This is a genomic window from Sulfitobacter sediminis (genome assembly GCF_040811725.1).
Lineage (GTDB): Bacteria > Pseudomonadota > Alphaproteobacteria > Rhodobacterales > Rhodobacteraceae > Sulfitobacter > Sulfitobacter sediminis.
The window spans coordinates 57,193-112,679 of record NZ_JBFNXX010000006.1 but is presented as its reverse complement, the minus strand read 5'-3'; the positions used below and the strand labels follow the sequence as shown (position 1 = coordinate 112,679).

58 protein-coding genes (2 of these 58 only partly in view) are annotated in these 55,487 nt (G+C 63.1%); 35 read left to right on the top strand and 23 right to left on the bottom strand.

Annotated features, from left to right (window positions below):
- Window positions 1–561, top strand: the 3' portion of a protein-coding gene (locus AB2B41_RS09945; protein ID WP_367877629.1) for a porin. Its footprint begins 336 nt before the window's first position; only the last 561 of its 897 coding nucleotides appear in the window; the start codon falls outside the window, past its left edge; its stop codon occupies window positions 559–561.
- A 99-nt stretch (window positions 562–660) separates the two neighbouring features.
- The gene (locus tag AB2B41_RS09940) at window positions 661–1,314 is read left to right on the top strand and encodes a YggS family pyridoxal phosphate-dependent enzyme (protein WP_367877628.1); all 654 of its coding nucleotides are present in this window, start codon (window positions 661–663) and stop codon (window positions 1,312–1,314) included.
- Window positions 1,315–1,513: 199 nt separating this feature from the next.
- On the opposite strand, the gene AB2B41_RS09935 is transcribed toward AB2B41_RS09940, so the two are convergent.
- Both AB2B41_RS09935 and ribA read right to left on the bottom strand, forming a co-directional pair.
- Window positions 1,514–1,993 (bottom strand): L,D-transpeptidase family protein, encoded by a 480-nt coding sequence (locus tag AB2B41_RS09935; RefSeq protein WP_367877796.1) that lies wholly within the window; start codon window positions 1,991–1,993, stop codon window positions 1,514–1,516.
- 23 nt (window positions 1,994–2,016) lie between these two features.
- Window positions 2,017–3,105: a GTP cyclohydrolase II gene (ribA, locus tag AB2B41_RS09930; protein WP_367877627.1), complete on the bottom strand. Its 1,089-nt coding sequence runs from the start codon at window positions 3,103–3,105 to the stop codon at window positions 2,017–2,019.
- A 167-nt stretch (window positions 3,106–3,272) separates the two neighbouring features.
- Here ribA and AB2B41_RS09925 point away from each other — a divergent pair, with 167 nt between their 5' ends.
- From AB2B41_RS09925 to AB2B41_RS09905, 5 genes are all read left to right on the top strand, one after another.
- Window positions 3,273–3,959 carry a response regulator transcription factor gene (locus AB2B41_RS09925; RefSeq protein ID WP_367877626.1) on the top strand — a complete coding sequence of 229 codons (687 nt, stop codon included), beginning with the start codon at window positions 3,273–3,275 and terminating at the stop codon, window positions 3,957–3,959.
- Window positions 3,960–4,199: 240 nt separating this feature from the next.
- A complete protein-coding gene (locus AB2B41_RS09920; RefSeq protein ID WP_367877625.1) occupies window positions 4,200–4,988 on the top strand; it encodes an exodeoxyribonuclease III in 789 nt (262 codons plus the stop codon).
- A 57-nt stretch (window positions 4,989–5,045) separates the two neighbouring features.
- A complete protein-coding gene (gene trxA, locus AB2B41_RS09915) occupies window positions 5,046–5,957 on the top strand; it encodes a thioredoxin (RefSeq protein ID WP_367877624.1) in 912 nt (303 codons plus the stop codon).
- Between the two features lie 27 nt (window positions 5,958–5,984).
- Window positions 5,985–6,629, top strand: coding sequence for an LON peptidase substrate-binding domain-containing protein (locus tag AB2B41_RS09910; RefSeq protein WP_367877623.1), 645 nt, complete (start codon window positions 5,985–5,987; stop codon window positions 6,627–6,629).
- Window positions 6,626–6,811, top strand: coding sequence for a Trm112 family protein (locus AB2B41_RS09905; RefSeq protein ID WP_367877622.1), 186 nt, complete (start codon window positions 6,626–6,628; stop codon window positions 6,809–6,811). The genes AB2B41_RS09910 and AB2B41_RS09905 overlap by 4 nt, the downstream gene beginning before the upstream one ends.
- Here AB2B41_RS09905 and AB2B41_RS09900 read toward each other — a convergent pair.
- Window positions 6,808–8,034 carry an FAD-dependent monooxygenase gene (locus AB2B41_RS09900; RefSeq protein WP_367877621.1) on the bottom strand — a complete coding sequence of 409 codons (1,227 nt, stop codon included), beginning with the start codon at window positions 8,032–8,034 and terminating at the stop codon, window positions 6,808–6,810. The two genes, AB2B41_RS09905 and AB2B41_RS09900, sit on opposite strands and share 4 nt — an antisense overlap.
- A gap of 86 nt (window positions 8,035–8,120) precedes the next feature.
- On the opposite strand from AB2B41_RS09900, the gene AB2B41_RS09895 reads away from it, so the two are divergent.
- The 5 genes from AB2B41_RS09895 to AB2B41_RS09875 all read left to right on the top strand — a co-directional run bounded on the left by AB2B41_RS09895 (window position 8,121) and on the right by AB2B41_RS09875 (window position 15,659).
- A complete protein-coding gene (locus AB2B41_RS09895) occupies window positions 8,121–9,449 on the top strand; it encodes an amidase (protein WP_367877620.1) in 1,329 nt (442 codons plus the stop codon).
- A 117-nt stretch (window positions 9,450–9,566) separates the two neighbouring features.
- Window positions 9,567–10,754: an aminotransferase class I/II-fold pyridoxal phosphate-dependent enzyme gene (locus tag AB2B41_RS09890; RefSeq protein ID WP_367877619.1), complete on the top strand. Its 1,188-nt coding sequence runs from the start codon at window positions 9,567–9,569 to the stop codon at window positions 10,752–10,754.
- 17 nt (window positions 10,755–10,771) lie between these two features.
- The gene (locus tag AB2B41_RS09885) at window positions 10,772–13,648 is read left to right on the top strand and encodes a DNA translocase FtsK (protein ID WP_367877618.1); all 2,877 of its coding nucleotides are present in this window, start codon (window positions 10,772–10,774) and stop codon (window positions 13,646–13,648) included.
- Window positions 13,649–13,828: 180 nt separating this feature from the next.
- A complete protein-coding gene (locus AB2B41_RS09880) occupies window positions 13,829–14,992 on the top strand; it encodes an MFS transporter (RefSeq protein WP_367877617.1) in 1,164 nt (387 codons plus the stop codon).
- A gap of 61 nt (window positions 14,993–15,053) precedes the next feature.
- A complete protein-coding gene (locus AB2B41_RS09875) occupies window positions 15,054–15,659 on the top strand; it encodes a LolA family protein (RefSeq protein ID WP_367877616.1) in 606 nt (201 codons plus the stop codon).
- Here the strand turns inward: AB2B41_RS09875 and AB2B41_RS09870 are convergent, their stop codons facing one another.
- Together AB2B41_RS09870 and AB2B41_RS09865 are read right to left on the bottom strand one after the other, a co-directional pair.
- Window positions 15,660–16,247, bottom strand: coding sequence for a transglycosylase SLT domain-containing protein (locus AB2B41_RS09870; protein WP_367877615.1), 588 nt, complete (start codon window positions 16,245–16,247; stop codon window positions 15,660–15,662). It abuts the gene before it with no gap.
- Window positions 16,248–16,320: 73 nt separating this feature from the next.
- Window positions 16,321–17,202, bottom strand: a complete 882-nt coding sequence (locus AB2B41_RS09865) for an AEC family transporter (protein WP_367877614.1) — start codon at window positions 17,200–17,202, stop codon at window positions 16,321–16,323.
- A gap of 85 nt (window positions 17,203–17,287) precedes the next feature.
- On the opposite strand from AB2B41_RS09865, the gene hspQ reads away from it, so the two are divergent.
- On the top strand, window positions 17,288–17,614 hold the full coding sequence (hspQ, locus tag AB2B41_RS09860; RefSeq protein ID WP_367877613.1) for a heat shock protein HspQ: 327 nt from the start codon (window positions 17,288–17,290) through the stop codon (window positions 17,612–17,614).
- Between the two features lie 262 nt (window positions 17,615–17,876).
- Here the strand turns inward: hspQ and AB2B41_RS09855 are convergent, their stop codons facing one another.
- Entirely contained in the window at window positions 17,877–18,311 is a 435-nt protein-coding gene (locus AB2B41_RS09855; protein ID WP_367877612.1) for an ATP-binding protein, read from the bottom strand.
- 67 nt (window positions 18,312–18,378) lie between these two features.
- Entirely contained in the window at window positions 18,379–18,717 is a 339-nt protein-coding gene (locus tag AB2B41_RS09850; protein WP_367877611.1) for an STAS domain-containing protein, read from the bottom strand.
- 83 nt (window positions 18,718–18,800) lie between these two features.
- Here AB2B41_RS09850 and AB2B41_RS09845 point away from each other — a divergent pair, with 83 nt between their 5' ends.
- The 9 genes from AB2B41_RS09845 (at window position 18,801) to AB2B41_RS09805 (ending at window position 29,301) form a co-directional block, all read left to right on the top strand.
- On the top strand, window positions 18,801–19,973 hold the full coding sequence (locus AB2B41_RS09845) for a thiolase family protein (protein WP_367877610.1): 1,173 nt from the start codon (window positions 18,801–18,803) through the stop codon (window positions 19,971–19,973).
- Between the two features lie 295 nt (window positions 19,974–20,268).
- Complete coding sequence (locus tag AB2B41_RS09840; RefSeq protein ID WP_367877609.1) at window positions 20,269–20,841, top strand: helix-turn-helix domain-containing protein; 573 nt, start codon at window positions 20,269–20,271, stop codon at window positions 20,839–20,841.
- On the top strand, window positions 20,841–21,461 hold the full coding sequence (locus AB2B41_RS09835; RefSeq protein WP_367877608.1) for a LysE family translocator: 621 nt from the start codon (window positions 20,841–20,843) through the stop codon (window positions 21,459–21,461). The genes AB2B41_RS09840 and AB2B41_RS09835 overlap by 1 nt, the downstream gene beginning before the upstream one ends.
- A 1-nt stretch (window position 21,462) precedes the next feature.
- Window positions 21,463–21,834, top strand: a complete 372-nt coding sequence (locus tag AB2B41_RS09830; RefSeq protein ID WP_367877607.1) for a GFA family protein — start codon at window positions 21,463–21,465, stop codon at window positions 21,832–21,834.
- An 11-nt stretch (window positions 21,835–21,845) separates the two neighbouring features.
- A complete protein-coding gene (locus AB2B41_RS09825; protein ID WP_367877606.1) occupies window positions 21,846–24,293 on the top strand; it encodes a GcvT family protein in 2,448 nt (815 codons plus the stop codon).
- A complete protein-coding gene (locus tag AB2B41_RS09820) occupies window positions 24,290–25,171 on the top strand; it encodes a homocysteine S-methyltransferase family protein (RefSeq protein WP_367877605.1) in 882 nt (293 codons plus the stop codon). The genes AB2B41_RS09825 and AB2B41_RS09820 overlap by 4 nt, the downstream gene beginning before the upstream one ends.
- A 12-nt stretch (window positions 25,172–25,183) precedes the next feature.
- A complete protein-coding gene (locus AB2B41_RS09815; protein WP_367877604.1) occupies window positions 25,184–27,628 on the top strand; it encodes a GcvT family protein in 2,445 nt (814 codons plus the stop codon).
- 69 nt (window positions 27,629–27,697) lie between these two features.
- Complete coding sequence (gene rarD, locus AB2B41_RS09810; RefSeq protein ID WP_367877603.1) at window positions 27,698–28,621, top strand: EamA family transporter RarD; 924 nt, start codon at window positions 27,698–27,700, stop codon at window positions 28,619–28,621.
- A gap of 32 nt (window positions 28,622–28,653) precedes the next feature.
- Window positions 28,654–29,301: an RluA family pseudouridine synthase gene (locus tag AB2B41_RS09805; RefSeq protein ID WP_367877602.1), complete on the top strand. Its 648-nt coding sequence runs from the start codon at window positions 28,654–28,656 to the stop codon at window positions 29,299–29,301.
- A 4-nt stretch (window positions 29,302–29,305) separates the two neighbouring features.
- Here AB2B41_RS09805 and AB2B41_RS09800 read toward each other — a convergent pair whose 3' ends face one another.
- Window positions 29,306–29,941: a class I SAM-dependent methyltransferase gene (locus AB2B41_RS09800; protein WP_367877601.1), complete on the bottom strand. Its 636-nt coding sequence runs from the start codon at window positions 29,939–29,941 to the stop codon at window positions 29,306–29,308.
- Between the two features lie 143 nt (window positions 29,942–30,084).
- On the bottom strand, window positions 30,085–31,512 hold the full coding sequence (locus AB2B41_RS09795) for an aldehyde dehydrogenase family protein (RefSeq protein ID WP_367877600.1): 1,428 nt from the start codon (window positions 31,510–31,512) through the stop codon (window positions 30,085–30,087).
- A gap of 140 nt (window positions 31,513–31,652) precedes the next feature.
- Here AB2B41_RS09795 and AB2B41_RS09790 point away from each other — a divergent pair, with 140 nt between their 5' ends.
- Window positions 31,653–32,306 (top strand): peroxiredoxin, encoded by a 654-nt coding sequence (locus AB2B41_RS09790; RefSeq protein WP_367877599.1) that lies wholly within the window; start codon window positions 31,653–31,655, stop codon window positions 32,304–32,306.
- Here AB2B41_RS09790 and AB2B41_RS09785 read toward each other — a convergent pair.
- The 5 genes from AB2B41_RS09785 to AB2B41_RS09765 form a co-directional block, all read right to left on the bottom strand.
- Window positions 32,303–32,974, bottom strand: coding sequence for a hypothetical protein (locus AB2B41_RS09785; protein ID WP_367877598.1), 672 nt, complete (start codon window positions 32,972–32,974; stop codon window positions 32,303–32,305). The genes AB2B41_RS09790 and AB2B41_RS09785 overlap by 4 nt on opposite strands.
- 2 nt (window positions 32,975–32,976) lie before the next feature.
- Window positions 32,977–33,753 (bottom strand): glycosyltransferase family 25 protein, encoded by a 777-nt coding sequence (locus tag AB2B41_RS09780; protein ID WP_367877597.1) that lies wholly within the window; start codon window positions 33,751–33,753, stop codon window positions 32,977–32,979.
- Between the two features lie 148 nt (window positions 33,754–33,901).
- On the bottom strand, window positions 33,902–34,459 hold the full coding sequence (locus AB2B41_RS09775; protein WP_420014286.1) for a L,D-transpeptidase: 558 nt from the start codon (window positions 34,457–34,459) through the stop codon (window positions 33,902–33,904).
- A 143-nt stretch (window positions 34,460–34,602) separates the two neighbouring features.
- Complete coding sequence (gene pnp, locus AB2B41_RS09770; RefSeq protein ID WP_367877596.1) at window positions 34,603–36,735, bottom strand: polyribonucleotide nucleotidyltransferase; 2,133 nt, start codon at window positions 36,733–36,735, stop codon at window positions 34,603–34,605.
- Between the two features lie 197 nt (window positions 36,736–36,932).
- Window positions 36,933–37,082: a hypothetical protein gene (locus tag AB2B41_RS09765; RefSeq protein WP_367877595.1), complete on the bottom strand. Its 150-nt coding sequence runs from the start codon at window positions 37,080–37,082 to the stop codon at window positions 36,933–36,935.
- Window positions 37,083–37,110: 28 nt separating this feature from the next.
- Here AB2B41_RS09765 and AB2B41_RS09760 point away from each other — a divergent pair, with 28 nt between their 5' ends.
- Both AB2B41_RS09760 and AB2B41_RS09755 read left to right on the top strand, forming a co-directional pair.
- Window positions 37,111–37,329, top strand: a complete 219-nt coding sequence (locus AB2B41_RS09760) for a hypothetical protein (protein WP_367877594.1) — start codon at window positions 37,111–37,113, stop codon at window positions 37,327–37,329.
- 81 nt (window positions 37,330–37,410) lie between these two features.
- Window positions 37,411–38,727, top strand: a complete 1,317-nt coding sequence (locus tag AB2B41_RS09755; protein WP_367877593.1) for an FAD-dependent oxidoreductase — start codon at window positions 37,411–37,413, stop codon at window positions 38,725–38,727.
- Here AB2B41_RS09755 and AB2B41_RS09750 read toward each other — a convergent pair.
- Window positions 38,706–39,818 (bottom strand): serine/threonine protein kinase, encoded by a 1,113-nt coding sequence (locus tag AB2B41_RS09750; protein ID WP_367877592.1) that lies wholly within the window; start codon window positions 39,816–39,818, stop codon window positions 38,706–38,708. The genes AB2B41_RS09755 and AB2B41_RS09750 overlap by 22 nt on opposite strands.
- A 102-nt stretch (window positions 39,819–39,920) precedes the next feature.
- Between AB2B41_RS09750 and AB2B41_RS09745 the strand changes: the two genes are divergently transcribed.
- The gene (locus AB2B41_RS09745) at window positions 39,921–41,318 is read left to right on the top strand and encodes an amidase family protein (protein ID WP_367877591.1); all 1,398 of its coding nucleotides are present in this window, start codon (window positions 39,921–39,923) and stop codon (window positions 41,316–41,318) included.
- Between the two features lie 65 nt (window positions 41,319–41,383).
- Here AB2B41_RS09745 and rpsO read toward each other — a convergent pair whose 3' ends face one another.
- The 6 genes from rpsO to rbfA all read right to left on the bottom strand — a co-directional run bounded on the left by rpsO (window position 41,384) and on the right by rbfA (window position 45,108).
- The gene (gene rpsO / locus AB2B41_RS09740) at window positions 41,384–41,653 is read right to left on the bottom strand and encodes a 30S ribosomal protein S15 (protein WP_367877590.1); all 270 of its coding nucleotides are present in this window, start codon (window positions 41,651–41,653) and stop codon (window positions 41,384–41,386) included.
- 140 nt (window positions 41,654–41,793) lie between these two features.
- A complete protein-coding gene (locus tag AB2B41_RS09735; RefSeq protein ID WP_367877589.1) occupies window positions 41,794–42,267 on the bottom strand; it encodes a hypothetical protein in 474 nt (157 codons plus the stop codon).
- Between the two features lie 115 nt (window positions 42,268–42,382).
- A complete protein-coding gene (locus AB2B41_RS09730) occupies window positions 42,383–42,901 on the bottom strand; it encodes a DUF1643 domain-containing protein (RefSeq protein ID WP_367877588.1) in 519 nt (172 codons plus the stop codon).
- Between the two features lie 73 nt (window positions 42,902–42,974).
- Window positions 42,975–43,880 carry a tRNA pseudouridine(55) synthase TruB gene (gene truB, locus AB2B41_RS09725; protein ID WP_367877587.1) on the bottom strand — a complete coding sequence of 302 codons (906 nt, stop codon included), beginning with the start codon at window positions 43,878–43,880 and terminating at the stop codon, window positions 42,975–42,977.
- Window positions 43,881–43,957: 77 nt separating this feature from the next.
- Window positions 43,958–44,695, bottom strand: a complete 738-nt coding sequence (locus AB2B41_RS09720) for a phosphodiester glycosidase family protein (RefSeq protein WP_367877586.1) — start codon at window positions 44,693–44,695, stop codon at window positions 43,958–43,960.
- Window positions 44,692–45,108 (bottom strand): 30S ribosome-binding factor RbfA, encoded by a 417-nt coding sequence (rbfA, locus tag AB2B41_RS09715; RefSeq protein ID WP_367877585.1) that lies wholly within the window; start codon window positions 45,106–45,108, stop codon window positions 44,692–44,694. Before rbfA ends, AB2B41_RS09720 begins: the two co-directional genes overlap by 4 nt.
- Before the next feature lie 83 nt (window positions 45,109–45,191).
- Between rbfA and dapB the strand changes: the two genes are divergently transcribed.
- Together dapB and AB2B41_RS09705 are read left to right on the top strand one after the other, a co-directional pair.
- Entirely contained in the window at window positions 45,192–46,013 is an 822-nt protein-coding gene (gene dapB / locus AB2B41_RS09710) for a 4-hydroxy-tetrahydrodipicolinate reductase (RefSeq protein ID WP_367877584.1), read from the top strand.
- Between the two features lie 72 nt (window positions 46,014–46,085).
- The gene (locus AB2B41_RS09705) at window positions 46,086–46,442 is read left to right on the top strand and encodes a dihydrodipicolinate reductase (protein ID WP_367877583.1); all 357 of its coding nucleotides are present in this window, start codon (window positions 46,086–46,088) and stop codon (window positions 46,440–46,442) included.
- A gap of 15 nt (window positions 46,443–46,457) precedes the next feature.
- Here the strand turns inward: AB2B41_RS09705 and AB2B41_RS09700 are convergent, their stop codons facing one another.
- Window positions 46,458–46,655 (bottom strand): DUF1674 domain-containing protein, encoded by a 198-nt coding sequence (locus AB2B41_RS09700; RefSeq protein WP_367877794.1) that lies wholly within the window; start codon window positions 46,653–46,655, stop codon window positions 46,458–46,460.
- A gap of 213 nt (window positions 46,656–46,868) precedes the next feature.
- On the opposite strand from AB2B41_RS09700, the gene AB2B41_RS09695 reads away from it, so the two are divergent.
- On the top strand, window positions 46,869–48,143 hold the full coding sequence (locus AB2B41_RS09695; protein ID WP_367877582.1) for an RsmB/NOP family class I SAM-dependent RNA methyltransferase: 1,275 nt from the start codon (window positions 46,869–46,871) through the stop codon (window positions 48,141–48,143).
- On the opposite strand, the gene AB2B41_RS09690 is transcribed toward AB2B41_RS09695, so the two are convergent.
- Window positions 48,144–48,896 carry a phosphate/phosphite/phosphonate ABC transporter substrate-binding protein gene (locus tag AB2B41_RS09690; protein ID WP_367877581.1) on the bottom strand — a complete coding sequence of 251 codons (753 nt, stop codon included), beginning with the start codon at window positions 48,894–48,896 and terminating at the stop codon, window positions 48,144–48,146.
- Between the two features lie 170 nt (window positions 48,897–49,066).
- Between AB2B41_RS09690 and AB2B41_RS09685 the strand changes: the two genes are divergently transcribed.
- The 6 genes from AB2B41_RS09685 to AB2B41_RS09660 all read left to right on the top strand — a co-directional run.
- Window positions 49,067–50,815 carry a heparinase II/III family protein gene (locus tag AB2B41_RS09685; RefSeq protein WP_367877580.1) on the top strand — a complete coding sequence of 583 codons (1,749 nt, stop codon included), beginning with the start codon at window positions 49,067–49,069 and terminating at the stop codon, window positions 50,813–50,815.
- Window positions 50,816–50,830: 15 nt separating this feature from the next.
- Window positions 50,831–52,417 (top strand): bifunctional phosphoribosylaminoimidazolecarboxamide formyltransferase/IMP cyclohydrolase, encoded by a 1,587-nt coding sequence (purH, locus tag AB2B41_RS09680; RefSeq protein WP_367877579.1) that lies wholly within the window; start codon window positions 50,831–50,833, stop codon window positions 52,415–52,417.
- A 7-nt stretch (window positions 52,418–52,424) separates the two neighbouring features.
- A complete protein-coding gene (lspA, locus tag AB2B41_RS09675; RefSeq protein WP_367877578.1) occupies window positions 52,425–52,913 on the top strand; it encodes a signal peptidase II in 489 nt (162 codons plus the stop codon).
- Window positions 52,914–52,966: 53 nt separating this feature from the next.
- Window positions 52,967–53,470, top strand: coding sequence for a DUF3035 domain-containing protein (locus AB2B41_RS09670; protein WP_367877577.1), 504 nt, complete (start codon window positions 52,967–52,969; stop codon window positions 53,468–53,470).
- Window positions 53,471–53,571: 101 nt separating this feature from the next.
- Complete coding sequence (locus tag AB2B41_RS09665; RefSeq protein ID WP_367877576.1) at window positions 53,572–54,915, top strand: M16 family metallopeptidase; 1,344 nt, start codon at window positions 53,572–53,574, stop codon at window positions 54,913–54,915.
- A protein-coding gene (locus AB2B41_RS09660; RefSeq protein WP_367877575.1) for a M16 family metallopeptidase crosses the window boundary here: on the top strand, window positions 54,912–55,487 show its 5' portion. 741 nt of this gene lie beyond the right edge of the window; 576 of the gene's 1,317 nt are visible here — the first part of the coding sequence; the start codon lies at window positions 54,912–54,914; its stop codon lies beyond the right edge, outside the window. Before AB2B41_RS09665 ends, AB2B41_RS09660 begins: the two co-directional genes overlap by 4 nt.

Here is a 55,487-nt window from a genome sequence, read left to right as displayed (position 1 = left end):
TTCATGCCTGGCATGTATCCGATCGACCTTGGTCTGACCGGCCACAACTATGACTACACCGCGTACAACTTCCGCGGCGACGCATACTCCTCCGGTGGTCTGGGTTCCGACGGTTCGAACGGTGTTGAAGTTCTGTACTCCGCAGGCGACTTCTCGGTGCACATCTCCGCATCCGACACCAACGACCGTATCGCCGCACACGCAGCATACACGTTCTCCGGCTGGACCATCGCACTGGGCGCACAGGACTCCGACAGCGACGCTGACACCGAGTTCGCAGCTTCCGTCGGCGGCACCGTCGGCCCGGTCGCTCTGACCCTGGCATATGCTGACAACGGCACCGCAGGCGACCACGTCGTTCTGGCAGGCCGCGTTGACGTCGGCGCAGCAACCAACGTCGAAGCATACGTTGCAGACGCTGACCAGTGGGACGACACCTCCTTCGGTATCGACTTCAACCACGACCTGGGCGGCGGTACCTCGCTGCGCGGTGGTGTGTCCACCGGCGGTTCGCTGGGTGACGAGACCGCAGTCGACTTCGGTGTGCGCTTCAACTTCTAAGTTGAACCACATTCAGACGATTTGGGGCGGGCCTTTGGCCTGCCCCTTTTCTTTTGTGCATCCGCCTTGCTATGCAAGCCGCAAAGCGGAGGAACGCGCATGAGCTTGCAGGACATCAAGGACCGGATCGCCAAGGCGGAGAAGGACGCAGGCCGCCCGGCAGGGTCGGTCACGCTGATCGCAGTCAGCAAGGTTCAGCCCAACGAACGTGTGGACGCAGTCCTTCAGGAGGGCCACCGGAGTTTCGGCGAGAACAAGGTGCAGGAGGCAGCGGGAAAATGGCCCGAGTTCCGGGATCGTTACGAAGGGATCGACCTGCATCTGATCGGGCCGCTGCAGACGAACAAAACAAGGCAGGCCATGGGGCTTTTCGATTCGATACACTCGGTCGACCGTCCGAAGCTTGCCAAGGCCATCGCGCGGATCGCGCAGGAGGAGGGGCAGTGCCCGGAGTTGTTCATTCAGGTCAATACCGGTGAGGAGGAGCAGAAGGCGGGGGTGATGCCGTCCGACGCGGATGCATTTATCGCGGATTGCCTCGGCATGGACCTTCCCGTGAAAGGATTGATGTGCATCCCCCCGGTGGACGAGGACCCCGCGCTGCATTTCGCCCTGCTGGCCAAGATCGCCGCGCGCAACGGGCTTGAGGGCCTGTCGATGGGCATGAGCGGTGATTTCGAACGGGCCATCGCCCTGGGTGCGACCCACGTGCGTGTCGGCTCCGCGATCTTCGGTGAGCGCGTTTACGGCTGATCCAAGGGCGCGGCTGCGCCGCACTACATTCTTAGTTTGGTCCCTGCAACGGGCGTGACGCTTTACTTCAAGCCCCTTCCGGTCGCTGGTCGGGGTTGGCTTCAGGCTTACCGGACCAGAGGTACGACTAAGGGGTGCCGGTGGATGACACCGGTATCGTCCCCGTGGAAGTCGACCGGGGTCCGTGATTGCTGCGATATCAGGGAACGATGAGCCGCGTCCGGTGGCGGATGCGCGGGGCAATGTCCTGCAGGTCCGCGCGGCTGAGGGCGATGCAGCCCTCTGTCGGATAGCCGGGGCGGCGCCACTGGTGGACGAAGATGGCGGAGCCGCGGCCCTTCACTGCGTAGGGCCAGTTCCAGTCGGTCAGCAGGATCAGATCATAGAGCGGATCGGCGCGGCGCAGCCGCTCGTGACTATGGGGATAAGGGGCGCGGACCATCATGTTGTAGTCTTCGTCTGCCGGGTCATCGGACCATAGATCGCCTGGCCGGATCGGCAGCGCCCAGTCGGCGGGACGTGCCAGCCGGTCGGGGCGGTAGAGCATGCCGACGATCCGGTGGATGCCGCGCGGCGTGGCGCCATCGCCCTCGCGCTTGCGGCTGCTCAGGCCGCCCTTGCCGATGCTGCAGGGATAGGTTTGGCGCATGAAGCGCAGGCCCTTCGGGGTCAGCACCATGTCCCAGGGCGAAGGACCGCGGCTCACAGAAGATGCCCTGACTTCGCAGCCTTCGTCGCGAGGTAGTCGGCGTTGTGGCGGTTCTCTCCGACCCGCAAGGGAACGCGCTCGGCCACCGCGATGCCGCTGGCCTTCATCATCTCGACCTTGCGCGGGTTATTTGTCAGCAACCGAACGGCGGTAAAACCCATGGATTTCAGAATATCCGCGCCCAGCCGGAAGTCGCGTTCGTCATCTTCGAAACCCAGCCGGTGATTGGCCTCGACAGTGTCAAAGCCCTGATCCTGCAGCGAATAGGCGCGCATCTTGTTAGCAAGGCCGATACCGCGCCCTTCCTGATTGAGATAGAGAAGTACGCCCTGACCTTCGGCGCCCATCTGTGCGAGCGCCGCACGCAGTTGCGGGCCGCAGTCGCACTTGAGGCTGCCCAGTAGATCACCGGTGAAACAGGCGGAATGCAGCCGTGCAAGCACGGGTTTCGCCCGGTCGGGATTGCCGATCTCGATGGCATAGTGTTCTTCGCCACCGTCCTCGGGCCGGAAGACATGGAGCCGACCGGCCTCTGACACTTCCATGGGCAGACGGGCGTGGACGACGGGGTGAAGCGGGCTTCTCGTGCCCAGGACCGGGGCGGCCTTGGCCAGGTCGATTTGGGTGAGATGGTGGCGCGCGGCCAGCGTATCGGTATCCGGCAGGCCGAGGACCAGCACGGCAGGCAGCAGACGCGCGGATTTCGCGAGCTGCAACGCGGCGCGGTGGACGTCAACGGGGCCACCGCGGGCGCAGGAGAACGGCCCCTTCATCGGGGTGCGCAGGTCGTCTGCGGGGTTGGCGATGCTTTGCACCCAGCCGGGCGTGGCGTCTTGCGGCAGGGCGATGCGCGCGACGTCCCCATCGTAGACCCGCGCCTTGAGCGTCTCGGCCCGCCGGGCGGTGATGGTGAGCACCGGATCGCCACCGAGGGTCAGAAGGTCTGCAAGCCGCTCGGCCGTCAGGGTCTCCGCCGCCATCACCAGTGCGCTTTGCTCCCCAGTAATCATAATCGGGACGCCCATGCGCATATCGGCGCGGGCCCGGGCCAATTGCTCCGATATGTCGGGGGCAAAGCTCATCTATTGTTACGACTCCGCTTGGGTGTTGAAGGATATCTATGTCAGACGGGGCGGAATTGAAACAATTCGGCGTGATTGACACACGAGGACGTGAGAGAAACTGCCAAGACCTTGTTCGCGCAACACAATGCTCACATCTCTATGCGAGGTAACACGGGAGGCAGCCGATGGCACAGCTCAAGAGAATCCTTCTCGTCGATGATGACGACGATCTGCGCGAAGCGTTGAGCGAGCAGCTTATCATGACTGAGGACTTCGATGTCTTCGAGGCGGCCAATGGTGCCGACGCGATGGCGCGGGCCAAGGAGGCGATCTATGATCTGGTGATCCTCGACGTGGGCCTGCCCGATACCGACGGCCGCGAGCTTTGCCGGCTGATGCGCAAGCAGGGGGTGAAAAGCCCGATCATGATGCTGACAGGGCATGACGGCGATGCCGATACGATCCTGGGCCTTGATGCCGGGGCGAACGACTATGTCGCCAAACCCTTCAAGTTTCCAGTGCTCCTCGCCCGTATTCGCGCACAGCTACGCCAGCACGAGCAGTCCGAGGACGCGGTCTTTCAGCTCGGACCCTATACTTTCAAGCCGTCCATGAAGATGCTGATCACCGAAGACGACCGGAAGGTCCGGCTGACCGAGAAGGAAACCAACATCCTGAAGTTTCTCTACCGCTCGACCGAGGGCGTGGTGCCCCGCGATGTGCTGCTGCACGAGGTCTGGGGGTACAACGCCGGAGTGACGACCCACACGCTGGAGACGCACATTTACCGGCTTCGCCAGAAAATAGAACCAGATCCGTCAAATGCGCGCCTTCTTGTGACCGAATCCGGCGGGTACAGATTAATTGCATGAGTCGGGAACTTTCCCCCGGCGCCAGAGTTTACCGGCAAGAGCGCATTTTTTCATGAGTTTTCGCTCTTCCTCTATCCCGAAGTTTGTGTCCGGGTAATGACACATACCTCCCTGTTGGACTGGCCGGGCCTTTTGGTCCGGCCCTTTTTTTTGAAGAAGACAGTAGTGCCGCCGGCCCCTATGGCGATTGCGTGCCACAGAGGTTAGGTTCCGCGGGTATCAAACGCGGAGCCAGCCCCCATGTCCTTCACCCTTGCCACCTGGAACATCAACTCGGTCCGTCTGCGCGAGGCACTGGTGCTGCGCATGCTGGCCGAACATGGTCCGGACGTCCTGTGCCTCCAGGAGTGCAAGAGCCCGGTTGAGAAAATCCCGATGGAGGGGTTTCGGGAGGCGGGTTATGGCCATGTGGTTGCGCGGGGACAGAAGGGCTACAACGGTGTGGCGATCCTGTCGAAGCTGCCGCTGGAGGATGTGGGGGACATGGATTTCGCCTCACTGGGTCACGCGCGGCACGTGTCGGCGCGGCTGGAGAATGGCGTGACGATCCATAATTTCTACGTGCCCGCGGGCGGCGATAAACCGGACCGCGCGGTGAACGAGAAATTTGGCCAGAAGCTCGATTACCTTGCCGAAATGCGGGACTGGTTTCACGGGGACAGGCCCGAGAAATCCATTCTTGTGGGTGATCTCAACATCGCCCCGCGCGAGGATGACGTCTGGGATCACAAGAAGCTTCTGAAGGTCGTGAGCCACACGCCCGTGGAGGTCGAGGCGCTGGGAGATGCGCAGGAGGCTGGATGCTGGGTCGATATCACGCGGCAGGATATCCCGGAGGGGAACCTCTATAGCTGGTGGTCCTATCGCTCGCCCGACTGGGATACGGCGGACAAGGGCCGCAGGCTGGACCATATCTGGGCCACGCCCGACATTTCGAACGCGGCGCATTCCAGCCATATCCAGCGCGCGGTGCGCGGTTGGGAACAGCCCAGCGACCATGCCCCGGCATTTGCCACCTTTGACCTTTGATTCAGATGCCGAAGCGCTCATATAAGCGTCAAACGCGAATAGCGAGGAACATGAAAGATGGAACTGAACCTCTCCGGTGCCCCCGATGCAGACCTGATCAAGGACAGCTCTGAGGCAACCTTCATGGCCGACGTCGTCGAGGCGTCGCAGACGACACCGATCATTGTGGATTTCTGGGCGCCGTGGTGCGGCCCCTGCAAGACCCTGGGTCCGATGCTTGAGGACGCGGTGCGCGCGGCCAAGGGTGCGGTGAAGATGGTCAAGGTCAACGTGGACGAGGCGCAGATGATCGCGGGTCAGCTGCAGATCCAGTCGATCCCGACTGTCTACGCGTTTTTCAAGGGTCAGCCTATCGACGGCTTTCAGGGCGCACTGCCGCAATCCGAGATCAAGAATTTCGTTGATCGCGTCATCAAGGCGGCGGGCGGCGAATCTCCCAGCGACGGGTTGGCCGAGGCGGTCGCCGCTGCAGAAGAGATGCTTGCCGAGGGCGCGGTTACGGATGCGGCGCAGACCTTTGCCGCCGTTTTGGGAGAGGACCCCAAGCACGCCGCTGCCTATGGCGGTATGGTGCGGGCTCATATCGCGATGGGTGATCTTGATCAGGCGGAGGCTTTCCTGAACGGGGCACCGATCGAGATTTCCAAGTCGCCCGAGCTGGAAGCCGCCCATGCGCAGATCGAACTTGCGCGGCAAGCTGAGAATGCAGGTCCGGTGGCCGAGCTGACCGAGGCGGTGGAAAAGAACCCCGACGACCTGCAGGCCCGTTTCGACCTTGCAAAGGCTCTTTATGCCAAGGGCGATGCGGCCGCTGCTGTGGATCACCTTCTGGAGGTTTTCAAGCGCGACCGGGAATGGAACGATGCCGCTGCAAAGACGCAGCTTTTCACCATTTTCGACGCGCTCAAACCCAACGATCCCGTGGTGCTGAACGGGCGCAGAAAATTGAGCTCGATGATATTTGCCTGATCATCGCGCAGCGCTACGTCCCCTCACATGATCACGCCAACCGAACTGCCAGATAAAATTGCGATCTTTCCGTTGGCCGGGGCGTTGCTGCTGCCGCGGTCACGGCTGCCGCTGCATATCTTTGAGCCGCGATATCTGCAGATGATCAAGGATGCGCTCAAGACCGAGGAGCGGATGATCGGCATGGTACAGCCGAACGCCGTCCCCGGACGCGAGGGGCATGGCCTGCACACCATTGGCTGCGCGGGACGCATTACCCAGTTTTCCGAGACCGAGGATGGCCGCTACATGATTACCCTTGGCGGTGTGTCGCGGTTTCGCGTCGTCTCTGAGATCGAGGGGTTCACCCCCTATCGCCGGTGCGAGGTCAAATGGGAAGGTTTCGAGCGTGATCTGGGCAGCGAGGAAGCCGATCCGGGTTTCAGCCGCAAATCCTTCATGGAACTTCTGGGCCGCTATTTCGAAGTGCGCGGCCTTTCTGCGGACTGGGCCACGCTGAAGGAGGCGGAGGATGAGCTGTTGCTGAATTCGCTTTCGATGATGCTGGATTTCGACCCCGAGGATAAGCAGGCGCTGCTTGAGGCACCGTCGTTGCAGACACGGCGCGAGACACTGGTGACCCTGATCGAATACGCGCTGCGCGGCGGCCGGGACGAAGGCCTCATACAATGAGCGATACCGTTGTCGAATTCGACCGCCGGATGCTCGAGGCGCTGATCTGCCCACGCACGCAGACGACGCTGAGCTATGACGCGGAAAAGCAGGAACTGGTGTCGAAGGCCGCGGGCCTTGCCTATCCAATCCGCAATGGCATCCCGGTCATGCTGGTCGATGAGGCGCGCAAGCTCGACTAGAGCGCTTTGCCCTGCATCAGCCGGGGTAGATCGCCGGTCAGACCAGCAGCCTCGCGAATGAAACCGCGCCGTAAGCCTGGTAATGCATTCACAGCCGCCATGCCGATATCACGCGCGATCCGCAGAAGCGGATTGTCGTTCGAGAACAGGCGGTTGAAGCTGTCAGTCGCCAGCGCCAGCGTGACGTTGTCGAACCGCCGCCATTCTTGGTAGCACGCCAGTGCGGCATCCGATCCCACGTCCTCACCGCGCCGTGCGGCGTCCGCAATGACCTCGGCGAGGGCGGCGACGTCCCGCAAACCGGCATTCAGGCCCTGTCCGGCGATGGGATGTACCCCGTGCGCGGCATCACCCAAAAGCGCCACGCGGGGTGCGACCATCTCATGGGCGAGGGATAGACCGAGAGGATAGATATAGCGCGCACCGGCAAGCTTGATCTCGCCCAGGAAACTGCCGAAGCGGGGGCGCAGCACGTCGAGATAGGCGTCGTCAGAGAGCGCGTTGATCCGGGCAGCTTCCTCGGTGGTCTCGGACCAGACGATGGAGGACCGGTTTCCCTTGAGCGGCAGGATGGCCAGCGGTCCCGGGGGCATGAAGAACTGATGCGCAACGCCGTGATGCGGCAATTCGTGCTCGATCGCGCAGACAAGGGCGGTTTGCCCATATCCCCATTCGATCCGCTTGATCCCGGCGCGCTGGCCCGTGCCTGTCCCGCGCCCGTCCGCACCCACGGCGAGCCGCGCGCGCAAGGCCTTGCCAGAGGCGAGGGTCAAGGAGATGCCCGCCGGGTCGACCCGTTGGTCGACAACTCTCTCGCCGTCCATCCGGGTGATCGTATCGGTCCGCCCTACCGCATCGAGCAGCACGCGCCGCAGATGGCGGTCCTCGACCATGTAACCCATCGGTCCTTCCTCGATCTCGGCGTGATCGAAGTGCATGAACATCGGTGAGGGGCCGCTGCCGGCGTGCCCGTCCGTCACCTTGATTTCCAGCATCGGCTGGGCGTTTTCGACCAGATCGTCCCAGATACCAATTCCGTCCAGCAGACGTGTGGAGGCCAATGCAAGCGCATAGGATCGCCCGTCAAAGCCCGCGTCCTTGCGGACTTTGCTGGCCAGCGCATCGATCAGCGTGACCCGCTGGCCTGTCTGAGCAAGCGCGAGGGCTAGGGCGGTGCCGTTCAGCCCGCCGCCGACGATGGCAATATCGGTGTCGAATTTCATGCCTCTCAATATGGCCGTGAGGCAGGGATTGTCCATGTGCGCAAGCGTCGCTACTTTCCGCCTCGAACCAGTTCAAGGGGGATGTCATGCAGGCATGGCTGACAATGACCGCGGCGGATCTCGGGCGCGGGATCGGCAGGGGCGAAATCGACCCGGTGGCCCTGTGCCGGACCTATCTCGATGCCATCGGCGCCCATCCGCTTCGCGACCGCATCTACGCGCGGGTCACAGCCGACCGGGCTTTGGCGGAAGCGCAGGCTGCCTCCGAACGCGCTGCATCCGGCCACCGCCTCTCACCACTCGATGGTGTGCCGATTTCCTGGAAAGACCTCTTCGATACCGCTGGGATCGTCACCGAAGCGGGAACAAAGCTGCTTGAGGGCCGGGTGCCGGAGCGTGACGCACAGGTGCTGTCCAATGCCACCGCCGCCGGTCTGGTGTGCCTCGGTAAGACGCATATGAGCGAATTGGCGTTCTCTGGCCTCGGTCACAACCCCAGCACTGCCACACCGCCCTGCGTAAACGATGAGGCTGCAGTTGCCGGTGGCTCGTCCTCCGGTGCGGCGGCATCTGTCGCTTTCAATCTCGCCGCTGCTGGAATCGGGTCCGATACGGGCGGATCAGTCCGTGTGCCATCTGCCTGGAACGATCTTGTGGGGCTAAAAACCACATCGGGACGCCTTTCGCTGGAAGGGGTCGTGCCGCTGGCGCTCAGGTTCGACACGGTTGGGCCGCTGTGCCGGTCTGTCGAAGATGCAGCCCTGCTTCTTGCGACGCTGGAAGGCCGCAAGGCCCCCGATCTGCGTCATGCGGAGCTCAGGGGCACGCGCTTTGCCGTTCTGAAAACCGTGGCGCTTGACGATGTGCGTGATGCCCCGCGTGCGGCCTTTGATACGGCGCTGGACGATCTGCGCGATGCGGGGGCGCAGATCGAGGAAATCGAGGTGCCCGAGGTGGCCGAGGCCATGACGCTGTCGACTTGCCTGATCACCACGGAGGCCTACGGTTTGTGGCGCGACATGATCGAGGAAAGCCCCGACAAGATGTACTCGGAAATCCTGATGCGATTCCGCTTGGGAAAGGATTTCTCGGGCCCGGACTACGTCGCAAACTGGGCGCGCCTGGACGCCCTGCGCAAGGTCTATCTTTCAAAGACCGCCGGCTTTGACGCTGTCTTGATGCCAAGCGCGCCGATCCTGCCGCCCGAGTTGAAACGGCTCGAGGAAGATCACGATTTCTACCTCAGCGAAAACCTTCTGGCGCTGCGGAACACCCGCATCGGCAACCTGATGGGCCTCTGCGGGCTGACCCTGCCGACCCATACGCCTTCTTGTGGTCTGACGGTGGTCTGCCCACCAGATATGGAGGAAAAGCTTCTCCGTCTTGGCGCGGCGGCCGAGGAAGCGCTGCGCTGAAACTGGCGGAAATGCCACAAACCCCTGATTGCGTTCTGGTTTTTCTGGACGGTTGGCGGGGCTTTGGGTACTTTGAAAGAAACGGGGCGTGAACGATCCCGATCCGAGGCAGTTTTGATGGTGTACCCAGAGCGGTTTTCGAACCTTCCGGCTCATGCTTGGCCGCGCCTGCGCGCTCTTCTGGACGTGCACGAGGGCGGAGGTCCGCTTATTCAGATGACCATCGGGGAGCCCAAGCATGCTTTTCCGCCATGGGTCACGGCCGTCATCACCGAGAACGCCGCAGGCTTTAACAAATACCCCCCCAACGATGGCTCGCCCGAGCTGAAGCAGGCGATCGCGGGCTGGATCAAGCGGCGGTACGGGGTTGAGATGGACCCCGAGACCGAGGTCATGGCGCTCAATGGCACGCGCGAGGGGCTTTATAACGCGGTCATCGCGTTGTGCCCCGAGACCAAGAACGGCGAACGGCCCGCCGTGCTGATGCCGAACCCGTTCTACCAAGTCTACATGATCGCCGCGATCTCGGGTGCCGCCGATCCGATCATGGTGAATGCGACAGCCGATACGGGGCATCTGCCCGACTTCGAGAGCGTCCCCGAAGATGTACTGCGTCGCACGGTCGCGGCTTACATCTGCTCTCCGGCGAACCCGCAGGGCGCTGTCGCCAGCCGGGACTACTGGGCGAAACTGATCGCGCTGGCCGAAAAACACGACTTCCTGATCTTCGCCGACGAATGCTATTCCGAGATCTACCGCGACACGCCGCCGCCGGGTGCTATGGAGGTGGCCGAGGAGCTCGGCACCGACCGCAACCGCGTTGTGATCTTCCATTCGCTCAGCAAGCGCTCGAACCTGCCTGGGCTGCGTTCTGGCTTCGTGGCTTCCGGCCCTGACACGATTCGCGAGATCAAGCAGCTTCGCAACTACGCGGGCGCGCCGCTGCCGCTGCCATTGCAGCAGGCTGCCGCCGCCGTCTGGAACGACGAGGAACACGTCGAGGAAAACCGTCGGCTCTACCTCGAGAAATACCAGATCGCCGACCGCATCCTGGGCAACGTGCCTGGCTACGTGAGCCCCGAAGCAGGCTTCTTCCTGTGGCTCCCGGTCGAGGACGACGAGGAAGCGGCAGTGAAACTGTGGCGCGAGACAGGAGTGAAGGTACTGCCCGGCGGATACCTGGCGCAGGAGGTTCCGGGGCAGGAAAACCCCGGCAAGAAATACATAAGAGTGGCGCTGGTCGCGCCTGCCGACGAGACGGCGCGCGGATTGGAATTGATCCGCGACTGCCTCTACCCGGCATGAGGAAGAGGGACGAGAGCATGGCATATCAGACACGCGGGCGCGATCCACTGCTCGACAGCAACATGGCCGAGGCCATCGAAAAACGCGGTAAGGAACTGCTTGGCCTCGTGCTGATCCTGTTCGGGGTCATGGCCGCGATGATGATCGCCAGCTATACGCCGGACGATCCAAACTGGATGGTTTCCACCGATGCACCCGTACAAAACTGGATGGGCCGTCTGGGTGCCTCCATCGCGGCACCGCTCTTCATGATCGTGGGCTGGGGCGCTTGGGGTGTCGCGGTTGTGCTGCTGTTCTGGGGCGCGCGCTTTGCGCTGCACTGGGGCCAGGAACGTGCGGTCGGGCGCCTGATCTTTGCACCGATTGCCGTGGCACTTGGCTCGATCTATGCCGCGACGCTGGCACCGGGGGCGGAATGGCTGCAGACTCACAGCTTTGGTCTGGGCGGTCTCTTTGGTGACACCGTGATGGGCGCGATCCTTACGGTGCTGCCCATCGGCTCCACCTTCACGGTTAAGCTGATGTCGGTGGTGATGGGGATCGGTATCGTTGCGCTGGGTGCCTTCGTTCTGGGCTTCACCCGTGTCGAGTTGATGCGCATCGCGCGTTTCCTTCTGGTGGGTGTGATCATGGCCTATGCCCTGCTGATGGCCGCGCTGGGCCGCAGCGTGAGTGGGGCGGTGCACGCCGGCCACCGGCTACAGGCAAGACAGGCCGAGCGGCGCGAGCGGCAGCGCATCGCGGCACAGGAAGAGGCTGCTTTCAAGGCCAGCCAACCCCGCATCATTCCCACCGCCAAGCTGCCGCCAGAGCCGATGCTTACTGCCGAGCCTCCTGAACAGAAAACCGGCATCCTGGGACGCATGCCCGGCCTGATCAAGCGGCCCGAGCAAATGCCGGAACCTGAATTGGTCGAAGCATTCAGCGAGGTGGCGCTTGACGATATGCCCGGCGAGGAGCGCATCCGTTCCAAGATCGCAGATGTGATCAAGAACCGCGTGCGCTCGACCACGGCCGTTCACACGCCCACGACCGCGCCGCTGACCAAGGGGCGCGGCCGGGGACCCGACGCGCTGGTACTCGACACCACGCCGCAGCCCGCGCAACTGAAGCCCGAGCCGCCCCTGACGGCATCGCGGGCCGAGCCCCCGTTGACAGGCGCCAAGCTTTCGCTAGATCGCGTCGCCCCGTCGGCTGTCCCGGCAGCACCGGCGGAAGAGGTCGCATTGCCACTTCAGGAAGCACCCGAACCCAAGGCTGTGCCGATCCCCGTGGCCGAGCCGCGCAATATCGTGCAGCAGCCCGCGCGCAAACAGATCCAACCCTCCAAGCAGGCCAAAGCCGAGGCGCAGCCAACGCTCAGCTTCGAGGAAACCCATCCGGGTTTCGAACTCCCCCCTCTCAATCTGTTGGAAAACCCGCAGAACATCGAGCGACTGCATCTGAGCGATGAGGCACTCGAAGAGAACGCTCGCATGCTGGAGAGCGTTCTCGACGACTACGGCGTGAAGGGCGAGATCGTTGCCGTGCGCCCGGGCCCCGTCGTGACCATGTACGAACTGGAACCCGCACCCGGTCTGAAGGCATCCCGTGTGATCGGTCTTGCCGACGATATCGCCCGTTCTATGGCAGCGCTCTCTGCCCGCGTCTCGACAGTGCCGGGCCGCAGCGTGATTGGCATCGAACTCCCGAACGAGAACCGTGAAAAAGTCGTTCTGCGCGAAATCCTGTCGTCGCGGGATTTCGGAGATGGGAACCAGCGCCTGCCCCTGGCACTGGGCAAGGATATCGGCGGCGACCCGGTGGTTGCGAACCTTGCCAAGATGCCCCATTTGCTGATCGCGGGCACCACCGGTTCCGGTAAGTCCGTGGCGATCAACACCATGATCCTGAGCCTGCTTTACAAGCTGACGCCCCAGGAATGCCGCCTGATCATGATTGACCCCAAGATGCTGGAACTCAGCGTCTATGACGGTATCCCGCATCTGCTTTCTCCTGTTGTGACCGACCCCAAGAAAGCGGTTGTCGCGCTCAAGTGGGTCGTGGGCGAGATGGAAGAGCGCTATCGCAAGATGTCCAAGATGGGTGTGCGCAACATCGAGGGCTATAACGGTCGGGTGCGCGAGGCCTTGGCCAAGGGCGAGATGTTCAGCCGCACGGTACAGACCGGTTTTGACGAGGATACGGGCGAGCCGATCTTCGAGACCGAAGAGAACACACCCGAGGCGCTGCCCTACATCGTCGTCATCGTGGACGAGATGGCAGACCTGATGATGGTCGCGGGCAAAGAGATCGAGGCGTGCATCCAGCGCCTTGCCCAAATGGCGCGTGCCTCGGGCATCCACCTGATCATGGCGACGCAGCGTCCCTCGGTCGATGTCATCACCGGCACGATCAAGGCGAACTTCCCCACCCGGATTTCCTTCCAGGTGACCTCGAAGATCGACAGCCGCACGATCCTTGGCGAAATGGGGGCCGAGCAGCTTCTGGGCATGGGCGACATGCTTTACATGGCCGGTGGCGCCAAGATCACCCGCTGCCACGGACCTTTCGTCAGCGACGAGGAGGTCGAGGAGATCGTCAACCACCTCAAGCAATTCGGCGAGCCGGATTATGTCTCGGGCGTGGTCGAGGGACCCGCTGAAGAGAGTGAGGCCAGCATCGACGCGGTGCTGGGCCTGGGCGGCAACACCGATGGTGAAGACGCGCTATACGACCAGGCGGTCGCGGTCGTCATCAAGGATCGCAAGTGCTCGACCTCGTATATTCAGCGGAAATTGGCGATCGGATACAACAAAGCCGCGCGGCTGGTGGAGCAGATGGAAGACGAGGGCCTCGTCTCTCCCGCCAACCACGTCGGCAAACGCGAGATACTCGTGCCAGAGCAAGGCTAGGCTTACCTCCAGGGGTCATGTTCCCAAGGCACCAAGACACCGCCGGGCTTCTCTCACCCGGCGGTGTGTTCGTTTTCGAGCTTTAGAATCCTTGCCAAATGAAGGTTTTGCCGCTTAGCGTGGCTGGATGCGTGCTGGGCAAGGCGAGTTTGCGTTTGCACCGCGAATGGGGGCCTGCCGATGCAGACACGCTGGATCATCCTTTTCGTGCTGTTTTTCGCACGCACAACAATGGCCTTCCAATTCCAGTCTATCGCGGCTCTTTCGCCTTACATCGTCGAAAGCCTTGCGCTGCGGCTGCTGGATATCGGCTTGCTGATCGGTCTCTATCTCGGACCGGGCGTGATTGTCGCAACGCTCGGCGGAACGGTAGGAACGTGGTTCGGCGATAAGCGAACGGTGGTTGCAAGTCTTGGGCTCATGGTGCTTGGGAGCTTCGCTGTTGCTTTCGCGCCCGGTTTCGGGTGGGTTGCCGCTGGTCGTGTCATATCCGGCATAGGTGGTGTGGTCATCAATGTCCTGATGACCAAGATGGTGCTGGACTGGTTCATCGGGCACCGTGTTTCAACCGCCTTGGGTATTTTCATCAGCTCCTGGCCACTCGGGATTGCCCTGAGCTTGCTTGTCCTGCCGCTATTGGCGGATCTCGGTGGTCTTGCGATGGCGTGGAACGGCCTCATTCTGCTGACGGTCGTGGCACTGCTGCTTTACTCCATCATCTATCGGTCGCCGGACGGATCAAAACCTGCGCCTGCAAAGATCACCTTCTCCGCGCTGCCGTGGGCCTCGTTGATACAAGCCGCCATGCTCTGGGGGCTCTACAACGCAGCATTCGCGATGTTGTTCGGTTTCGGTCCCCTCGTTCTTCTTGACCGAGGGCTCAGCACGTCTGCGGCAAGTTCGTTGACAAGCCTCTACATGATCTTCGGGGCGGTGGGTATCCCGGTGGGGGGCTGGCTGGCGGACAGGACTGCGCGGCCTTACGTTGTCATATCTGTCAGCCTCTTTTCAGGCATCGTACTTTTTCCTGTCGTTCTCATCGCACCTCTTTGGTCCCTTGCGCCGCTGTTGTGTTTCGGCGGTTTCCTAATAGGGCTCGCGCCCGGTCCCATCGTCGCAATGCCGGGCCAAATCCTTCCCGAGGCCTCACGTGCCTTTGGAACAGGTGTCTTCTATTCCATCTACTACGCCTTGATGATGGTTGCCCCACCGCTTGCCGGGGCGGTCGCCGACGCGCTTGGGGCGGTCGATGTGGCGTTCTTGATCGGGGCGGTCTTCATGGCTGCAGCGGTTTTGTCGCTATCGCTTTTCCGCACCTTGCGCATGCGAGAATCCGCCGTCTGATATCGCATATCACGCCACCGCGCCTTATGTCGGTACCAAAGAAGATAGACAGGACCAATCCATGCGCCTCATCCCTTCAGTTCTGCTCGGACTGACCCTCGCCATTGCACTGCCTTTGGCGGCCGCCGCGCAAAAGCTGCCGCTGGCCGACATCTCAGCCTATCTCAACGCGTTGCAGACCGCGAAGGCCGAGTTCACCCAGATCAATGACGATGGCTCGATCAGCACCGGCACGATCTACATCAAGCGTCCGGGCAAGGTCCGGTTCGAATACAATCCGCCCGAAAGCGCGCTGGTCGTGGCAGGGAGCAACACGGTCGTGATCTACGACAAGAAGTCGAACCAGCCGCCCGAAAGCTATCCGCTGAACCGAACGCCGCTGTCGATCATCCTGGCGCGCAACGTCGATCTGGGCGCGGCCAACATGGTGACGGGGCACAGCTTTGATGGGACCGCGACGGTGGTCACCGCACAGGACCCCGAAAACCCCGACTACGGGAACATCCAGCTCAAGTTCACCGGTAACCCGGTCGAATTGCGCCAGTGGGTGATCAACGACGGAAACGGGTCGCAGACCACCGTTGTGCTTGGCGATCTTCAGCGCGGCGGAAATTTGCCAGACACGCTGTTCGATGTCGGCCGGGCGGCACCTTCGCCCAACCGATGATCAGCGGCGCAGCCGGCAGGCGCTGATCTGGTCGCGGTACATCGCCGACCGCGCATCGACCTTGGCCGCCACACCGACCAGCCAGGCCTTACTGTTGTAGCTGCCGCGCGCGTAGCCAGTGTGTCCTTCGTGATAGGCAAGGTACTGGTTGCGCGCATCATGCAGGGCGATGCCGTTGCGCTCGCGCGTCTGGTTGAAATACCAGCCCATGAAGTCGGTCGCATCGTTGATCCGGTTGCGCCGCGCGCTGCGACGGTTCTCGGCCTTGCGATACTCGTCCCACGTGCCGTCAAGCGCCTGCGAATATCCGTAGGCGCTGGATTGGCGACCCATGGGGATCACGCCCAGCACATAGCGGAACGGGGTGCGCGCATCGGAGACGAATTTGCTCTCCTGGTGGATGGTGGCCATCATGACGTGCATCGGCACACCCCACTTGCGCTCTACCTTGCGGAATGCGCGCAGGTACTGTGGGCGCTCCTTGAGGATCGAACAGGCGTTGTCGAGGTTACGCGGCGCAGAAGATTGGCCGCCGCCGCAGGACGCCACCAGCAATACGATAATCAGGGTGCGAAGGGTTCTGCTCATCTGCCTCTCGCTTTTTTGTCTTATGTTTTTTTCCCATTTTACCCGATTTCGCGCCGAGGTCACATCACAATTTTCAGAGAAGCACAGCCAGGAGTAGTGGCAGCGCGCCGATGGACATCACCGTCGAGACCACGACCAACCCCGCGACCGATTGCGCGTCCGCCCCGTATTTCTCGGCCAGCATGTAGGACGTGACGGCCACGGGCGTCGCCACCTGCAGCACAAGGATGCCGAAGGCAGCCTTGTCGAGCGCGAACCAATCCGCCGCGACCCAGGCGCAGGCGACACAGACCGCCAGCTTGACCAGCGACAACAGCGTCGCACGTCCGATGCCTCCCGGCGACAGGCGCGCAACCGCCACCCCAAGCGTGATCAGCATCAGCGGAATCGCCATCTGACCGATCAGGCCCAGCGTATTGTCGAGGAAGACAGGCAGTTTCCACCCCTGCCAAAGAAACAGGGCCCCCGCGACCGTCGCCCACATCAACGGCTCTGACAATGCCTTGGTAAGAGAACCTGCCCCGGCCACCAGCCAGATGCCGTAGGTGAAGGACAAGAGCGCCATCACCGCAAAGACCACCACTGCGTATTCCAACCCCCGGTCACCGAACGCAAAAAGCGCGAGCGGAAGGCCAAGGTTGCCGGTATTGCCGAAGATCAGCGGCGCGGCGTAGGTGCTGGTATTGAGCCTGCTCAGCCGGACCAGAAGAAGGACGATCGCCGTCACCGCCCCGTAGGCCACGAGACTGGCAAGGGTCAGCGTCGTCAGCGCCGAGGGTTCGAGCGTCGTGTTCACCAGCGCGGTGAAGATCAGGCAGGGCACCGCAAGCGTCATTGAAAGCCGTGTGACGAACTGCAGGCGATACTCGAACCCCAGCTTGACCCAGGCAAAGCCCACCGCAGCCAGAAGGAAAACCGGGGCCACGATTTCGAGTACTGTCAGGACAAGGGTCAACAGAGTGTTTCCTTCAATTGTTGCCGGGCGATTGGACAAAACCCCCTTGAACCGGGTACTAACGAAATGTAGGGGCTGCAACGAAATGCTACGGACGCGTGCGAAATATCATCTCGGCCAGGTCGTAAGGCACAAGAAACATCCGTTTCGCGGTGTGATTTTCGACGTCGATCCGGAATTCGCCAATACCGAGGAATGGTATCAATCCATCCCCGAGGACAGCCGTCCGGCGAAAGAACAGCCTTACTATCATTTGCTCGCCGAGAACGACCAGAGTTACTATGTGGCCTACGTGTCAGAGCAGAATCTGGTGGCGGACTATTCCGGTGAACCCGTGGGGCATCCCGATATCGCCGACCTTTTCGGTCCTTTCACCGACGGGGCGTACCCGCTTCATTTTCAGCTGAATTGAAAAGTCCGCACATGCGCAACTGGCGGACCAGGCTCGCGCTACCAGCGCGCGGTCCGTCCGCGTCAGAGTAAGTCGTCGACACCGCGCACTGGGTGGGGGCTATTAAGCGCGGTGCCGACGGAAGCCATATGCAGCTACAAGAATTTTTATGCTGCGCGACAAAGGCGCAAATGTGATCGGACGGCGGTCATTGTGGGATATTTCACGGCAAAAATGCGGCAGGGTGAATCCCGGTTGAATCCGATCGGGGAGATCCCGCCGGTCAGCCCCGGATCTTCTGTCTGGCCGAGGGGCTGCCAAGCGTGATGCACAGGCTCAGCCGGTTCTCTTCTCCGACCCTCTGATAGACGAGGTCCCGCGCAAGATCGCGGATCAGGAACCAGCCAAAGCCGCCTTCGGGCAGGTTGGGGACTTCAACGTCGAGCGCCGGAATGCAACCCGGCGGCAATTTCCCACCGGGCATCGGACGCCCCCTGTCGGTGATCCGCAGGCACAGTCCATTCGCGGTCAACCGCCCCGTGATATCGACCGGTGCAATGGTCGCCAATGCGCCGTAGGCATGTTCGACGATGTTGTTGAGCACTTCCGCCACGACAAGCCCGACCGTGCCGGTCGCTTCCTCGTCGATCTCGAACGTCCTGAGCGTTTCGCAGAGGGTCTCAAGTGCCCCGCGCACCCCCTTTGATCCGGCGTCCATGCAGATCGAGAACGAGGGCCCCTCCTCAGTCGGAAGGTTTGGTAACACGGTCCCGATGCCCGGCCGATCAGGCACTCTCGGCATTCAATGCGTCTTCCGGACTGGCGAAAATGCGAAACACGCTGTCGAGGCGGGTGAGGCGAAACACCCTTTCCACGTTCGGCGTCAGGCAGGCCAGTTCCAGGCTGTGCGCTGGCGCAAGCTGTTTCATGGCCCCGACGATGGCGCCCAGACCGCTGGAATCGATAAAGGTCACCTCCGACAGGTCGAGCAGAACGCGCGGCGGGGCCGCCTGTGTCAGGCGGCGCATGGTTTCCTTGAATTCGACCGCGGCAGGGGCATCGATGCGTGGCTCCCCGACGCTGACGATGCAGATATCCCCTTCTGTTCTGACCGACATTTCCATAAACAGTCTCCGATAGCCCGGGTTGCCCGGGCATAGGGCAAAATGCTTACCAACCCCTAAGCGAACCAGGGAAAGGACCGGATATGCGGAACGTGGTGATTGCCGGGGCGGCACGGACCCCAATGGGCGGATTTCAAGGCATCTTCGATGGTGTGACGGCAGCGGCGCTCGGTGGGGCGGCGATTCGTGCAGCACTCGACGATGCGGGGCCCGCTGCAGTGCAGGAGGTGCTGATGGGTTGTGTCCTCCCAGCCGGCCAGGGGCAGGCCCCCGCGCGGCAGGCGGGCTTTGCCGCCGGTTTGGGGGAGGAGGTGCCTGCCACGACGCTCAACAAGATGTGCGGTTCGGGCATGAAGGCCGCGATGATGGGTTTTGACCAGATCGCGCTGGGTCATGCGGATGTCATGGTCGCGGGCGGCATGGAGAGCATGACCAATGCCCCCTACATCCTGCCCAAGATGCGCGGCGGCGCGCGCCTGGGGCATACGCAGGTCATCGACCACATGTTCCTCGACGGACTGGAAGACGCCTACGACAAGGGCCGCCTGATGGGCACCTTCGCCGAGGATTGCGCCGAGACCTATCAGTTCACCCGCGAAAAGCAGGACGCATACGCGCTCGCGTCGCTGTCGCGGGCGCTGGAGGCTCAGGCAAGCGGTGCCTTTGATGGCGAGATCGCACCTTTTGAGGTCAAATCGCGCAAGGGCAGCGTAATGGCTTCGGCGGATGAGCAGCCAGCGACCGCGCGGCCCGACAAGATCCCGCAACTCAAACCCGCCTTCCGCGAGGGCGGCACGGTGACAGCGGCGAATTCGTCCTCCATCTCCGACGGCGCGGCGGCGCTGGTGCTGGCGTCGGAGGAAGCGGCCAAGGCGCAGGGACTCAATATCCGAGCCCGGATCGTCGGTCATGCCAGCCATGCCCAGGCACCCGGCCTTTTCACCACCGCCCCCGTTCCCGCGGCACAAAAGCTGCTGGATCGGATCGGCTGGAGCAAGGAAGACGTGGACCTCTGGGAAGTGAACGAGGCTTTTGCCGTCGTGCCCATGGCCTTCATGCACGAGATGGGTCTCTCCCACGACATCGTGAACGTCAACGGCGGTGCCTGCGCGCTGGGGCACCCCATCGGCGCTTCGGGCGCGCGGATCATGGTCACGCTGCTGAACGCTCTGGAAAAGCGCAACCTCAAGCGCGGTGTCGCGGCCATCTGTATTGGTGGGGGCGAGGGTACGGCGATCGCGATCGAACGCCTCTGATCCTCTTTCTGGCCAGAAAAAGTCCTTGGGGGGCTCCGGGGGGCAAACAGCCCCTCGCGACATCTGCAAGGGGCGTGGACCTTGAACGTGACGTGCCGACGCTGGCCAGCCTCACCGAGGACAATCTGATCGCGTTCCCGACCTCGACAGAGATCAGCCGGATACTTCCTTTCGGAAGATGCTGACAGGCTGATGACAATCGGGAAGCACTCTCGCGCTTTCGTGAAATAATTCTGGATTTTTTCACGCGACTCACGCACTGTGAAAATCAGGGGCAGATTTTCACGTGGCCATGATGCAGCACAGCAGACCAGAAGGGCCGGATACGCTCGGTGCGGACCTGCGCGCCCTGCGCAAGAGCCGTGGCCTTACGCTCAGCGATCTGGGCGACAGGCTGGGCCGCTCCGTCGGATGGCTCAGCCAGGTGGAGCGCGATATTTCGGAGCCGTCCATCACCGACCTGCGCCACATCGCGGCGGCGCTGGATGTCTCGGTCTCGATGCTGTTCCGGCACGAGGCCGCACCGGCGCATGAGGCCGGCTACGTCGTGCGCCGCCACGCGCGACGGACGATCGGCAGCCATGTGGCAGGGTTGATCGAGGAACTGCTTTCCCCGGACCTGACAGATGATTTCGAGATGGTCCATTCCACCTTCCAGCCCCACAGCAGGATCACCGATACCGTCATCCGCCCCACGCAGGAGGTCGGCTATATTGTCGAAGGTCGCCTCGACATCGAGATCGCGGGCACCACGCACCATCTCGATCCCGGCGACAGCTTTCGCATCCGGGGCGAACCTTTTCGCTGGTCCAATCCCCATGACACGCCCGCCGTGGCGATCTGGGTCATCGCGCCGCCGGTCTACTGATGAGCTTCGAGGGGTGGATCATATTCGCGCTGTTCTGGGTGGTCTTCGTCACCACGCCGGGGCCGAATGCCGTGAACTGCATCACCAACGGCATGACGCTGGGCTTTCGCCGCGCGCTCGTCGGAGTGCTGGCGATCCTCACGCAGGCGACGCTGTTCCTGATCCTTTCGGCCTTCGGCGTCACCGCGCTGATCGCGACATCCGAGACCGCCTTCGCGGTTGCCAAGTACATCGGGGTAGGCTTCCTGATCTATCTCGGCATCCGGGGCTGGATCATGGCGCGCACCCCGCCGAAGGTGGAGGCGCGGCCGGCGCGCCATGTCTATCTCCATGCGCTCGCCATCGCCACGATCAACCCCAAGTCGGTCGCGGGCTACCTCGCCGCCTTTTCGCAATTCGTGCAACCCGACGTGCCGATCTGGCAGCAAATGGGGGTCATCGTCCCAACCGCGCTGACCATCACCGCGCTTAGCTATACCACCTTCACGGCACTTGGCGCAGGCATCGGCCGCGCGGCACTGGGAGCGGTCTTCAACGTCTGGTTCCGCAGGCTGATGGCCTTCTGTTTCGTGATCTACGGCGTGCTTCTCGGCAGCGCCGCAACCCCGGGGAGGGCCTGAGATGCTCAAGGGAAGCTGCAACTGCAAGGGCGTCGCCTTTACCGTCGAACCGCTTCCGGGCAGTTCGGCCTGCCACTGCGGACAGTGCCGCAAGCAGTCGGGTCATCACTGGGCCTCTGCCGAAGGCCGGGTGCAGGACTTCTCCATCAGCGGAGAGGTACGGTGGTACGCCGCAAGCGGTAGCGCGAAACGCGGCTTTTGTCCCACCTGCGGCTGCTTTTTGTTCTGGAAACACAATGATGAGGAAAAGATGAGCTTTTCGCTTGGTGTTCTCGACGGGCCGACCGGCCTGCGGCTGCAAAAGCACATCTTCACCGCCTTCAAGGGCGACTACTACGACATCGCTGACGGCCTGCCGCAGCGCGAAAACTAGGGAGAACAAACATGGCGGATTTCCCCACAACGGCCCGCGTGGTCATCATCGGCGGCGGTGTCGTCGGCACCTCGACGCTTTACCATCTGGCCAAGGCAGGTTGGACCGATTGCGTGCTGCTCGAGAAGAACGAATTGACGGCAGGCTCCACCTGGCATGCGGCGGGTAACGTGCCCAATTTCGCGGGTTCCTGGGCCGTGATGAACATGCAGCGCTATTCGGCGGCCATGTACCGCACGCTCGGTGAAGACGTGGATTATCCGATGAACTACCACGTCACCGGCTCCATCCGGCTGGCCCATTCCAAGGAACGGATGATGGAGTTCGAGCGCGTTGCCTCCATGGGCCAGTATCAAGGCCTCGACATGGCGGTCTGCACGCCGGAAGAGCTGAAGGAACGCCACCCCTTCATGGAAACCCATGAGCTGAAGGGCGGCCTATGGGACCCCCTCGACGGGGACATTGACCCTGCGCAGCTGACGCAGGCCATGGCCAAGGGCGCGCGCGATTTAGGCGCGCGGATCGAACGCTTCTGCCCGGCAACAGGCATCGACCGGGACGGCGACGAATGGATCGTGAAGACCGACAAGGGGGATATTCGCTGCGACTACGTCGCGAACTGCGCGGGCTATTACGCGCAACGCGTGGGAGAATGGTTCAAACCCTTCGGTGGCCGGACCGTGCCGATGGTCGTCATGTCCCACCAGTATTTCCTGACCGAGCCGATCGCCGAGTTGGAAGCCTGGACCAAGGAGAAGGGTCACAAGGTGCCGCTTTTGCGGGATGTGGATGTCTCCTACTACCTGCGGCAGGACAAGTATGGCCTGAACCTCGGCCCCTACGAGCGCAACTGCAAGGCCCATTGGGTTACACCCGACGATCCGATGCCCGAGGACTTCAGCTTTCAGCTTTATCCCGATGATCTTGAGCGGCTGGAGTACCAGATGGAGGATGCGATGGCGCGGGTGCCGATCCTTGGCAGCGCAGGGATTGGCCGCAACATCAACGGGCCCATTCCCTATGCGCCTGACGGCCTGCCGTTGCTCGGCCCCATGCCCGGCGTGCGCAATGCCTTTGAAGGTCATTGCTTTACCTTCGGCATCGCCCAGGGCGGAGGCGCGGGCAAGGTGCTGTCTGAATGGATCATGCACGGCGAGACCGAGATGGACATGTGGGCCTGCGATCCGCGCCGCTATACCGACTACACCGATCACGACCATTGCCTCGCCAAGGCGCTGGAGACTTACGGCCACGAATACGCCATGCACTTCCCGCATCACGCCTGGCCTGCGGGGCGCGACAAGAAGCTGTCGCCGGTCCATGACAAGATCATCGCGGCAGGTGGCCAGATGGGGGCTTACAACGGCTGGGAACGCGCGAACTGGTTTGCGAAAGCTGGCGACGATATCTCCGAGGAAGCGACCCAGACCTGGGACCGCAACGGCCCATGGGCGCAGCGCATCAAGGAAGAGGTCGAGGCGGTGCGCGATGGCGTCGGTGTGCTGGACCTGCCGGGGTTCTCGCGCTTCAACCTGAGCGGCGAGGGTGCCGCTGGGTGGCTACAGAGCCGCATCGCCGGGGCGCTGCCCAAGGTGGGCCGCATGAACCTTGCCTATTTCCCCGACAGCCGGGGCCGCATCCTGACCGAGATGTCGATCCTGCGGCACGGTGACGATCACTTCACCCTGATCACCGCAGCCACCGCGCAATGGCACGACTGGGACGTGCTGGCGCGGCATTTGCCCGAGGGGCTAAGCCTGTCAGATCATACGACGGAGTATTCGACACTGATCGTCACCGGCCCCAAATCCCGCGCCCTCTTCGAGGAACTGGGAACCGAAGCGGACCTCGCTGCCCCTTGGCTGACAATCCAGCAAGCCAAGGTCGCAGGCATCGGTTGCGCGCTGGCCCGGGTGTCCTTTGCCGGGGAGTTGGGCTGGGAAATCCATGCCGCAAACACGCACATTCCCGCGCTCTACGATGCCGTAACCGGTGCAGGGGCCAAGCCCTTTGGCATGTGGGCGCTCAACTCCATGCGGATCGAGAAGGGGTACCGTGCATGGAAGGGTGATCTCTCGACAGACTATTCGCTGCTGGAGGCGGGACTGGAGCGTTTCGTGAAGCTCGACAAGCCGCAGTACTTCCCCGGAAAGGCGGCGCTCCTTTCCGAAAAACAGCAGGGCAGCAAGAAACGCTTCGTCACCCTCATCGTGGATGCGGGCGATCAGGACGCGCCCTACATGTCGACGGTCTGGCACGGCGGGGAGGTCGTGGGCGAAACCACGTCAGGCGACTGGGGCTACCGCGTGAACAAGTCCGTGGCGCTGGGAATGCTGCGCACGGATGTGGCCACGCCGGGCACCGAGGTCGAGATCAACATCTTTGGCAAGATGTGCAAGGCGACTGTGCAGCCTGACCAGCCGCTGTGGGACCCCGAAAACGAACGGCTGCGCGCATGACCGAGATCACGCTACTGGACGGCGGCATGGGTCAAGAGCTTGTCCACCGTGCGGGGGACCGGCCGACGCCGCTCTGGTCCACGCAGGTCATGCTGGATCATCCCGGCCTGGTCACCGATGTGCACCGCGACTTCACCGAGGCCGGGGCGACCGTGGCCACGACCAACACCTACGCCATTCACCGTGACCGGCTGGAGGGCACGGGGCTGGAAGAGCGGTTCCGCGACCTGCATGCCATGGCCTTGGCCGAGGCAAGGGTGAGTGGGGCAAAGCGCATCGCGGGGTCCATCGGTCCGCTGCGCGCCTCCTACCGTCCCGACCTGCATCCCGATGCCGATACCGCCGCGCCGGTCTATGCCGAGATTGCCGCGATGATCGGCCCCTCCTGCGATCTCTTGATCTGTGAAACCGTTGCCTCCGTTACCCATGCCGAAGCCGTCCTGCGTGGCGCTGCGGTCGCGGGCAAGCCCATCTGGCTGGCGCTGACCGTCATGGACACCGACGGCACACGCCTGCGCTCGGGCGAACCACTTGCCGATGCGCTGCCTTTTGCCAAGGCCGCCGCCAGCGCCGTGCTGATCAACTGCTCGGCTCCCGAGGCGATTCCGGCGGCGCTCGACGTGCTGAAAGACAGCGGCCTGCCTTACGGGGCCTACGCCAACGCTTTCGAGCAGATCACCGAGGATTTTCTGAAGGAAAAGCCCACGGTCGATTCCCTCCAGAAACGCCGCGACATGACGCCCGAAGCCTATGCCGAACACGTCATGGGCTGGGTCCGACAGGGCGCCACCATCGTCGGCGGCTGCTGCGAGGTCAGCCCCGCCCATATCGCCGAGATCGCCCGCCGCCTGCGCGCGGCGGGACATACCATCGTCTGAAGGAATTCCGGAATGGCAGACATCCCCTCTCACGCGCGCGTCGTCATCATCGGCGGCGGCGTCATCGGCTGTTCGGTGGCCTACCACCTGACCAAGCTTGGCTGGCAGGACGTCGTCCTGCTGGAGCGCAAGCAGCTGACCTCAGGCACCACGTGGCATGCTGCGGGCCTAATCGCGCAGCTGCGCGCGACGGCGAACATGACCAAGCTCGCCAAGTATTCGCAGGAGCTCTACGGCAGCCTTGAAGAGGAAACGGGCGTTGCCACCGGCTTCAAGCGCGTGGGCTCCATCACCGCTGCGCTGACCGATGAGCGGCGTGAGGAGATATACCGCCTCGCCGCCATGGCCCGTGCTTTCGGCGTCGAGGTGGAAGAGATCAGCCCGAAGGAGGTGAAGGAGAAGTATCCGCATCTCAATATCGAGGGTGTGACCGGGGCGGTCTATCTCGACAAGGACGGACAGGGGGATCCGGCGAACATCGCGCTGGCCATGGCCAAGGGGGCGCGGCAGCGCGGCGCGAAGGTGATCGAAAGGACCAAGGCCACCGGCGTGACGCGCGAGGGGCGGCGCATCACCGGTGTCGATTGGGATAACGGCAACGAACGGGGCCATATCGCCTGCGAGATGGTCGTGAACTGCGGCGGCATGTGGGGGCACGAGGTGGGCCGGATGCTGGGCGTCAACGTCCCACTACAAGCCTGCGAGCATTTCTACATCGTCTCCGAACCCATCGCCGGTCTCAGCCAGCTGCCTGTCCTGCGCGTCCCCGACGAATGCGCGTACTATAAGGAAGACGCGGGCAAGATGATGCTTGGGGCCTTCGAGCCCCATGCGAAACCCTGGGCGCTGAATGGCATCCCCGAGGATTTCGAATTCGACCAGCTCCCCGAGGATTTCGATCATTTCGAGCCGATCCTGGAAATGGCCGTGAACCGCATGCCCATGCTGGGCGAGGCGGGGATCCATACGTTCTTTAACGGTCCCGAAAGCTTTACCCCAGACGACGCCTACCACCTCGGGCTTGCGCCCGAGATGGACAACGTCTGGGTCGCCGCCGGGTTCAGCTCCATCGGTATCCAGTCCGCAGGTGGCGCGGGCATGGTACTGGCGCAGTGGATGGAGGACGGACAGAAGCCCTTCGATCTAGGCGACGTGGATATTTCCCGCATGCAGCCCTTTCAGGGCAACAAGACCTATCTGGCGGAGCGGTCCAAGGAAACGCTCGGCCTGCTCTACGCCGACCACTATCCCTACCGCCAGAAGGCCACAGCGCGTGGCGTGCGGCGCACGCCGTTTCACCAGCATCTCAAGGAGCGCGGCGCGGTCTTTGGTGAGCTTGCGGGGTGGGAGCGGGCGAACTGGTATGCGAATGCGGGGCAGGTGCCGGAGTATGAATACTCTTGGAAACGCCAGAATTTCTTTGACAATGTCGCAGCCGAGCACATGGCTGTACGGCAGAATGTCGGGATGTACGACATGTCGTCTTTCGGCAAACTGCGGGTCGAGGGACCGGATGCCGAGGCTTTTCTGAACTACATCGGTGGCGGCGATTTCTCGGTTCCAGTGGGCAAGATCGTCTATACCCAGTTTCTCAACCCCAAGGGCGGGATCGAAGCCGATGTAACTGTCACGCGCCTGTCCGAAACGGCCTATCTGGTTGTGACCCCAGCCGCTACGCGGCTGGCTGACCAGACCTGGATGCAGCGGCACGTGGGCGATGACCGCGTGGTGATCACCGACGTCACGGCGGGCGAAGGGGTGCTTGCAGTCATGGGCCCGCGCAGCCGGGAGCTTTTGCAAAAGGTCTCACCCAACGACTTCTCGAACCGGGCGAACCCGTTCGGCACCGCGCAGGAGATCGAGATTGGCATGGCGGTGGCCCGCGCCCATCGCGTCAGTTACGTCGGCGAGCTGGGCTGGGAGGTCTACATCTCCGCCGACATGTGCGGCCATGTTTTCGAGACACTGGCCGAGGCGGGGGAGGATATGAACCTCAGGCTCTGCGGCATGCACATGATGGATACCTGCCGGATCGAGAAAGGTTTCCGTCACTTCGGCCATGACATCACGCCGGAGGACCACGTGCTGGAAGCGGGCCTTGGTTTTGCGGTCAAGACCGACAAGCCGGACTTCATCGGTCGCGAAGCGGTGCAGCGCAAAAAGGACGAAGGGCTCAAGGCCCGCATGGTGCAGTTCCGCCTCACCGACCCCGAGCCGCTGCTCTATCACAACGAACCGGTGCTGCGGGATGGGCAGATCGTGGGCTTCCTCAGCTCCGGTGCCTATGGGCATGCGCTGGGCGGGGCTATCGGTATGGGCTATGTCCCCTGCGAGGGAGAGAGCGCGGCGCAGGTGCTCGCGTCCTCCTACGAGATCGACGTCGCGGGCACTCGGGTCCGTGCGGAGGCATCGCTCAAACCCATGTATGACCCAGCGGCTGAACGGACAAAAGTGTAGCGGGTACAATGTAAGGCTTTTCATCATAACGCCGTTTGGCCTACCCCTTTGGCCGAACGGAGAGACCCCATGCGCAACCCCGACAGCCTGAACAGCCAGAAAGCGAATGAGGACACTCCGCAGGGTCTGGCCTATGCGATCACGGCTTACGGCATATGGGGGTTCCTGCCGCTTTACATGAAGCTGCTGTCGCACATGCCCCCTGCCGAGGTTGTGGCGCATCGCATCCTGTGGTCGATCCCCATTGCCGCCGGCGTCCTGATTGTCCTGCGCCGCACCGATGCCCTGCGCGAGGCGCTGCGTAATCCGCGGATGCTGGCCATGGGCGCGGTGACGGCGGCGCTGATCTCGGTCAACTGGGGCATTTACGTCTGGGCGATCGCCACCGGACATACGCTTGATGCTTCACTGGGATATTATATCAATCCGCTGTTCAGCATCTTTCTGGCCGCTGTTCTTCTAGGTGAGCGGCTGACACCTGCGCAGATGGTTGCCATCGCACTGGCCGCCTGCGCGGTTGCAATCCTGGCCTGGCAGGGCGGGGGCGTGCCATGGGCGGCGCTTGGCCTGACCTTTTCCTGGGGCCTCTACGCGCTGGCGAAGAAAAGCCTGCCCATCGGCCCCAACCAGGGTTTTCTGCTGGAGGTTCTGATCCTGATGGCACCCGCCCTCGGATACCTGCTCTACCTCATCGCCACCGGTCAGTCCCATTTCAGCCTCAGCCTCGACCGGAACAGCCTGCTGCTGATCGGCTGCGGCCTGGTGACGGCAATTCCGCTGATGATCTACGCGAACGGCGCAAAACTGCTGCGGCTCTCGACCATTGGCATCCTGCAATACATCGCTCCTACGATGATTTTTCTCTGTGCAGTTGTCGTCTTCAAGGAACCCTTTGGGCAGGCCCGGATGATTGCCTTCCCGATGATCTGGGCCGCGCTCGTGATCTATTCCTGGTCCATGCTGCGCCAGATGCGCCGCGCGAAGGTGGGTTGAAAACCCACCTTACTTCTGGAACGAGGGCGGGCATGGACGACACCTACGATCCCCCGCAGGACCCGCTGGTCATTCTGCACGAAGACGCCGACGTGCTGCTGGTCGACAAGCCGAGCGGCCTTCTTTCCGTGCCAGGCAAGGGGGAGCACCTGAGCGATTGCCTGCTGACCCGCGTGCAGGCGGTATTTCCCCAGGCTCTGCTGGTGCACCGGCTGGACCGGGATACCTCGGGCGTGATGATCTTTGCCCTATCGCCTCATGCGCAGCGCCACCTTGGGCTGCAGTTCGAAAAGCGCATGACGCGCAAGAGCTACGTCGCCCGCGTCTGGGGCGTCCCGCAGGAGAAATCAGGGCTGATCGACCTGCCGCTGATCGTCGACTGGCCCAATCGTCCCCGGCAGATGGTCTGCCATGAGACCGGCAAGCCAGCCCAGACCGAATGGAAGCTTCTGCGCCACGACGACCAGACCGCACGCATCCGCCTTGTTCCAAGAACCGGGCGCAGCCACCAACTCCGGGTGCACATGCTTGCACTGGGCCACCCGATCCTCGGCGATCCCTTCTATGCGACTGGTCCGGCCCGCGACTTCCCACGCCTCATGCTGCATTCAGAGGAGTTGCGCTTCAAACACCCCGATGGCGGACGGTCGATGAAGGTGCGCGCCAAGGTACCTTTCTGAGCGCTCAAAGTTTTTTGTAGCAATTCCCCGACGGGTCCAGCTCGCGCACCTTGCGTGAGCTTTGCAACCGCTCGGTGTTCAACCCGATGATGATCGCGCCGGGCTTCACCCCGTCGATCAGATATTCCTCGAAGTCGCGCTGCATCTTGTCGTCCGAGAACGGGCGATAGAAGATCAGATCGAAGCCGCGATAGTCGAAATCCATCGCATCGTTGACAAAGACATCCTCGCCCAGCCCGTAGATCCGCTGCGCGACCTCGATGTACTCGGGGACGATGTCAAAGCCTACCGCCTTGACGATGGGCAGCGCCTGCTGGTTGCGGAAGATGTTGAGGTTCCGACCGATACCGCAGCCGATCTCGACCAGAGACAGCGGCCGGATGGGCTGTTGCGAGTGTTTGAAATCCGGATCGTCGGGCAGGACAGTGGCCAGTTCCTGAATGATCTCGATCAGGCCGCCCAGATCATAGGGGATGTACTGAAAGAGACCCTCCGCGCCCTCGATGGTAGGCACCGCCCACTGATCGGGCGCCTCGAGCGCGGCGGTCATGATTTCGCATCTGGTCAACATCTCGAGGTAACGCTTCCTAATGTCATCGAGGTCTTCGATGAAGCGTTCCATCTCGTAGGATGATGTCATTTGAAGCACCCCGCTCTCCAGTCCGGGTCAGCATCCCCTTTGCCATGCCGCCTGTAAATACCAATGCGCGCGAAGCTTTGGGTGGAAAAGAAAAAAGGCCGCCCGGCTGGGGCGGCCTTTCATGTGGAACAAGGTCGGCAGCCTTACTCGGCAGCCCAGCCCGACACGGCCTTGACCTCGAGGAACTCCTCGATCCCGAAGACACCACCCTCGCGTCCGTTGCCGGACTGCTTGTAGCCGCCAAAGGGCGAGCCCATGGCAAAGCCCTGACCATTGGTCTCGACCATGCCCGACCGCAGGCGGCGCGCCACTCGGCGGCGCTTTTCGGTGTCCTGGGTCTGGACATAGTTGGTCAGACCATAGGGCGTATCGTTCGCAATCTGGATCGCCTCTTCCTCGGTCTCGAACGGAATGATCGACAGCACGGGGCCAAAGATTTCCTCGCGCGCGATGGTCATGTCGTTTGTGACGTCGGCAAAAACCGTGGGCTTCACGTAATAGCCCCGGTTCAGCCCGTCAGGACGACCAAGGCCCCCTGCCACCAGCCGTGCTTCCTGCATGCCCTTCTCGATCAGGCCCTGGATCTTGTTGTACTGCACTTCGGACACAACTGGCCCGATGTGGCGACCCTCTTCCGAGGCAGGGGCGACGCGGGTGTTATTGGCCACATCCGCCGCTGTTTCCACCGCCGCATCATAGCGCGACTTGTGCACCAGCATCCGCGTCGGCGCGTTGCAGGACTGGCCGGAGTTCTGGAAGCAGTGGATCGCACCGCGTTTCACCGCCTTCTCGTCCGCGTCCTCGAAGATGATGTTGGCACCCTTACCGCCCAGCTCAAGGCTCACGCGCTTGAGCGTATCTGCGGCGGCCTTGGAAATGGCGATGCCCGCGCGGGTCGAGCCGGTGAAACTCACCATATCCACGTCCGGATGCGAGGAAAGCTGCGTGCCGACGCCTGCACCGTCCCCGTTCACGAGGTTGAAGACGCCTGCTGGGAAACCCGCCTCGTCCATGAATTCAGCAAAGAGGTGACCAGAAAGCGGCGCGACCTCGGAAGGTTTCAGAACCACGGTGCAGCCTGCGGCAATGGCCGGAACGACCTTGAGCACGATCTGGTTCATCGGCCAGTTCCACGGCGTGATCAGCGCGCAGACACCGATGGGTTCACGCAGCGTCTTTTCGGTCGGGGTGTAGTCTTCCTCGAACGAGAAATCCTTGAGCGCTTTGAGGAAACCGCGCATGTGCCAAGTGCCGGCACCGACCTGGTTGTTGCGGCTCATGTCGATGGGTGCGCCCATCTCGAGCGACATGGCCTGTGCCATCTCTTCCTTGCGCGCGTCATAGACGTCGGCCAGCTTTTCGACCAGCGCGATGCGGTCCTCAAGCGGCGTCTGCGACCAGCTGTCAAAGGCTGCACTCGCGGCGGCGACGGCGGCATCCGTGTCGGCCTGATCGCCGAGGGAAATGACCGCGCATTGCTCTTCCGTGGACGGGTCGATGACCGCGAAATCATTGGGCTTAGCGGGGGCGACCCACTTGCCGTTGATATAGAAATCTCGTTTTTCGAGCATGGTGTACTCCCTGTTCCTGTTCGCCCGGACTGGGCGGAACATCCTTCTTTTTGCATATGCGCCCCGGCGCACGGGGATGCAAGTGCGTCCGCGACACCTTACATAGCAGCCTAGGACGTTTACCAGAAAGGAGTCCCGCCATGGGTTTGCGCATCAACGACACTATCCCCGACCTGACGGTCGAAACCGATCAGGGCACGTTTTCCCTGCACGAATTTGTTGGCGACAACTGGGCGATCCTGTTCTCCCATCCAAAGGATTTCACCCCGGTTTGCACCACCGAATTCGGCGCCGTCGCGCAGCTTGCTGACGAATGGGAAAAGCGCGGCACCAAGGTGATCGGCGTCAGCGTCGACGGGGTCGAGGACCACAAGAAATGGAAGGGCGACATCGAAAAGGTCGCAGGCACCAAGGCCGGTTTCCCGATCATCGCCGATGACGGTCTGGAGGTGTCCAAGGCCTTCGACATGCTGCCCGCCGAAGCCTACCTTCCCGATGGCCGCACGCCGAACGATTCCGCGACCGTGCGCTCGGTCTTCATCATCGGTCCCGACAAGAAGCTCAAGCTGTCGATGACCTATCCGATGACCGTCGGCCGCAACTTTGCCGAGGTGCTGCGCGCGCTGGACGGTCTCCAGACTTCCACGAACAAGGGCGTCGCGACACCGGCCAACTGGAACGTGGGCGACGATGTGATCATCCCGACGGCGGTCTCTGACGAGGATGCAAAAGCCAAGTTCGGGGAATTCACGACCGTGCTGCCCTACCTGCGCACGACGAAAGTCCCGAGCTAGAACAGGCCGAACCGTTTCTTGCGGGGCGCCATGACCTCCAAGTATCTCTGGAAGTCGTGGCGTCCCGCAATGGTCCCCTCGGCGACGGCGCAGAAAAGGTCGACCGAGCTTTGTTTGCGCGACTGGAAGAGATGGAAGAATTCCATCTCGCCATAGAAGGTCCCCACACCGAAAACCCCCTGATCGGCAAGCGCCCACTTCGGCTGAATGGCAAAGCGGGGCGGGATCAGCGCGACCGGGATATCGCGCTCATTGGCGAGGTCCGTCAGCACCTGCGCCACGTCGCGGGTATCGGTACGGTCCAGCCGTGGCTCGCCAAAATCCTCATAAAGATTGCCAGGCAAGGCCATGAACATCGGTCCTGCGTAGATGCGGTTGGGGTCCTTGTGATTGGCAACCTGCGACAGCCCCACCAGCGCGCCCTTTCGCGCCTGACCGACCATCCTGTCAAAGGCCTCGCGGGACAGGGGAAAGGCGTCGATGTCAGCGATCACCACCACATCTTCATCGGACGCCTTTGCAAGAGTGCGTTCCAGCCACGTCGCATGGGACAGGCTGTTATCGAGGCACTGGTTCAGCGCGATCCCGAAATGATCGAACACCCGCGCCTGTGCGTCGACCAGGCGGGCGGGAATATTGTTTCGGTAGAAACTTTGAACTGTGGGCACGCTCACGTAAGCCCCCGGCGGGCGCGGCGCTGCAAGAGGCTGGCGCGCCGGTTTTCGATGATGACGCGGGCGGCGCGCTTGATCGGGTAGGTCGGGCTACGGCTGTCGGTGCCGCGTTTCTTTCCCGCTGCGGCTACGATCTCGCTTTCGGCGTCGGTGGTAGTGAAACAGGACGGAGACAGCGCCACGCCACCGTCATTCTGCTGCATCAGCCGACGCAGGTGGATATCCACGGGGCAGGTGATCGGATAGGCGGTCTGTACGAAACGTTCAGCGCCCGTCCGCGACCAAAGCAGCGCGGTTGTGCGCATCGGGAAGTAGTGCGCGCGGTGCAGCATGGCACGGTGCGCACCGGCCTCGATAAGATGCAGTGGCGTTGCGATCTTGAGTTTCTCGGCACCCAGGTGGGCGACGTCCCATTGGTCACGCCCCGCTCGTGCCTCGGCGATGAGAGCGCGGGTGAGGGCAAAGCCACCGGGAAGCGGTTTCATGTCATCTTCGAGGACAAGGGCAAAGTCCGCATCGCTGCTCAGAAGTCGCTTTGCCACCTCCACGTGGCTGATGAAACAGCCGACTTCACCACCCGTCAGATCCCGTCCCATCAAAGCGCGCGCCGCACGGGCGCCATACTCCGGCACCTCCCGCAGATCGAGGTAGCGACCATCGAAAGCGGCATGACGAATAAAGGGTACGTTTTCGGCCTCCATGGCCGAGGTTGCCGCGTCAAGCCGCGCGTCGGAACCGTCGAGGTTGATCAGATAGATGGGCAGCTCGGTCATTGCGGCCGATTCTAACAATTCGTGCGAACGTCGGCTAGCGTCCAGATGCTGTTCGGCCCCCGGGAATTCGGAACCGTTTACCGCAAAGCGCGAAATGAAATATCTCCGGTGCGCCGCACCGGGGATTGGATATCGATGTTATGTGTCGTTAGTGAAGTACGACCCGCGTACCGCTCGGCACCCGCTCATAGAGATCGATCGCATGGGCATTGATCATGCGCACACAACCGTTCGATTGCCGTGTTCCCATGGTGTGCGGCTGGGGCGTGCCATGGATGCGCAAAAGCGTGTCGCGACTGCCGCTGTAGAGGTAGAGTGCCCGCGCGCCCAGCGGGTTGTTCGGTCCGCCCTCCATGCCGTCTTCGTACTTCTTGTATTTGTCCGGCTCGCGCTCGATCATTGCCTTGGTGGGTGTCCAGCGCGGCCATTCTGCCTTGCGTCCGACCGTAAACGTCCCGGACTCGTACAGCCCCGGACGGCCGATGCCGACAGGATAGCGGACCGCCCTGCGACCGGGCAATGTCCAGTAAAGGGCGAACTGGCCGGGATCGACGTGGATCTCGCCGGGCTCGAACCGCGCCTTGATCCTTACGATCCGCGCCTGATGCTGGGGCGGGATCTGATAGGCCTGCGTCGCTGCCAGCGCCGGACCGCTCAGAAAGGCAGCACCTGAGGCTGCCAGAAAATGTCGTCTTTTCAAATGCATTGTGTGTCTCTTTCCTCTGTACGCTCGGTGGGAAAACGCCGAACTGCCGAAAAGGTTGCAAATCCTTCCAACCTGTCAAGCGCGCACAAAAAAGCCCCGGCGTTTCCGCCGGGGCTGTTTCGTTTCTGCAAAGAAGTCGCGGATCAGTCCGCCTTCTCTTCCTTCTTGATCTCTTCGCCGGTCTCCTGATCGACGACCTTCATAGAAAGGCGCACCTTGCCGCGGTCGTCAAAGCCCAGAAGCTTGACCTTCACTTCCTGGCCTTCCTTCAGAACGTCGGACGGATGGTTCAGGCGGCGGTTCTCGATCTGGGAGACGTGCACGAGGCCGTCGCGCTTCCCGAAGAAGTTCACGAAGGCACCGAAGTCTACGATCTTGACGACCGTCCCGGTGTAGATCTTGCCCTCTTCGGGCTCTGCCACGATCGCGTAGATCATGTTGTGGGCCTTCTGGATCGACTCCGCGTTGGGCGATGCGATCTTGATGATGCCTTCGTCGTTGATGTCGACCTTGGCACCCGAGACCTCGACGATCTCGCGGATGACCTTGCCGCCTGAGCCGATCACTTCGCGGATCTTGTCGGTCGGCACCTGCATCGTCTCGATACGCGGAGCGTGGACGGAGAAGTCCGCCGCACCGGAGATGGCTTTGTTCATCTCACCGAGGATGTGCATCCGCCCATCCTTGGCCTGAGCCAGCGCCTTCTCCATGATCTCGGGCGTGATGCCCGCGACCTTGATGTCCATCTGCAGCGACGTGATGCCGTCCTTGGTGCCCGCGACCTTGAAGTCCATGTCGCCAAGGTGGTCTTCGTCACCGAGGATGTCGGACAGGATCGCGTAGGAGCCATCGTCTTCCAGGATCAGACCCATGGCCACACCGGCCACGGCGGTCTTGAGCGGCACGCCCGCGTCCATCATGGACAGCGACCCGCCACAGACGGATGCCATGGAGGATGACCCGTTGGATTCCGTGATCTCCGACACCACGCGGATGGTGTAGGGGAAATCCGTCGCCGCCGGCAGCACCGCCTGAAGCGCGCGCCACGCCAGCTTGCCGTGACCCACTTCGCGACGGCCCGGAGGGCCCACGCGACCCACTTCACCAACCGAATAGGGCGGGAAGTTGTAGTGCAGCAGGAAGTTGGATTTGAAGTTTCCGTGCAGGGCGTCGATGAACTGCTCGTCGTCACCGGTGCCCAGCGTCGTGACAACCAGGCCCTGCGTTTCACCACGGGTGAACAGTGCAGAACCGTGGGTCCGGGGCAGGATGCCCGTTTCGGCCACGATATCGCGGATCTCGTCGGTCTTCCGGCCGTCGATGCGCTTGCCAGTCTTCACGACGTCGCCCCGCAGGATCGACGCTTCGAGCTTCTTCATGGCGGAGCCGAGGTTCTCGTCCTCAAGCTGCTCTTCGGTCAGCGCTTCCTTGATCTTCTCGCGCGCGGCGGCCACGGCCGCGGTACGCTCCTGCTTGTCGGCAATCGCGAAGGCGGCGCGCATGTCTTTCTCGCCCGCCTTCTTCACCGCCTCGTAGAGGTCCGAGTAATCGACAGGCTGGAAGTCGAAAGGCTCTTTGGCCGCTTCTTCTGCAAGATCGACGATCAGGTCGATCACCGGCTGAATCTGCTCGTGCGCGAAGGTGACCGCGCCCAGCATTTCCTCTTCCGACAGCTCGTATGCTTCGGATTCCACCATCATCACCGCGTCCTTGGTGCCCGCGACCACAAGGTCGAGACGCTGGTCGGGGTTTAGACGCAGGTCCTGCATGTCATCGACGGTGGGGTTCAGGACGTATTCGCCGTCTTCGAAGCCCACGCGGCACCCGGCAATCGGACCCATGAAGGGCGCGCCGGAAATGGTCAGCGCGGCAGAGGCCGCGATCATCGCCACGATATCGGGGTCGTTGACCAGATCGTGGCTCAGCACGGTGCACATCACCAGTACTTCGTTCTTGAAGCCGGGGACGAACAGCGGGCGGATCGGACGGTCGATCAGACGCGCGGTCAGCGTTTCCTTTTCGGTCGGACGCGCCTCGCGCTTGAAGAAGCCACCCGGCACCTTACCGGCGGCATAGTATTTCTCTTGGTAGTGGACGGTCAGAGGAAAGAAATCCTGACCGGGCTTCTGGGTCTTGGCGAAGGTGACGTTCGCCATCACGCTGGTCTCGCCCAGCGTTGCAATCACCGACCCGTCCGCCTGACGGGCCACTTTTCCGGTTTCCAGCGTGAGCGTTTCCTCGCCCCACTGCATCGACTTTTTCGTTACGTTAAACATCTACGTTTCCTGTTTCGGCCCACGTCGGGCCATTTGCATAGGGGCCGTATTGCCCCTGACCGCGGTATCTTCGTTTGGGCGGCGCTACGGTCCGGGCGCCGGCATTCAGATGGAGCGCGTTTACAGGAGTTTGGGACCATTGGAAAGGGATGTGCGGCTTTGTCACAAAAGCGCAAGATCCTGTCGGTAAAGCGTTGTCAGACAAATTTCAAAACGGTCAAAAATGATGCGCTGCGCACCCAGATCTGCCGCGCCGAGATAATTTGGGCGGAAAACTCGGCAGCAAGTCGCCAAAGACGCGCAATTTGATCTCGATTAACCCATGCTGGGATCAGCGATGCTATCATAACGAGAATCGACACTGGGAGGATGCCGATGTTCAATACAGAAGATCTTAAAAAGCAGGCTGCGAACTTGGAACGCAGGTTCGAAACTGCCCGACCGCAGGAACGTCTCAACCTTCGCCCGGCCGTTCACCGCGTGATCCGGACAATGGTGTCCCATGATCAGCCGGTTCCTCAGCGCCTGCGCCAGATCAGCCGTCGCCTCGATGACGAGGCCTATGACGACATGTTCGAGAACATGCCGGTCTGACGGTGATGCGCTGCAGGCGGTCCGGCTGATTGATCCGCCTGCATATCTCTGCTCTGGTGCACCCCGGAGGTGTGTGCAGGGATGGAAGAAACAGACACTGATGTCCTGATTGTCGGCGGCGGTACGGCCGGCTGGGCTGCGGTAGTTGCCGCAGGTCGGCAGGGCTTGCGCGTTACGCTGCTGGAAGCCACGCAGAAGATCGGCGGCGTCATGGCTTTCTGTCCCGGCATGCCCTGGGGTGCCGCCTATCCGGCGGACAGGATCATCGGTGGCCTGATCGAGGAATTGACCGCCAGGCTGTTGGCGCTCCATCCCCCTGCGGCAGAGAAGCGGCCCTGCGCGCTTGAGAATTTCGGCCCGGAAATCCTGTATGATCCCGACATCGCCACGCTGACGATGTTCGAAATGCTCGAAGAGGCGGGCGTCGAGGTGCGACTAGGTGCAGTGGCCCATGAACCGCTCATGGAAGGCGCGCGTATCCTCTCCGTCTCATGTCACGACAGGCGCGGTCCTTTCACCATACATCCGCGTATGGTGATCGACTGTTCCGGCGACGGCGATATTTCTGCCCGCGCGGGCGTCCCATTCACCCTCGGCGATGCCAAGGGCAACATGATGGGCGTCACGCTGTCCTTCCATATGCTAAACGCCGACTGCGACAGGGTGTTTGCGGGAAACGATCCTTATTTCACCGAACCCGCTGCGCGCGGCATCGCAGAGGGCCGTCTGCACCCCGACCTTGCAAGGCTCTACATGATGCGGGGCTTTCACCCGCGCACGGTCTTCTGCAACTCGGTCGTGATCCGGGGCGTCGACGGCACCGACCCAGCCGCCGTCAGCCGTGCCACGCAGGAAGGGCGCAGGCGGATCCACCAGCTTGCCGAGTTCCTGCGCCGCGACGTGCCGGGCTTTGAAGACGCCTATCTCTCGGGCATCGGTCCCACGGTCGGCGTGCGCGAAACGCGCCGCCTTCAGGGTCAGTACCGCGTCACCGGTACCGACCTCGCCGCAGCGACGAAGTTCCCCGATGGCATCGTCTGCTGCGACAACCCCGTCGATGACGTGATGCGCGACAGCGCTGAAATGACCCATGACGCCATCGTCGGGCAGGACGCCTATTACACCATCCCCTTCCGGTCACTGGTGCCCGAGAAGATCGAGAACCTGATGTTCGCCGGCCGCATTATCTGCGCCGATCCAGTGGCCTTCGCCTCGGTCCGGGGCATGCCGCAATGCATGGCGATGGGGCAGGCCACCGGAACCGCCGCCGCGCTCGCGCTGCGCGACGGGGTGCCGGTGCAGAAGGTCGATCATGCGGAACTGGTCGCCGCGCTGACCGCTCAGGGTGTGAACGGCCTCGGCGGCCGCCCGCTGGTTCAGGAGAGCGACGGGAAGTAATCCTCGCAGGTCCCCTCGCGATAGACATCCGCCGTACAGCAATGCAGGCCCCCGCCGAAGGCATAGGCGTCGCGCAGCTCCACCTCGATCACCTCCATCCCCAGCTTGTCCATCTGCTCGGCCTGGTAGACCTCGGATTTCTCGACGCAGACGGTCTTGGGGTCCAGCACCAGTACGTTCATCGACAGCCACACGCTGGAATAACAGAGCGGCGGCGGCTGGTTATGCGCGGGCTGAGCTGCATCCACGATCTCCCATCCGTTCGCCTCGAACATGCCGCGCTGCTCCTGTGGCAGGCGGCGCTGCGGGTTGTTCAGGATCAGACCGGGGCGCAGCGGCGTGAAGGTGGCGTCGATGTGAATGGGGTAGGGGTCACCCGGAAAGTTGACCGCATGCACGCGGTGATCGGGGAAATGCCGCCGCAGCCATTCGATGCCCTTGAGGTTCGTCGTGAACCCGTGCTGGACCACGAGGTCGCGGCCGAAACGCAGCACGTCAGCGGCATCAAACAATGGCTCTTCCTCGGTGGTGACAAAGAACTTCTCCGCCGCCCACTTCAGACGCTTCTCCACCCCGATCTTGTCGCTCAGGTAATCCGGGTGATAATCCGCGTCCGTCAGGCGCGGCTTGGGCGCCGCCTCATGCCGGAAATTCGGGTCCTCCTCCCAATACCTCTGCAACAGCGGACGGTAATTCAGGTACTCGAACCAGCGGCAGCGATAGGACATCGTCGCCTCCAGCATCTCTGACCCCACCGTCAGCAACACGTCCCGCGGCGGCATGCAGCCGAACTGGCTGTCGGTATGGAAATCCGGCGTCGTGACGGGCAGCGCATGATCGATCGGCGTGGGCCGGTCCACCCGGACGCCCCGCGCCTCAAGCTGCGCGGCAAACTTGTCCAGCAATTCGTTCGCGCGGTCGATTGTCTCCTGCGGACGGCGGCCCCACTGGCCGCGCATGTCGCTGTCCTCGGGCACTTTGGCGTCCAGCGCCGGTTCTTCCGGCGGGATATGGCAGTTGTCCGCCCGCCCCACGATCACGTGTTTCAGCGGGTCCCATTCGTTCCAGCTGTTGACCACTGTCTTTTGCATTTCGGCCCTCCCCGCCGCATGATTTGCGCAAGCCGTAAGCGCAAAGTCGGACCTGTGCAACGGGGAACGAACATGCCAGTCTCGCGGAAAAGGGAGGGTGCCATGGAACTCTATGAACTCACTGCGACCGAGACCGCCGAGCGCATCCGCAAGGGGGATGTCACCGCCCGCGCGGTTTGCGAAGCCGTGCTTGAGCGGCTGGATGCGGTCAACCCGGCCATCAACGCGGTCGTGGCCCGCGACGATGACGAGGCGCTGCAGGCTGCCGATGCGGTGGATGCCGCCCGCACGCGCGGCGAGGCGCTTCCGCCGATGGCCGGCGTGCCTGTGACGATCAAGGAAAACGTCGATCAGAAGGGCTTTGCCACGACCAACGGGCTACGTCTGCAAAAGGACCTGATCGCTACCTCGGACAGTCCCGTCGTCGCCAACCTGCGGCACGCGGGCGCCGTGATCGTCGGGCGCACCAACGTGCCCGCCTTTTCGCTGCGCTGGTTCACCCGGAACGGACTGCACGGCCACACCCGCAATCCGCATAACCCGGCCATCACACCGGGCGGGTCTTCCGGCGGTGCCGCGGCGGCCACGGCTGCGGGGATCGGGGCCATGGGCCATGGCACGGATATCGCGGGGTCGATCCGTTACCCGGCCTATGCCTGCGGCCTTCAGGGCATCCGCCCGACGCTTGGCCGCGTACCCGCGCGCAATGCAACGGCCCCCGACCGCCACATCGGCGCGCAGCTGATGGCGGTCTCCGGTCCCCACGCGCGGAGCGTTGCCGATCTGCGCCTGAGCCTTACGGCCATGGCGGCCGCCGATCTGCAGGACCCCTGGCACATGCCGGTGCCGCTCGAAGGTCCCTCCTATCCCCGCCGCGCCGCCCTCTGTATCAGTCCCGAGGGGCTGGAGACGCACCCGCTGGTGGAAGCCGCCCTGCGCGAGGCCGCCGCACGCCTTACCGACGCGGGCTGGCAAGTGGAAGAGACCGACTGCCCGCCCCTTCGGGAACCCGCGCGGCTGCAACTGCAGCTCTGGCAGGTCGAGATGGAGCGTGGCGCGAAGGCTGCGTTCGAAAAGGAGGCGGACCCGGATGCCCTGCACGTGCTGTCGGAGATGCAAAAGGTCACCTCGGTACCCGACCGCGATCAACTGATGGATGCGCTGCAGGCGCGCGTCGGTTTCATGCGCAACTGGCAGATGTTCCTGTCGGACTACCCGGTGCTGATCTGCCCGGTTTCCGCCGAGCCGCCTTTCCCGGACATGCTCGATCTTGAGGATTTCCCCCGTGTCTTCGAAGCACAGCTGACGCAGGTTGCCCTGCCTTTCATGGGCATGCCCGCGCTGTCCGTTTTCACTGGATTTGGCGACGGCGAAGCGGGGCGCGTGCCACTTGGCGCGCAACTGGTGGGCGCAAGGTTCCGCGAAGACATCCTCTTCGAAGCCGCCGAGGCCATCGAGGCGCGGGGCCCCGCGATTTCAGTCGTCACGCCGCAGGGCTGAGAGCGCCAAAAAGAAAAACCGCGCCCGGTTGGGGCGCGGCTCACTGAGAACTCTCTGGCGGTGCCTTAGCGGCGGATGCCCAGACGGCCGATCAGGTCCTGGTAGCGACCTTCGTCCTTGCTCTTGAGGTAGTCCAGCAGCTTGCGGCGGCGGGCAACCATCTTGAGAAGGCCACGGCGGCCGTGGTTGTCCTTCTTGTGGGTCTTGAAGTGCTCGGTCAGCGTGGTGATCCGGTTGGTTAGGATCGCGACCTGCACCTCGGGGGAACCGGTATCGCCTTCCTTGGTGGCGAAATCCTTCATCACCTTGGTCTTTTCTTCAGCAGTAATCGACATCGGGGTCTCCTTTCGGAATAGGGTTACGGTATGGCGCAGGCCGGGATGTCGTCCAGCACAGGCCCGTGGAGATGCGCCCGCCGATCAGAATCAGCAGGCGACGGTGGCGTATAGGAAATATCCCTGCACTTGGCAAAGGGTTATTGCGCGGGCTGCACTTGAGTGCTCACCAGTTTCAGCGCAATCGCGGAACTGAGTGGCATCAGGGCGATGTCCGCGCTGTCAAGAGCGTGCTGCCCGCTGACCTGTGCGACCACCTCATCACCAAGCCAGACCTGAAGCTGCCCTGAGACAGCCGGATCCTGCGCGACCCGAAGTGCCGGAGGCCCGTTCCCGACGCCGCTGTCATCCCAGATGCACAGCAAGGAATCGTCCTGCGGTATGAAATCAGTGATCAGCGAAAGCGGCGCATCACCGCAAGCCTCAGGAAACAGTTGGACTTCATCCCGCCCGGACGACGTGTGAAGGTCGGCTGCTTGATCTGAAGATTTGCCTGCCATGCTCTCACGGTTGTCTTCGCCGTGATCCTCATCCGACAGGCCAGCTATTCGGAAATCCATGAATACGGCAGCCCCAACCGCCGATACACCCATCAAGCCCGCAAGCCAAAGCATCGCACCAAAACACCCCTGATATGGCCCAACGGCCAGTTCCCACCAGGGGCAGGATGCCCTGCGGGCGGCCTGTCGGTCAAAAGAGAAAACGTAAACAGGTTAAGGGTTTATGGACTCAGGCAGGTTGAAGAAGCCATGGCACGGGCTGCTGGACATAAGGCAAATACAGCGGATGCCTGGGATGACCGTCCTTCGACAGACCAAGGTGAAAAAGCGGCTTCCCGGTCCTCTGCAACAATGCGGCAACCTCCTGTCCGCGCCCCAGATGCGCGCCGTGCACCCCCCAGGCGGCGATGATCTCGTCCGCCCAATCCGCACCTTCCCGCAACGTCAGGTCGTTTTCCGGCCCAATGGGGTCTTGCACCGCGCGCATGTCCTGCGGATCGGTCGCGCGCCAGGCAAAGATATTTGTCACCCGAAAAGCCCCGTAGCCCAGATGCCGCGCCCGCCTCTCGCAGCGCTCGACCGTGGGGTCGTTCTGCACCTCGGTCGCCGTCGAGGGGTTCAGCATGACGAAAAGCACGCGCTTGCCCCCGGCGTCCCATTCACGGGTCAGGTTGTAGCGGTACCGTTCACAATCCGAATAGACAGCGGTCGAAGGGGCATCGCCCTTGGTGTGACAGCGGGTAATCATGAATCAGTGTCTGCCAAAGGACGTTTTCGGACACAAACGGAAATCGGCAAGCGGCCAGTCTGGAGAGATCACATCACAGATTGAAAACGCGGCTCGGATGCAGCTCTCCGGCCTTGAAGCGGCCCACTGCAACGGCCTGTCCTTCAAAGGAGGCCCAGCATTCCTCGCCGTACTCGACATCCTGCGCGATCACCATGCCGGGATTGCCGTTGCGCAGGCGTGTCGCGCCCTCAGGCGTCGCCCTTACCTCGGGCAGGTCCGCCAGTCCGGCCTCGAGCGGTAGCAGGTGCGCGTCCAGCTCCGGCGTCCGTGCCAACGCTTCGATCCGGTCGAGCGTAAGCCCGTCAGAGGCCTCGAAGGGGCCGGACCAGATCCGCCGCAGGTCGCGCACATGGCCCAGGCAGCCAAGCGCGCGGCCCAGATCACGGGCGATGGCGCGCACATAACCGCCCTTTCCGCAGACCATTTCCAGTGTGACATGATCGGCATCGGGCCGATCGACCAGCAGCAGGCTCTCGACGTAAAGCGGCCGTGCGGCAAGCGCCATTTCCTCACCCTCCCGCGCGCGTTTGTAGGCGCGCTCACCGTCGATCTTGACGGCGGAGAACTGTGGCGGGACCTGTTCAATATCGCCGATGAACTGGTTCAGCGCTTCCTTGATCGCCGCGTCGTCGGGCCGCATGTCCGAAGTCGCGATCACTTCGCCCTCGGCATCGTCGGTATTGGTGGCGATGCCAAGCCGCACGGTGAATTCGTAAGCCTTCAGCGCGTCAGTGATGAAGGGCACCGTCTTGGTTGCCTCGCCCAGTGCCACGGCCAGAACGCCCGTCGCCTCGGGGTCAAGCGTGCCCGCGTGCCCTGCTTTCTTGGCGTCCAGCGCCCAGCGGACCTTGTTGACCACGGCGGTCGAGGTCGGCCCGGCGGGCTTGTCCACCACCAGCCAACCCGAAATATCCCGCCCCTTGCGTTTGCGCGCCATGTCGTCCTCTTCGAAAATTCCGCCCGCGCTATAGTATGTCGCGACCCGCCTGCCCAGAGGGGCAGGCGAAAAAGCAGCTACTGAGCGGCCTCCACCACCCCGATGATCGGACCAAGCGCGGTGAAACCCGTGCCACTGCGGCCAAGTTCGGGGGCCCGCAGGCGCGAAATATTGCCATCGAGGTAAAGCGCATTGGGCAATTTCAGGTGATCTCTAAAGAGCGTCCCGAACGCGTGAAAGGTCACGGTGGTATCCGAAATGGCGAAGATCGCGCGCTTGCCGTCGGCCGTGGTGCCCACGCCGTTGCGAATGTAGCGCGAGGTGCTGTCGCGCAGGAACCGGGGGTGCAGTGCGCCGTCGATCACCAGCATCGGCCCGGATTGAGTGGCCGACCGGCAATCGGGTTGTTCCTTGAGAAAGGCCTGCGTCTCGAAAACGTCCGCGCGGGCTTCGCGCAGGCACAGGACACCGTTCGGCAACAGGCCGAAGTTGCCGGGCCCCTGCCGCGTCATGACCTGCTGAAACTGGGTGCCGTTCTCGAGGTAATAGCCTACGGGGCTGCGGTCCTCGTGGTACATGCCCGCATTCGTGGCAAAGCCCAGCCGCTTGCCCTTTTTGGACAAAGCGGCATCTACGTTGGCGAAGTGACCGAAGGCCGTCCCGTTCTCACCGGTCAGGAAAAGCTCCAGCTGCTCTCGGGTCAGATCGACCTCGCAGATCGTATAGGCATTGTCCCGGTAGGTTTCCTGTCGACACTCCGCCGCCGCAGCGGGCAGGGCCAGCAGTGCAAGGATCAGCGCAAGCGCCAGTCTCATCCCTCGGCGGCCCCATCGGGGGCTTCGGCATCGCGACGCACGCGTTCGTCGGAAAGCATCCGCCGCGTCTCGTCCATCTGGTCGAATGTCTCGTCCAGCCGGAACCGCAGGTCGGGCGCGAATTTCAGTGTCAGCTTCTTCGCCACCAGCCGCCGCAGCTCGCTCTTGTTGCGGGCCAGCAGCTCGATCACCTCGTCCTGACCCTGTCCGCCAAGTGGCAGCACATAGGCGGTCGCGATCTTCAGGTCAGGCGAGGTGCGCACCTCGCCGACGGTGATCGACATGCGGTTCAGTTCCGGGTCGTGCACGTCTCCCCGTGCCAGCACTTCTGACAGCGCCCGGCGGATGGTTTCCGCGACGCGAAGCTGCCGCTGCGACGGGCCGGACCCTTCGTGAAACTTGTTCTTTGCCATGCGCCCTACCTAAGCGCTCCCATTGCCTTTGCCAAGCGCGCGCGCGCGCGGTAAAGCGGGGGCCGACATAATATGAGGACGACATGAGCGACAGCATGCGCATTGCCATCACCGGGGCGTCGGGCCGGATGGGCCAGACGCTGATCTCCCTTGCGGCGGCGGATGATCGGTTCAAGCTGACCGGTGCCATCGAACGGGCCGGGCACGACTGGATCGGTCGCGACGTGGGCGAGGCGATGGGCGGAGCGGCATCGGGCGTTATCGTGACCGACGATGCCGATGCGGCCCTCTCTGAGACTGATGCAGTGATCGACTTCACCGCCCCCGCGGCAACCGTTCAATTCGCCGATGCCGCCGCAAAGGCGGGCATCGTCCACGTGATCGGCACCACCGGCATGACCGAGGGCGACATCGGCTTGCTCGCCCGGTTTGCGGACCGCGCCACCATCATCCGCGCGGGCAACATGAGCCTTGGCGTGAACCTTCTGGTGCAACTGACCAAGCGGGTGGCCGCCTCGCTCGACGACGATTACGACATCGAGGTCATCGAGGCGCATCACAACAAGAAGGTCGATGCCCCCTCCGGCACCGCGCTGATGCTGGGCGAGGCCGCCGCCGAAGGGCGCGGTGTGTCGCTCAAGGAAGTGTCCGACCGGGGTCGCGACGGGATCACCGGCGCGCGCAAGCGCGGCGATATCGGGTTCACGGCGATCCGGGGCGGCGACATCATCGGTGAACACGACGTGATGTTCGCCGCGGCAGGCGAGCGCATCATCCTGCGCCATGTCGCGTCGGACCGCAGTGTCTTTGCCCGTGGCGCGCTCAAGGCCGCGCTTTGGGGAAAGGGACGCAGCCCGGGCGAATATGATATGCTTGATGTGTTGGGCTTGGCCGAGTCGGACTGAATTTCGAAACCAAAATGAACCGGATCGGGGGCTCGAGCGTAATACTTGCATACGCCAGCAAGAGGTGCCGAAATGAAAGCAATCATCCCCAGTGTCATCGCAGCCGTCATCGGCCTTGCAACACCGGCTTTTGCCGACTTTCAACAGATCACCTCGCGGGACGATTTTCTCAGGCTGGTGGGGGGCAAGACGCTCACCCGGCCGCTCGTGAAACTTCAGGTCCTGCCGGATGGCCGGATTGCGGGAACTGGCGCTTCGTGGGAGGTCACGGGGCAATGGTCATGGGAAAACGGCTATCTTTGCCGCAGCCTGAAGTGGGGCGGGGATGACCTCGGCTACAATTGTCAGGAAGTGAAAACGGACGGCGCACGCGTGCGGATCACCTCGGACAAGGGCAAAGGCGACTCCGCCGATTTCCTCCTGCGATAAGCTTCAGCGCGTCTGTCAGAAATCGACGGCTATTCCTTTCTTTTCCCAATCACCATAGCGGACAGGCTCCGGCCCGTCCCTGCCGCCCAGTTCGGGGGGCAGGTTCAATGCCGCTGCTTTTCTGCGTCGCTCTTCCGCCTCTGCCAGCGCCCGTTGTGCCGCTGGCGGGATCGGGTTTGGATCGGGTCCGGGGTCCGGCGCCGGATCGGGCAACGGACGTGGCGCTGGATCAGGCCGGGGCGTCCCCGGCAGATCGGGTTTCGGCGCAGGTGCCGGCTGGCCCGGCGTGTCCGGGATCGGTTTGGGGTCCGGCTCGGCGGCTCGAATTCTCGGTGTCGTCTCTTCGGTCATGTGGTCCTCTTGAGGCGTTGCTGCCTTTGATATACGTCGCCTGAAGGCACGGACAACCCGGATAGGAACCCCGACATGTCACAGACCGGCGTCGAGGCGCGCAGGGGCGCAGTCTATTTGCTTGATCAAATCCTGGGCGAAAATCCGCGGCTGATGTCCGAACTCCTTGCCGCTGGCGCGCTGGAAAAACTTCCCCCCGAGGAACGCGCCCGCGCCCAGCGTCTGGCAACCGAGACCCTGCGCGGGCTGGAGCGGGCAGACCGCCTTCTGCAGAAACATCTCAAGAAATATCCACCGCTGACGGTCCGCAACGCCCTGCGTGTCGGCACCGTTGAATTGTGCCAGGGCGGTGCCGCCCACGGCGTTGTCAACGCGATGGTGAACCTCGTCTCGCGCCATCCCAGACTGGGCCATCTGAAGGGGCTGACCAACGCCGTACTGCGCAAGATCGCCGCCGAAGGGCCTGACGCATGGCCAACGCTCCGTGCGCCACGCCTGCCCAAGTGGCTTCGTGGCCCGCTGGTCGAGGCTTGGGGACCCGAAGCCATGGCCGCCATTGAGGTCGCGCATTTCGCAGGTGCACCGCTCGATCTGACGGCCAAGGGTGATCCGCAAGCCGTCGCGCAGGCGGTTGGGGGCACACTTCTGCCCACCGGATCGATCCGCGTGAGCGATCCCGATCAGGTCTCGGCCATGCCGGGCTATGCGGAAGGTGACTGGTGGGTGCAGGATGCTGCCGCCGCTTTGCCTGCGGCTATCCTCGCTCCGAAGCCCGGCGAAGACATCCTCGACCTCTGCGCCGCCCCCGGTAGCAAGACGATGCAGCTTGCAGCCGGCGGAGCCAATGTCACGGCGGTCGACGATTCCGCCGCGCGCATGGCACGGTTAAAAGAGAACCTCGCCCGGACCGGCCTTTCCGCCAAGACGATCGTGCAGGACGCGCGCGCCGCCACCGGCACCTTCGATGCCATCCTGCTCGACGCACCCTGTTCGGCCACCGGCACCATCCGCCGCCACCCCGATCTGCCGCATGCCAAGGACGGCTCGGAATTCGGAGTCCTGATCGCGCTGCAGGAAGAGTTGATCAACCACGCCTGGACGTTGCTGAAGCCCGGCGGGCGGATGGTGTTCTGCACCTGCTCGCTGTTGCCGGACGAGGGTGAGGTGCAGGTGGATGAGGCGCTGGAGCGTCATGAGGACATGCGGGTGGATGCAGAGGCGCTCAAGGTGCCCGGCGTTGAGGTGGATTGGATCACCGCCGAAGGCGGCCTGCGCCTGCGCCCCGACTACTGGCCCGATCTGGGGGGCATGGATGGCTTTTACATCGCCTGCCTGCGCAAGACAGGCTGACTACCCGGCCTCGGGCGGTGGGTTCGGAATGGCAAGGTAGTCCTTCGCCGGAATGCGGGTGAGGCCGCGCAGACCAAGCGCCGCGCGGTCTTCTGCACTGAGTTGTGCGATCGCCTCCGAGACCGCATCGAAGATCGCCGCTGCATCCTGCCCCGGCCCGGTGATGTAGGGTAGCCCCGGTGTCGGTGGCGACCACGTCAGTACGCGCAGATCGCGGGCGAATGCGTCGTAGCGCTCGATCAGACGCCAAGTCACTGCATCGATGGCCGCGATGTCGGCTTGCTCCTTTGCCACCATCCGGGCCGATACGCGGTGCCCTCCGCTTGCCACCCGGTCCGTGAACCAGAACCCCGCCGCCTGCACCATGGCATAGGCCGCCGCGAAACCGGACTGCGAGTGGGTCATGTTATAGGCAAAGCGTGCATCCCGGAAATCGGCCAAAGCCATGCGGCTGTCGTCCCTGCGCACGACGATGGCGCTGCGATAATACCCCGGCTGACATCCGTCGATGCCAAAGTCAGGTGTGCCGACCAGTTGCACCCTGCCATGCAGCCGCATGCGAAAGGGCATCCCGCAGGTCTGGCTCAGCACCAAATCCGGCGCTTCCCAGACCGAGAATTCCTCTGCCGCGTTTGCCAGTGTCTCCGGTGCCGCGATACGCCGCGCGGCCAGCGCCGCGCGGATCAGCGTCCAGTAGTGCGCGTGGGCCGCGTCCAGTTCAGGTCTCGCATACATCATCAGGCTGGCAATCATTGGGCGTCCTCGTTGACCGGGGCCAACCTAGCCAAACCCGGCATCGTACGACAGGCCCGATGCGACCCTTCCCGCCGATCACGGGAAGGGGAGCCAAAAAGCGGTGACACCCCGTCCCCTGCAGTCTATGATCCCCGCAAACGCCATCAGAGCGTCAAGGGCAGTCGTCAATGTTCAACCTCACCACCCTCAGGGCGCGTCAGGCGCGGCTTTTGAACGCGGTGCACGCGCGTCTGGCAACGCGCATGCGGCCCAGCGTCAAGGGTTTCGTTTCCTCGCCCGAGCCGCGTACCATCGGGTCCTTCGCGCGGGGGCGGCAGCTGATCGCGGGCAATTACCTGTTCGCGGGCACGCTGATCAACGCGCCCAACCATACGCTTTGGGAACTCACGCCGCCCGATGCCGCCTATGCCGCCGAACTGCACGGTTTTGCCTGGCTCGACGATCTGGCTGCCGTCGGGGATGCCCCCGCGCGCGCGGGGGCGCAGGACTGGCTCTGGGGCTGGATCGACCTCTACGGCAAGGGCCGCGGCCCTGGGTGGAGCCCAAGCCTGACCGGTCGCCGTCTGATCCGCTGGATCAACCATGCGCTCTTCGTGCTGCGCGGACAGGAATCGGAGCAAAGCCGCGCCTTCTACCTTTCTCTCGAACAACAGACGCAGTTCCTGTCGCGCCGCTGGCGCGCGGCCGCACCCGGCCTGCCAAGGTTCGAGGCGCTGACCGGGCTGATCTACGCGGGCCTCGCGCTCGAAGGCAAGGAAGCGCTCGCCGACCCCGCCATCCGTGCGCTGGCGCGGGAATGCGCCCGCCAGATCGATGACCAGGGCGGATTGCCCACCCGGAACCCCGAGGAACTGCTTGCGGTCTTTACCCTGCTCACCTGGGCCGCCGCCGCGCTTAGCGACGCGGGGCGCGGCACGCCGCGCGATCATCTTGCGGCCATCGAACGGATCGCGCCGACCCTGCGGTCCCTGCGCCATTCCGACGGCGCGCTGGCGCGGTTTCACGGCGGCGGGCGTGGGATCGAGGGCTGGCTCGACCACGCGCTTGCGGCCTCCGGCGTGAAAGGAACGCAGCCAAGCGGGCTCGCCATGGGTTACGCGCGCATCTCGGGCGGGCGCACCAGCATCGTGATCGACGCCGCGCCACCACCCACGGGCGCCGCGTCGGCCAATGCCCATGCCTCGACGCTAGCCTTCGAGCTGACCTCGGGCCGCCGCCCGCTCATTGTGAACTGCGGTTCGGGCGCCTCCTTCGGTGCCGACTGGCGGCGCGCCGGGCGCGCGACCCCATCTCATTCCACGCTCAGCCTTGGCGGCTATTCCAGCGCACGCCTTGCCGATCCCGATCCCGAGACGGGACGGGAGGCGCTGATCGGCGGCGCGAGGAACGTGCCGGTCGAAATCTCGCCCATGGTGGATGGCGTGCGCTTTCAGGGTGGCCACGACGGCTACGTTGCCTCGCATGGCCTGACCCACGCGCGCACGCTCGAACTCACCCTCGACGGACGCGGCCTTGCGGGTGAGGACATGTTGCTCGCCCTCGAGGACGCCGACAAGCGCCGCTTCGATGCGGCCCTCGACGCCGTCAAACTCAAGGGCATCCGCTTTGACATCCGTTTCCACCTGCATCCCGACGTCGATGCCACGGTCGATCTTGGCGGCGCCGCGATCTCTATGGCGCTCAAAAGCGGCGAGGTCTGGGTCTTCCGCCATGACGGCGCGCACAACCTCACGCTGGAACCAGGCGCCTATCTTGAGACAACGCGTCTCAAACCCCGTGCCGCGCAGCAGATCGTGCTGTCCGGCATGGCCTATACATATGCCACCCGTGTCAGGTGGTCCTTGTCCAAAGCGCAGGAAACTGCCATTGGCGTGCGCGACTTGTCCATGGACGAGCCGTACCTGGAAGAAACCTGACCGAAGGACCCCGACATGCCCGACCTCGTAGCCGTCAAACGCGCCCTGCTTTCCGTTTCCGACAAGACCGGACTGGTTGATCTGGGGAAGGCGCTGGCCGGGCACGGTGTCGAACTGCTCAGCACCGGCGGCACCGCCAAGGCGCTGCGGGAGGCGGGGCTGGAGGTCAAGGACGTGGCTGAAGTCACGGGCTTTCCTGAGATGATGGACGGACGCGTCAAGACGCTGCACCCGGTGGTGCACGGTGGCCTATTGGCCCTGCGCGACAACGATGAGCATCTCGCTGCCATGCAGGAACACGGCATCGGCGGGATCGACCTCGTCGTGGTCAACCTTTACCCCTTCGAAGCCACGGTGGCGAAGGGCGCGGAATACGCCGAGGTGATCGAGAACATCGACATCGGTGGCCCCGCCATGATCCGCTCGGCGGCCAAGAACCACGGGTTCGTCAACGTCGTCGTCGATACCGAGGACTACGCCGCCGTGACCTCCGAAATGGCCGCCAACGACGGCGCCACCACCTACAAGCTGCGCCAGCGCCTCGCCCAGACGGCCTATGCCCGCACCGCCGCCTATGACACCGCGGTCAGCACATGGATGGCCGCACAGGTGGACACCACCCCGCGCCGCCGCACCTTCGGCGGCACGCTGGCCCAAACACTCCGTTACGGTGAGAATCCGCATCAGCAGGCGGCATTTTACACAGACGGCTCCAACCGTCCCGGCGTGGCCACCGCCGAACAGCATCAGGGCAAGGAACTGAGCTACAACAACATCAACGACACCGACGCGGCCTTCGAACTGGTCTCGGAATTCGCGCCCGAGAGCGGCCCCTCCTGCGCCATCATCAAACACGCCAACCCCTGCGGCGTTGCCCGTGGTGACACGCTGTCCGAGGCCTACACCCGCGCCTTCGACTGTGACCGCACCAGCGCCTTCGGCGGCATTATCGCCTTGAACCAGACGCTCGACGGCGCGACCGCCGAGAAGATCACCGAGATTTTCACCGAAGTCGTGATTGCGCCCGATGCAGACGCCGACGCACGCGCGATCTTCGCCAGGAAGAAAAACCTCCGCCTTCTCACCACCGGCAACCTTGCCGACCCCACCGCGCCACTGCTCACCGCCCGTCAAGTCTCGGGGGGCTGGCTGGTGCAGGACAAGGATGTGGGCCGCATCACCCGCGACGACCTCAAGGTCGTGACCAAGCGCGCACCGTCCGAGCAGGAACTCAGCGACATGCTTTTCGCCTGGACCGTCGCAAAGCACGTCAAGTCCAACGCCATCATCTACGTCAAGGACGGCGCGACCGTCGGCGTCGGCGCGGGCCAGATGAGCCGCGTGGATTCCACCCGCATCGCTGCCCGCAAGGCGCAGGACATGGCCGAGGTCATGGGCCTGCCCGCGCCGCTCACCCAAGGCTCAGTTGTTGCCTCCGACGCCTTCTTTCCCTTCGCTGACGGCCTGATCACCGCCGCCGAGGCCGGAGCGACCGCGCTCATCCAGCCGGGCGGCTCCATGCGTGACGACGAGGTGATCGCCGCCGCCGACGACGCGGGCCTCGCCATGGTCTTCACCGGCATGCGCCACTTCCGCCACTAGGAGAGACATGCGCCTTCTCGCCCTCTTCGCCGTCCTTGCCTTCCTGATCGACCAGATCAGCAAATACGTGGTCATCCACGTCTGGCAGCTTTGGCGCATCCGCGAGATTGACGTCCTGCCGCCGATCCTCAATTTCCGCTACGGCGAGAACCGGGGCATCAACTTCGGCCTCGGCGACGGCATCAGCGTCTGGGTGCTGATCGTGCTCGCCGTGGTGATTTCGCTTGGCGTGCTGGTCTGGGCCTACCGGGCCAAGCTCAACCGCATCTCGATGATTTCCGCCGGTCTTCTGATCGGCGGTGCACTGGCGAACGTGCTCGACCGGCTGATCTACGGCTATGTGCTCGACTTTCTCAACAACTCCTGCTGCGGCTTTGACAACCCTTTCGTCTACAACCTTGCCGACGTCTTCATCTTTGCCGGGGCCATCGGTCTCATCTTCTTTGGCGAGGATGCGGAAAAGGCCACGAAGAAGGCCGCGAAAAAACCCAAGTGACATTACCCGCCCCCCTGCGGTATCACGTGTTAACGCCCGACCGGAGACGACCCATGCGCCGTACGTTCATCCTCTTGCTGATCCCGCTGGCCCTTGCGGCCTGCGCCAACAGGGGCTTGCACGACCTTCGGAACACGTCGTCGGGGCCGGATGAATTCATGATCCAGCCGTCAAAGCCGCTCGAAGCGCCGCCCAGCTACAGCGAATTGCCGCCGCCGACGCCTGGCCAGGCCAACCTGACAGACCGTTCCGCGCTGAACGAGGGGATCCAAGCCGTGGGCGGGAGCACGCGGGTCAACGACGGACCGATCCCGGCAAGCGATGGCGCACTGGTGCGCCACGCCAGCCGTCTTGGGGTCGATCCGAACATCCGCGACGACCTTGCAGAGAGTGATGCGCAATTCCGCAAGCGCAAGGCGCGCTTCACGCAAATCCGCCTGTTCCCCGTGGACCGCTACAACCAGGCGTACCGGCGCGAGGCGCTGAATGCCGACCGCGAGGCGGCGCGCTGGCGGCAGGCGGGCGCGCGTACGCCGTCCGCGCCACCCGCGAACTGAGACCGGGGCGGAATACCGCACCTTACAAATAATTCATTTGCCTTGAATGTGCGTGGCGCGCACGTACCTCTTTGCGTGTGACCCAACCTGAAGGATGGACGATGCTCAGACTGCCGATCCTCGCGGCGCTATTGGCGTTCCTTGCCGCCCCCGTGCTTGCCCTCTCCGCCGATGGAGAGGCCGTCACCCATTTCACCCTCGATAACGGCATGGACGTTGTCGTTGTCGAAGATCACCGTGCGCCCGCCGTGCAGCAGATGGTCTGGTACCGGGCTGGCTCCGCTGACGAGCCCAAGGGCGCGTCCGGTGTGGCCCATTTCCTCGAGCATCTGCTCTTCAAGGCCACCGACAAGATGGAGGCAGGCGAGTTCTCGGCCACCGTCGCGGCCAACGGGGGGCAGGACAACGCTTTTACCAGCTACGACTACACCGCCTATTTCCAGCGCGTCGCCGCCGACCGGCTCGAGTTGATGATGGCGATGGAATCCGACCGGATGAAAAACATCCGCATCACGCCCGAAAACATCGTCACCGAGCGTGACGTGATCCTCGAGGAACGCAACCAGCGGACCGAGAATTCGCCCGGTGCGCTGTTCAATGAACAGGTGAATGCGGCGCAATACCTCAATCACCGCTACGGTGTGCCCATCATCGGTTGGAAGCATGAGATGGAGGAGTTGGACCTCGAAGACGCGCTGTCCTTCTACGAGACCTACTATTCGCCCAATAATGCCATCCTGATCGTTTCAGGCGACGTTGACCCCGCCGAAGTGCGCCGCCTAGCCGAAAAATACTACGGCGTGATCCCCGCAAACCCCGACCTGCCGGAGCGTATCCGCACGCAGGAGCCGCCCCAGACCGCCGAGCGGCGGCTGATCTTCCGCGACCCCCGCGTTGCGCAACCCTACGTGACCCGATCCTACCTCGCGCCCGAGCGTGATCCGGGCAATCAGGAAAAGGCCGCTGCGCTGACGATCCTCGCGGAAATCCTCGGCGGCGGCACCACGTCATACCTTGCCGAGAAGATGCAGTTCGACAATCCCATCGCCACCTACACCGGGGCCTTCTACAACGGTACGGCGCTGGACGACACGACCTTCGATCTCGCTGTGGTCCCAACCGCCGGGGTCACCCTGCAACAGGCCGAAGATGCCATGGATGCAGCACTTGCCAGCTTCATGGAAACCGGCGTCGATGCCGAACAGCTTGACCGCATCAAGCTGCAAATCCGTGCCAGCCAGATCTACGCCCGCGACAACGTGGATGCAGTTGCCAACCGCTATGGCCGTGCGTTGTCCGTCGGGCTGACCGTTGAGGACGTGCAGAACTGGCCCAAGGTGCTCGACGCCGTAACCGCCGAGGACATCATGCAGGCGGCGCGCGAGATTTTCGACCGGCGCACCTCCGTCACCGGCTGGCTGATGAAAGAGGAGGCCACAGAATGAGACTGCTCTACGCCCTGATCCTGACAATTGTCGCCAGCCTGCCCGCGCGAGCCGAGGTGAACATTCAGGAGGTCACCAGCCCCGGTGGCCTCACCGCCTGGCTGGTCGAGGAACCCTCGATCCCCTTCGCCGCGCTGGAAATCCGCTTTCGCGGCGGTGCCTCGCTCGACGATCCGGAGAAACGCGGCGCCATCAACCTGATGACAGGCCTTCTGGAAGAGGGTGCCGCGGACATGGACGCCCGCGCCTTTGCCAAGGCGCAGGAGGCGCTTGCCACCTCTTTCGGCTTCGACTTGAACCGTGACGAGGTGTCGATCTCTGCCCGTTTCCTGACCGAGAACCGCGAGGCTTCTCTGGCGCTGCTGCGCGCTGCCCTGTTTGAACCGCGTTTTGACGCGGATGCCATCGAACGGGTGCGGGGGCAGGTGCTGTCGATCATCCAGTCCGACCTGAAGGACCCGAACGACATCGCCAGCCGTACCTTCGGCGAAATCGCCTATGGGGATCATCCTTACGCGCATCCGGTGAACGGGACACTTGAAAGCGTCGCTGCGCTGACCCGCGACGACCTG

Coding starts and splice junctions, on each gene's coding strand:
- pnp (WP_367877596.1), bottom strand. CDS start 36,735: ATGTTTAACGTAACGAAAAAGTCGATGCAGTGGGGCGAGGAAACGCTC.
- AB2B41_RS09910 (WP_367877623.1), top strand. CDS start 5,985: ATGATCACGCCAACCGAACTGCCAGATAAAATTGCGATCTTTCCGTTG.
- AB2B41_RS09940 (WP_367877628.1), top strand. CDS start 661: ATGAGCTTGCAGGACATCAAGGACCGGATCGCCAAGGCGGAGAAGGAC.
- AB2B41_RS09745 (WP_367877591.1), top strand. CDS start 39,921: ATGGAACTCTATGAACTCACTGCGACCGAGACCGCCGAGCGCATCCGC.
- AB2B41_RS09805 (WP_367877602.1), top strand. CDS start 28,654: ATGGACGACACCTACGATCCCCCGCAGGACCCGCTGGTCATTCTGCAC.
- ribA (WP_367877627.1), bottom strand. CDS start 3,105: ATGAGCTTTGCCCCCGACATATCGGAGCAATTGGCCCGGGCCCGCGCC.
- AB2B41_RS09685 (WP_367877580.1), top strand. CDS start 49,067: ATGTTCAACCTCACCACCCTCAGGGCGCGTCAGGCGCGGCTTTTGAAC.
- AB2B41_RS09920 (WP_367877625.1), top strand. CDS start 4,200: ATGTCCTTCACCCTTGCCACCTGGAACATCAACTCGGTCCGTCTGCGC.
- lspA (WP_367877578.1), top strand. CDS start 52,425: ATGCGCCTTCTCGCCCTCTTCGCCGTCCTTGCCTTCCTGATCGACCAG.
- AB2B41_RS09925 (WP_367877626.1), top strand. CDS start 3,273: ATGGCACAGCTCAAGAGAATCCTTCTCGTCGATGATGACGACGATCTG.
- truB (WP_367877587.1), bottom strand. CDS start 43,880: ATGGCGCGCAAACGCAAGGGGCGGGATATTTCGGGTTGGCTGGTGGTG.
- AB2B41_RS09820 (WP_367877605.1), top strand. CDS start 24,290: ATGACCGAGATCACGCTACTGGACGGCGGCATGGGTCAAGAGCTTGTC.
- AB2B41_RS09755 (WP_367877593.1), top strand. CDS start 37,411: ATGGAAGAAACAGACACTGATGTCCTGATTGTCGGCGGCGGTACGGCC.
- AB2B41_RS09935 (WP_367877796.1), bottom strand. CDS start 1,993: ATGGTGCTGACCCCGAAGGGCCTGCGCTTCATGCGCCAAACCTATCCC.
- AB2B41_RS09830 (WP_367877607.1), top strand. CDS start 21,463: ATGCTCAAGGGAAGCTGCAACTGCAAGGGCGTCGCCTTTACCGTCGAA.
- AB2B41_RS09850 (WP_367877611.1), bottom strand. CDS start 18,717: ATGGAAATGTCGGTCAGAACAGAAGGGGATATCTGCATCGTCAGCGTC.
- AB2B41_RS09880 (WP_367877617.1), top strand. CDS start 13,829: ATGCAGACACGCTGGATCATCCTTTTCGTGCTGTTTTTCGCACGCACA.
- AB2B41_RS09840 (WP_367877609.1), top strand. CDS start 20,269: ATGCAGCACAGCAGACCAGAAGGGCCGGATACGCTCGGTGCGGACCTG.
- AB2B41_RS09800 (WP_367877601.1), bottom strand. CDS start 29,941: ATGACATCATCCTACGAGATGGAACGCTTCATCGAAGACCTCGATGAC.
- purH (WP_367877579.1), top strand. CDS start 50,831: ATGCCCGACCTCGTAGCCGTCAAACGCGCCCTGCTTTCCGTTTCCGAC.
- AB2B41_RS09690 (WP_367877581.1), bottom strand. CDS start 48,896: ATGATTGCCAGCCTGATGATGTATGCGAGACCTGAACTGGACGCGGCC.
- AB2B41_RS09890 (WP_367877619.1), top strand. CDS start 9,567: ATGGTGTACCCAGAGCGGTTTTCGAACCTTCCGGCTCATGCTTGGCCG.
- AB2B41_RS09895 (WP_367877620.1), top strand. CDS start 8,121: ATGCAGGCATGGCTGACAATGACCGCGGCGGATCTCGGGCGCGGGATC.
- hspQ (WP_367877613.1), top strand. CDS start 17,288: ATGCTACGGACGCGTGCGAAATATCATCTCGGCCAGGTCGTAAGGCAC.
- AB2B41_RS09760 (WP_367877594.1), top strand. CDS start 37,111: ATGTTCAATACAGAAGATCTTAAAAAGCAGGCTGCGAACTTGGAACGC.
- AB2B41_RS09905 (WP_367877622.1), top strand. CDS start 6,626: ATGAGCGATACCGTTGTCGAATTCGACCGCCGGATGCTCGAGGCGCTG.
- AB2B41_RS09775 (WP_420014286.1), bottom strand. CDS start 34,459: ATGCATTTGAAAAGACGACATTTTCTGGCAGCCTCAGGTGCTGCCTTT.
- AB2B41_RS09730 (WP_367877588.1), bottom strand. CDS start 42,901: ATGATTACCCGCTGTCACACCAAGGGCGATGCCCCTTCGACCGCTGTC.
- AB2B41_RS09815 (WP_367877604.1), top strand. CDS start 25,184: ATGGCAGACATCCCCTCTCACGCGCGCGTCGTCATCATCGGCGGCGGC.
- AB2B41_RS09900 (WP_367877621.1), bottom strand. CDS start 8,034: ATGAAATTCGACACCGATATTGCCATCGTCGGCGGCGGGCTGAACGGC.
- AB2B41_RS09665 (WP_367877576.1), top strand. CDS start 53,572: ATGCTCAGACTGCCGATCCTCGCGGCGCTATTGGCGTTCCTTGCCGCC.
- AB2B41_RS09845 (WP_367877610.1), top strand. CDS start 18,801: ATGCGGAACGTGGTGATTGCCGGGGCGGCACGGACCCCAATGGGCGGA.
- AB2B41_RS09795 (WP_367877600.1), bottom strand. CDS start 31,512: ATGCTCGAAAAACGAGATTTCTATATCAACGGCAAGTGGGTCGCCCCC.
- AB2B41_RS09750 (WP_367877592.1), bottom strand. CDS start 39,818: ATGCAAAAGACAGTGGTCAACAGCTGGAACGAATGGGACCCGCTGAAA.
- dapB (WP_367877584.1), top strand. CDS start 45,192: ATGAGCGACAGCATGCGCATTGCCATCACCGGGGCGTCGGGCCGGATG.
- AB2B41_RS09765 (WP_367877595.1), bottom strand. CDS start 37,082: ATGATAGCATCGCTGATCCCAGCATGGGTTAATCGAGATCAAATTGCG.
- AB2B41_RS09825 (WP_367877606.1), top strand. CDS start 21,846: ATGGCGGATTTCCCCACAACGGCCCGCGTGGTCATCATCGGCGGCGGT.
- AB2B41_RS09885 (WP_367877618.1), top strand. CDS start 10,772: ATGGCATATCAGACACGCGGGCGCGATCCACTGCTCGACAGCAACATG.
- AB2B41_RS09720 (WP_367877586.1), bottom strand. CDS start 44,695: ATGAGACTGGCGCTTGCGCTGATCCTTGCACTGCTGGCCCTGCCCGCT.
- AB2B41_RS09875 (WP_367877616.1), top strand. CDS start 15,054: ATGCGCCTCATCCCTTCAGTTCTGCTCGGACTGACCCTCGCCATTGCA.
- AB2B41_RS09835 (WP_367877608.1), top strand. CDS start 20,841: ATGAGCTTCGAGGGGTGGATCATATTCGCGCTGTTCTGGGTGGTCTTC.
- AB2B41_RS09735 (WP_367877589.1), bottom strand. CDS start 42,267: ATGCTTTGGCTTGCGGGCTTGATGGGTGTATCGGCGGTTGGGGCTGCC.
- AB2B41_RS09780 (WP_367877597.1), bottom strand. CDS start 33,753: ATGACCGAGCTGCCCATCTATCTGATCAACCTCGACGGTTCCGACGCG.
- AB2B41_RS09705 (WP_367877583.1), top strand. CDS start 46,086: ATGAAAGCAATCATCCCCAGTGTCATCGCAGCCGTCATCGGCCTTGCA.
- AB2B41_RS09790 (WP_367877599.1), top strand. CDS start 31,653: ATGGGTTTGCGCATCAACGACACTATCCCCGACCTGACGGTCGAAACC.
- AB2B41_RS09670 (WP_367877577.1), top strand. CDS start 52,967: ATGCGCCGTACGTTCATCCTCTTGCTGATCCCGCTGGCCCTTGCGGCC.
- AB2B41_RS09855 (WP_367877612.1), bottom strand. CDS start 18,311: ATGGACGCCGGATCAAAGGGGGTGCGCGGGGCACTTGAGACCCTCTGC.
- rbfA (WP_367877585.1), bottom strand. CDS start 45,108: ATGGCAAAGAACAAGTTTCACGAAGGGTCCGGCCCGTCGCAGCGGCAG.
- rarD (WP_367877603.1), top strand. CDS start 27,698: ATGCGCAACCCCGACAGCCTGAACAGCCAGAAAGCGAATGAGGACACT.
- trxA (WP_367877624.1), top strand. CDS start 5,046: ATGGAACTGAACCTCTCCGGTGCCCCCGATGCAGACCTGATCAAGGAC.
- AB2B41_RS09870 (WP_367877615.1), bottom strand. CDS start 16,247: ATGAGCAGAACCCTTCGCACCCTGATTATCGTATTGCTGGTGGCGTCC.
- rpsO (WP_367877590.1), bottom strand. CDS start 41,653: ATGTCGATTACTGCTGAAGAAAAGACCAAGGTGATGAAGGATTTCGCC.
- AB2B41_RS09695 (WP_367877582.1), top strand. CDS start 46,869: ATGTCACAGACCGGCGTCGAGGCGCGCAGGGGCGCAGTCTATTTGCTT.